Here is a 57,316-nt window from a genome sequence, read left to right on the forward strand (position 1 = left end):
ATCGCGGCAGGGGGACCGGAGCCCCGACCTCCCGCCCGTGAAAGGTCCGGCAACGCCAGGCAACGGACAGGTCGGCCCGCCCGGCAAGACGTCGCCGGGTGCTGCACCGACCTTGACGGCCGCGCCTGTGAACGCTAACAATGAGCTGCATCACGGATCGGAGAACAATGTCGCAGAGCGCGGAGGGCACCGGGCCGCACCGGGCCCCCACCATGGCGGACGTCGCCCTGCTCGCCGGGGTGTCTCACCAGACCGTGTCCCGGGTGCTCAGCAACCACCCCAATGTGCGCGACACCACGCGGGCCGAGGTACAGCGCGCGATCGAGCAACTGGGGTACCGGCGCAACTCCGCGGCGCGGGCCCTGGTCACCCGACGCACCCTCACACTCGGCGTGGTGGCCTGCAACCCGACGCTGTTCGGGCCGGCCAGCATGCTGTTCGGGTTGGAGGAGGCGGCCCGCGACGAGGGTTACATGGTCTCGGCGGTGACGCTGCGCCGCTACACCCCCAAGGCGCTCGCCGAAGCGATCGACCACCTCAGCGACTGGGGGGTGGAGGGAATCGTGGTGATGGTCCCGCACCGCCCGGCCGTCGCGGCACTGGCCGAACTGCGCCTTCCTTTCCCGGTGGTGACGGTCGAGGGCGGGCACGACCTGCCGATTCCCGGTGTCTCGGTGGACCAGGAACTGGGCGCCCGGCTGGTGACCGGTCATCTGCTGGCCGCCGGGCACCGCACGGTGTGGAACGTGTCCGGTCCGCCGGACTGGCTGGAGGCCGGGGCCCGGGTGGACGGTTGGCGCACCACGCTGGAGGAGGCAGGCGCGGAGGTGCCGCCGCCCCTGGTGGGGGACTGGACCCCGCTGTCCGGCTACCGCGCCGGACAGGAGCTGGCCGGCCGGGTGGTGGCGGGCGGGTCGCGGCGCCGCTCGCCGGACGTCTCCGCGGTGTTCGTGGCCAACGACCAGATGGCTCTCGGCGTCATGCGCGCCTTCCGTGAGGCCGGCCTGTCGGTGCCGGCCCGGGTGGCCATCGCCGGGTTCGACGACATCCCGGAAGCCGAGTTCTTCGCGCCGCCGCTGACCACCGTCCGGCAGGACTTCGCCGCGGTCGGGCAGGCCAGCATCCGTCTTCTCCTCAACTGGCTGGGGTCGGGCGGAACGCCGCGCAGGGACGAGCGCGTCGTGATCGACCCCCGCCTGATCGTCCGCAGCAGCACCACTCCCACCTGACCTGACACGTACGCCCGCGCGAGGAGGTTCCCGGTGACCCGCCGGGGCCTCCCGCGCATCTGGAGACAGCCATGACGACCGATACCCCCGCGCGCAGTGCCCGGGACCGCTTCGGAACCCGGTCCGGCCGTGTCCTGCTCGTCACCGCCGGGGCCTGCCCGGGCCGCAAGCCGGCTCTCGCCGCGGTTTTCTCCCGCCCGCGCGCTGGGTACCGCTTCCCGCAGGACCGCTTCGGCCGCGGCGACCCCGTCGTGCACCCCTCGCGGCCCCCGCACGCCCACCCCCGCCCATCCATCCCGCCGACGTCGAACTGTTAACGCTCCCACCAAGTGTTAGCGTTCACTGGTCCCCTTTTGAGGTCGCCCGTCATGAGCCCCTACCCCACGCCGCCGCCATCCCTCGCCGCGGTCGCACCGCTGCGCCAGCAGGTGAGCGATCTGCACCGTGAACTGGTCCGCTACCAACTGGTCGTCTGGACCGCCGGCAACGTCTCGGCCCGGGTCCCCGGCCTGGACCTGTTCGTCATCAAGCCCAGCGGGGTCGACTACGACCGCCTCACCGCCGACAGCATGATCGTCTGCGATCTCGACGGCACCGTGGTCGACGGCGATCTGGCGCCGTCCTCCGACACCGCCGCGCACGCCTATGTCTACCGCCGCCTGCCCGAGGTCGGCGGGATCGTGCACACCCACTCCACCTACGCCACCGCGTGGGCGGCGCGCGGCGAGCCGGTGCCGTGCGTGCTGACCGCCATGGCCGACGAGTTCGGGGCCGAGATACCCGTCGGACCGTTCGCGCTGATCGGCGACGACTCCATCGGCCGGGGAATCGTCGACACCCTCCGAGGGCACCGCTCGCCGGCCGTGCTGATGCGCAGCCACGGTGTCTTCACCATCGGCAAGGACGCCCGCGCGGCGGTCAAGGCGGCGGTGATGTGCGAGGACGTGGCCCGTACCGTGCACATCACCCGGCAACTCGGCGATCCGCTGCCCATCGCCCCGGCCGACATCGATCGCCTATACCACCGATACCAGAACGTCTATGGCCAGTCCACGGCCACAACTGACCCAGGAGCCAGCCGATGACCGTTCCAACTCGTCCCGAGGTGTGGTTCCTCACGGGAAGTCAGGGCCTGTACGGGGAGGAGACGCTCGCCCAGGTCGCCGAGCAGTCCCGCAGGGTGCAGGAGACGCTGGCGGCGGTCCCCGGCCCTGACGTGACGGTGGTGTGGAAGCCGGTCCTCACCGACTCCGCCGCCATCATGGCCACGGTGCTGGCCGCCAACGCCGACCCGTCCTGCGTCGGCCTGATCGCGTGGATGCACACCTTCTCCCCGGCCAAGATGTGGATCGCCGGGCTGGACCTGCTGCGCAAGCCGCTGCTGCACCTGCACACCCAGGCCGACGCCGGACTGCCCTGGTCCACCATCGACATGGACTTCATGAACCTCAACCAGGCCGCGCACGGCGACCGCGAGTTCGGGTACATCCAGTCCCGGCTCCGGGTGGCCCGCAAGACCGTGGCCGGCCACGTCTCCCATCCGCAGGTCGCGGCGCGTATCCACGCCTGGATGCGGGCCGCCCTCGGTTACGGCGCGCTGCGCAACCTGCGGCTGGCCCGGTTCGGCGACAACATGCGCGATGTCGCGGTCACCGAAGGGGACAAGGTCGAGGCGCAACTGCGGTTCGGGGTGTCGGTCAACACCTACGGCGTCAACGACCTGGTGGAGATCGTGGACGCGGCCAGCGACGCGGCGGTCAGCGAACTCGTCAAGGAGTACGCGACTGCCTACCGCCTGGCGCCCGAACTGGCCACCGACGGTGCCCGGCACGATTCCCTGCGGTACGCGGCCCGGATCGAACTGGGCCTGCGCGCCTTCATGACGGACGGCGGCTTCGGCGCCTTCACCACCAACTTCGAGGACCTCGGCGGGCTGCGGCAGCTGCCGGGACTCGCGGTGCAGCGCCTGATGGCCGACGGCTTCGGCTTCGGCGGCGAGGGCGACTGGAAGACCTCGGCGCTGCTCCACACCGTCAAGGCCATGGCCGCGGGCCTGCCCGGCGGCACCTCCTTCATGGAGGACTACACCTATCACCTGGAGCCCGGGAACGAACTGATTCTGGGCGCGCACATGCTGGAGGTCTGCCCCTCCATCGCCGCGGACCAGCCGTCGTGCGAGATCCACCCGCTGGGCATCGGCGGCCGAGAGGACCCCGTCCGCCTCGTCTTCGACGCCATGCCGGGACCCGCGGTCGTGGTGGGCCTGGCCGACATGGGCGACCGCTTCCGCCTGGTGGCCAACCAGATCGAGGTGGTGGCGCCGGCCGAACCGCTGCCCAAACTCCCCGTGGCCCGCGCGGTGTGGCGTCCCGCCCCCGATCTGCGGACCTCCACCGAGGCGTGGCTGACCGCGGGCGGCCCGCACCACACCGTGCTGTCCGGCGCCGTGGGCACCGAGGAACTCGCCGACCTGGCCGACATGCTCGGTACCGAACTGCTGCTCATCGACGGCGAGACCACCATCCGGCAGTTCACCAAGGAGATCCGCTGGAACCAGGCGTACTACCGCCTGGCAGGGGGCTTGTGAAAGAGGACTGTGACCAGCCCGCGGACCTGGCGAAAGGTGTGCACCGGAGGGTCTTCGCCCGGCGGGGACCCCTGGGGAGACTGCCGCCGCCCCTCAGCCTGACTCGGAGCGCCCTATGCCCACTGTTTCCCGCTCGGTCGCGGGTACGCTGCCCGACGGCCGCACCGTCGACCGATGGCGGTTGGCCACGGCCGGCGGAATCAGCGTCGACACACTCACCCTGGGCGCGAGCCTGCACGCGGTCCGATGCCCGGACGCGGGCGGGCGGGTCGCCGATGTGGTGCTCAGCCCCTCCCGGCTGGAGGACAAGCTCGGTCCCGCGCGGTACTTCGGCGCGACCATCGGCCGTTACGCCAATCGGATCGCGCACGGCCTGCTGCCGACCGCGGACGGCACCGTGCGACTGGGGTCCAACGAGGGCGGCACCACCTTGCACGGGGGTCCGGAGGGCTTCGACACCCGGCTGTGGGCCGCCCGTGCGATCACCGGCGGCGGCCGGTCCGGCGTGGAGTTCCACCTGGTCAGCCGCGACGGTGACCAGGGCTTCCCCGGCACCGTGGAGGTGACGGTGGGCTACACCCTCGGTGAGGACGGCGCCCTGCGGATCGACTACGCGGCCGCGAGCGACGCACCGACCGTGGTCAATCTCACCAACCACACGTACTGGAACCTCGCGGGTGGAACCGACGACACGATCCTCGACCACGAGCTGCGGGTGGCCGCGGACCACTTCCTGCCCGTCGACGCGGAACTCATCCCGCTGCCCGGGCGGCCCCGGGCGGTGCTCGGCACGCCGTTCGACCTCACCGAGCCGCGCAGGCTGCGCGACGTACTGGGCGCCGCCGACGAGCAGTTGGGCCTGGCCAGCGGGGGCCTCGACCACAACTGGGTGCTGCGGAGGCCCGGTGGCGGCGCGCCGGAACTCGCGACGGTCTTGCACCACGCCGCCACCGGACGCCGACTGGAGTGCCTGACCACCGAGCCAGGGGTCCAGATCTACACCGGCAACCAGTTCTCCGGCACCGGCGCGGAGCCGGCCGTCTTCTCCCCGGTCCGGTACGGCGCGGTGGCGATCGAGACGCAGCACTTTCCCGACTCACCCCGGCGTCCTGACTACCCGTCGGTCTGGCTCCGGCCCGGCGCCGACTACCGGTCCACGACGGTCTTCCGCCTGTCCACCGACGGAGCCACCCGGCCGCCGGCGGGACGACCGTGGAGCAGTGGTTGCGTTCGGGATACGGACGACTTTTCTTCCGTGTAACACCTTGACGCGGCGTCAGTGAACGCTAACAATCTCAGCCAAGCAAGGAAGTAGGAGGAGGCGAGCACTGATGTCGACCACGGGGCGTCGAGCAAGTCCGCCCGCCAGGAGGGCGGGTGGAGTGCGGTTTCCCGGCGGCGGCGAGATCGGTGCGGCGTGTTCCCACTGCAGGAGGCCGTGGTGACCGGTGGATCTGGTGACCTCGTCTAAAGATCTCGCGGAACGTGCGCTCATGTCGGTGCGCAGCCGACGCTGCAAAGACGATCTCACAAACTGTGAGCGCTAACAGAGGCCATTCGGTCCTCGGAACAGGATAATGATCATGGGTGATGTGCGGTCCGGACGCAGGAGAGCCCGTCTCGGAGCTGTCGCGGTTGTCGTCGCGATAGTGGCCGGTGCCACGGCGTGCAGCAAGACGGGTGCGGGTGGTGGTTCGTCGGACGCCGGGAAGGCGGCGAGCACCACGGCCGCACCGGCGATCCAGGGTGACATCACGTTCAACGACGCCAGTCTGGCGAAGATCGACGCGGCGTTGAAGGCGGCGCTGGCCGGGAAGGACCTGTCGAAGCTGCACGAGGCGATGGTGGTCAATGTCGCGGTCGACTACTGGAATGCGGGCAAGATCGGCTTCAACAAGGGCTTGTCCGATCTCGGTGTCAAGGGCACGTATCAGGCGCCGGCCAACGGGCGGTTGGACCAGCAGCTGTCGATCATCCAGACGCTGCGGGGCCAGGGCATCACGGGCCTGAGCGTGTCCGCGATCGATCCGACCGCGATCAAGGCGCCGATCGCGTCCGCCAACAGCGCCGGCATCCCGGTGCTGGCCATCGACTCCCCGCTGCCCAAGGAGGACGGCGCCGCGCTCTACCTGGGCACCCCCAATTACCAGGCCGGCCAGAAGGCGGGCGAGGCGATGAAGCAGGCGCTCGGCGGCAAGGGCCAGGTGGTGGTCCTGGTCGGCTCGCTGACCACTTCCAACGCGGTGGAGCGCATCCAGGGCTTCGAGGACGCGCTCAAGGGCACCGGCATCAAGGTCGTGCAGAAGCTCAGCGACGGCATGGACGCGGCCAAGGCGCTGACCAATGCGCAGACGGTGATCCAGACCAATCCGAACATCAACGGTCTGTACGGGGTCTATTCGTACGACGGCCCGTCGGCCGGCCAGGCGGTGCAGGCCGCCGGCAAGTCCGGCCGGGTGAAGATCGTCTCCGACGACAGCGACCCGCAGACGCTGAAGTTCATCCAGTCCGGGGTCATCCAGGCCACCGTCGTGCAGGAGCCCTACCAGCAGGGCTACACGGGCGCGTATCTGCTGGCCGCCTTCAAGGTCCTCGGCAAGGAGGCGACGCTGAAGATCGTGCAGCCGTACCTCGAATCCGACGGCACGACACTGTCCTCCGGGGTCGGCCTGGTCACCGGCGGCAACCTGACCGACTATCAGGGCAAGCTCAAGGATCTGGGAATCGGCTGATGGATCCGTCCACCGACACCGACACCGACACCGACACCGACACCGACACCGGCACCCACACCGGCACCGGCCCCGCGGCGAACGGCGGGGCCCGCTTTGACCACGCCGTCTCGCTGCGGGACGTCAGCAAGTCGTACGGGCCGGTCAAGGTGCTGGACATCCCCCGGCTCGACCTGGCACGCGGGAAGATCGCGGCCGTGGTGGGGGAGAACGGCGCCGGCAAGTCCACTTTGATGGGGGTGCTGTCCGGCACCGTGACTCCGACGACCGGAACGATCGAGATCGCCGGTGAACTCCTGCAGACCGGACGCCCCGACCACGCCCGGCACCTGGGCGTGGCCCTGGTGGCTCAGGAATTCCCGCTGGTGGGCCAGTTGAGCGTGGCGGAGAATCTGCTGCTGGGCCGCCGCCCCGCGGGAGCCGGCACCGGCGTCCTGCGCCGGACGGTCTTCGACAGGGGCGGCACCAGGGCGGAAGCCAGACGACTGCTCGCAGAGGTCGGTGTGACGGGGGTCGACGTCGACCGGGCGGTCGAGCGTTTTCCGGTGCCGGTGCGGCAGATGATCGAAATTGCCAAAGCCCGGGGCCACCGGCCGGTGGTCCTGATCCTCGACGAGCCGACGTCCTCGCTCGGGCCGGTGGAGGCCGAGCGGGTGCTGAACCTGGCCCGTGAGCACGCCGCCGCCGGCGGAGCGGTGCTCTTCATCGGTCACCGTCTGGACGAGGTGCGGGCGGTCGCCGACCGGGTGATCGTGCTGCGCAGCGGCAGGCTGGTGGCGGACCTGGCGCCGGGCGAGGCGACCGAGGAGCGGATGATCCGGGAGATGGTCGGCGCCGACCTCGCCCGCGCCGACCTGGCGCCCCCGTCCTCGGTCGAGCGCGCCACGACCCTGTCGGTGCGCGGCCTGACCGCGGACGGACTCGGCCCGGTCGACCTCGACGTCAAGGCGGGGGAGATCGTCGGTGTCGCCGGGCTGATGGGATCGGGACGCAGCCGGCTGCTGCACACCGTCATGGGCGCCCAGCCCCGTACCGGCGGCACCGTGACATTCGAAGGCGTCGACTTCCGCCCCCGGCACCCTGCCGACGCGGTCGCGGTGGGCATCGGCATGGTGCCCGAGGACCGCAAGGTGCAGTCGCTGCTGCCGGCCCACTCGGTGCGGTGGAACGTCACCCTCACCACGCTGCGGCGGATCAGCAGACGCGGCGTGCTGCGGCCCGGGGCCGACAAGGAGCACGCCGCCCGGATCGTCGAGGATCTCGGGGTACGGCTGCACAGCCAGGAGCAGTTGATCAGTGACCTGTCCGGCGGCAACCAGCAGAAAGCGGTCTTCGGCCGCTGGCTGGCCGCCGACCCCAAACTGCTGCTGCTGGACGAGCCCACCCGCGGTGTGGACGTGGGTGCCAAGGCGGAGATCTACGGGCTCATCGACGCGGCAGCCGAGAAGGGCCTGGCGGTGCTGGTCGCTTCCTCCGAGCTGGAGGAGCTCATGTGGATCTGCCATCGCATCGTGGTGATGGCGCACGGCCGGGTGGTGGCCGACATCACCCGCGACCGATTCGGCAAGGAGGCGATCATGACCGCGGCGGCCGGCACGCAGTCCGGGGCGGGCACACGGGGGAAGGCAGGCGCATGAGGACCGACGATTCCCTGCTCGCGGCCGGCGCGGGCGCCAGTACTCACGGAAGGGCCGACAGATGACCACCGGTACCGCACCGGCGTCCACCGAGGCGGACGCCGGGACCGCGGCGCGCACCTCGTTCGCCCGGCGGCTGCTCGAAACCCCCGAGGTCGGCGTGGTGGCCGCGTGCGTCGTGGTTTTTGCCGCGCTCGCGCTGGACAAGTCGACCTTCGCCAGCGCGGTCAACCTCCAGGGCATGGGCTTCGACCTCGCCCAGTACGGGCTGATCGCCATCGGCGAGTCCCTGGTCATCCTCACCGGCGGCATCGACCTGTCGGTGGGTGCGCTCCTGGGCACCAGCGTCATCCTGATGTCCTGGTTCAACGTCCGCGCCGGACTGCCGCCGGTCCTGGCCGTCCTGGTGACGCTGGTCGTCGCCGGCACCGTCGGGCTGATCCACGGACTGGCCGTCACCCGGCTGAAGACTGGCCCCCTTCGTCGTGACCCTGGTGACCTACACCGTCGCCCAGGGCGTCACCCTGGCCATCACCTCCGGCACGTCCATCACCGGTATCGGCGGCCTGTTCGGCGACATCGGCCAGACCTACGTCACCCAGATCCCGCTGCCGCTGATCCTGTTCGTCGTCGTGGCCGCGATCGCCTGGTTCTTCCTGGAACGCACCTACGCCGGCCGCCAGGTGTACGCCGTCGGCGGCAATCCCGAGGCGGCCCGGTTGGCCGGCATCCGCGGCGACCGGCGGATCGTCTCGATGTACGTCACCAGCTCGCTGCTGTCCGCCTTCGCCGGGATCATGGTGCTGGGCCGGATGGGCGTCGGCTCCGCGAGCGGGGTCGGTGTGGGCTGGGAGCTGTCCGCCATCGCGGCAGCCGTCATCGGCGGCGTCAGCCTGGTCGGCGGCCAGGGCCGCATCGTGGGCATCGTGGCCGGCACCGTCCTGCTGGAACTGATCAACAACGGCCTGACCACGCTACAGATCAACTCCGACTACACCAACATCGTGCTGGGCTGCGTCCTCGGACTGGCCATCACCGCCGACCGGCTCCGCGCCAGAAGCGTCACCAAACGCGGCTGAACCACACACCAACCCGCGCCGCGCCCCCTTCCGCGGCCCAAGCCGGTGGGGCGGCCCCCGTTACCTGACGCGGAGCCGCCCCACCTCCGTCCGACGCGCTGGATCTTCCCCAGGTCGTGTCCCGGCTTGTGTTCCGCCGCGCGCCCCGGTTTTGTCCCGGGGCGCGCGGCGGATTCCGCGGTGTGTCGTGCGGTGCGGTGTCCCGGGCCGGCTGTGGGCGGGGCCGGCAGCCCGGTTGTGGTGCGGGCCGGGCTGCCGGGGGGCGGGGTGGGTCGGTGGTGCCGGTGGTGTGTTGCCGGTGGTCATCCCAGGGTCCACTGCTGGTTGGACGCTCCGGTGCAGGTCCACAGTTCGACCAGGGCGCCGTTGGCGGTGGAGGCGGAGGTGACGTCGAGGCAGAGGCCGGACTGGGCGCCGCTCACGGTGCCGTTTGCCCGCACCCACCGCGTGCAACGCCCCACCGGCCCCCGGGGTGCCACTGCCCCCCGAGGACGAGCACGCCGGCCGCTGCCACGGCCAGGCCGGCGGCGAGAGCGCCGAGCCGTGATCGTCGCAGGCGGGACGGGTGGATGTCCGGAGTCATACCAGCTCCAAGCGTGGGGGAGGGGAGCCTTTGACCGGTGCGAGATGTGCGGACCACCGGGAGGTGCGATCGCGTGCACGGATGGCAAGAAGCATCGGCGGCGTGCCCGGTCGCGGCAGATCCGCTCTCGCACGCGACCCGATCCGGCAATCGGGAAACCGGCAGGGGCCGTGAGACGTCAGACAAGCAAACCCGCCCGGGGACGTCAACAGGAAACACGTAATCACGCTCCGACCCGACCGGATGGACGGCTGGGCGTGGCCGGCCGGCGGATCGCGAGCCGCTGCGCTGTGACGGCTGTTGACAGAGCGCAGGGCAGGGTGCACGCTGCCGCCGTTGGCCCTTGAGCGTCGGAGCCATCGCAGACCGGCATCTGCTCTGGCGATTGTTAGCGCTCACAAAATACCTTGCCCCCCCACATCGGCAGGAGACCGTATGAACGACCGAGCGCGCCATTCACCTGACCGCGGGAATCCGGGAACCGGTCGGCGGGTCCCCGCGTCGACCGCCCCGGCGCCCCGGGCGGTCGTGGCCCCCTGGCCCCTGCCCCCGCCCCCTGCCCCCGCCCCCTGCCACCGTCGTCACCCGCCTGATCGCCGTGGCCGGGGTCATCGCGCTGATGCTGTTCGGGGCGCTGGCCTCCGGCGCGGCGCCGGCGAGCGCGGCGCCGGCGGCTTCGGCGGTACCCGCCGCCACCAGTCAGTTCCACGGCGTGAACTGGGCGGATCCCAACGACAACTTCATCACCGGTCCGAACATCCCGGTCGGCCTGTCGACCTCGGACACCTACGCGACCACGTACACGAAGTCCACCGCGATCCTCGAGGGCTTCCAGGGCCTGGGCGCCAACACCGTCCGCCTCGGGTTCAACGCGGCCACCACGTCGGGCACCTGGTGGAACAGCTACACCGCCGCCCTGGACGCCGCCACCGCACTGGGCATGAACGTCATCGTGGCCCCGTGGCTGCAGGGCGGGAAGGTCAGTGACACCGCATCGTTCAATCAGATGTGGGACACCATGATCAACAAGTACGGAGGGCACGCCAACTTCTACTTCGACATCATGAACGAGCCGTACGGCTACAACGCGAGCGACCTGACCACCTTCGAGGCCAACTGGCTCGCGCGCTACCCGAGCCTTCCCCGTAACCACGTGATCGTGCCGGGCCTGTACTCCGACGGGAACCTGTGCGCGGTCGGCGGCGACTCGCGCCTGTCCGGCACGCTGCTGTCGATCCACATCTACGGCATGTTCGGGGACTCGCACACCACCGAGGCCGCCTGGGTCAGCGACTTCACCGGCAACCTGTGCGGCTACGCCAGCCGCGCGGTGCTGACCGAGTTCGGTGTTCCCATGAACACGGGGGTCAACTACAACGGTCCCAAGGACGGCGTCAACGACCTGTCCTACCTCTACGCGATCACCGACACCGTGCGGAACCTCGGAATGGGTTCGGTGCTGTGGACCGGCGTCAAGCAGGCCAGCCAGACGCAGGGCCCCGGACCGTGTGAGAACGCCTCCTGTGCGATCACCACGCTGGCCGGCTCCGGTACCAACCTGTCGGTCGGCGTCACCAACCAGTCTGGCCTGGACCGCCTGCAATGGGGCTGGGGGACCGGTACCAACCCGGGCGGCGGCTCCGGCGGTGGCGGCACCTCGACGGTCCTGCGCGGCGTCGGCTCCAACCGCTGCCTGGACGTGCCGAACTCCAGCACCGCGAACAACACCCGGACCGAGATCTGGGACTGCAACGGCGGGGCCAACCAGTCCTGGAGCCTGAACTCCGCCAAGGAGCTCGTCGTCTACGGCAGCAAGTGCCTCGACGCCGCCGCCTCCGGGACCACGGCCGGCACCGCCGTGATCATCTACGACTGCCACGGCGGAGCCAACCAGCAGTGGACCCTCAACGGCGACGGCACCGTGGTCAACGCGCTGTCCGGCCTGTGCCTGGACGTCACAGGGGCCGCGACCGCCAACGGCTCCCTGACCGAGTTGTGGAACTGCACCGGCGCCGGCAACCAGAAATGGACCCGCCAGTAGGGCCCCGGGCCCCCTCGGACGCGCGCCGACGCCGGACGCCCGGCGCGCTCGTCTCCCGGCGGTCCGGACGCCCCCTGGGCTCCGGGCCGCCGCAGGACCGCCCGGCCGCGGCCCACCGTTGCCCCGTCAGGTGGCGAGGTGGACCTGACCGTCCGGACCCCCTCGCCGCAGCCGACGAGGGGCAGTTCCAGCAGGCGCCGCGGAGCTCGCGGTCACCCAGCAGGCCGTTTCCCAGCGCATCGCCGCACCGGAGCGGAACCTCCGGGTCCGGCTGTTCACCCGGACCTCCCGCGGCGCCGAACTCACCGATCCGGCGTTCGGTGCGCGTCGGGGTCCGCCGCGGGCTGTGGTGCGGGCGCGAGGAGCGGGCGCTCATGCCCACCTCGCCCTCCCGGCGGTAGCGGCCCGCCCACCGCCCGGCCGTGGTCGGTGAGACCTGGAAGCTCTCGGCTGCCCGTCGCAGCCGCCGGCCGTCGTCCACGACGCAGCGGGCCGGACGCAGCCAACCGGTCTCGGTCAGGGGTGCATTGCGGTGGGCCATGAGGGCCCTTCGCAACCTCCATGAACAGAACACCTAGAGCGGGCCGGACACGGCGGGGAGCACCTCCGGAAGGTCCGGCCCCGCCCGGCGGACCGCCGTCCGCCGGGCGGCCGGGGCGTGCGAGTGCCGATCCGCCCGAATGCACCCCGAGGGCCCGGGTAGGAGGCGAATCACATCTCGTCCTTTACGGGGGTCTCATGTCCGCCCTTCAACGTCCTGCCGGCCCTCCCGGCCCGCGGACCGGCGATGTCCTCGATGACCGGTACCGGTTGGACGAGATCCTGGGCACCGGCGGCACCGCTGATGTGTTCCGGGCCGCCGATCTGCGGCTGCGCCGGGAGGTCGCGGTCAAGGTGTTCCGCCCGGGCGCCACCGCGGTCTCCGCCGACCGGTTCTGCGAAGAGGCGATCCTGCTGGGCCGGCTGACGCACCCGGCGCTGCTCGCGGTCTACGACACCGGCCGCTACCTCGGCGGCGCCTACGTGGTGACGCACCTGGTGAACGGCATCACCTTGCGGGAGCGCATCCACAACGGGGCCCCGCTGACCGACGCCGACGTGGCGCGGCTGGGCGAACAACTGGCCCTCGCGCTGGCCCACGCCCACGCGGCCGGGATCGTCCACCGGGACGTGAAGCCGTCCAACGTCCTCCTCGGGCCCGGCGACACCCCGTATCTGGCCGACTTCGGGATCTCGCGGCTCATCGACGAGCCGACCCGCGCCGAGCCCGGCACGGTGGTCGGCACGGTGCCGTATCTGGCCCCGGAACAGGTTCTCGGCAGAGGGTCCAGTCCGGCCAGCGACATCTACTCGCTGGGACTGGTCTTGCTCGAAGCGGTGAAGGGCGAGAAGGAGTACCAGGGGGCGCCGCTGGAGGCGAGCGCGGCCCGGCTGCTCCGGTCGCCGGAGATCCCGCGGTGGCTCTCGCCGGAGCTGGCACACGTCATCGAGGCGATGACCCGCAGCGAGCCCCGGGCGCGACCCGACGCCCGCCGCTGCGCCGAACTGCTGAGCCGGGCGGCCACCTCCCGTTCACCGCGGGCGCGCGCCGCCACGGATGTCCCCACCCAGCCCGGCCGGACCGTCATCCGTGGCGCTCTCGCACACCCGGGGCGCCGGCGGAGCGCGCTGGTCGCCGGCCTGACCGCCGTCGTGGTACTGGGCGCGGCAGGAGCAACGCTGCTGGCCATGGACGGCAGCCCGGCCGCCCCGGATGCGGGCACCCATCACTCCGCCCCGGCCAGTACGACGGCCGCCCGCACCACACCGCCCGGCACACCGGTCAGCGGGGTCAGCGCGGCGCGGACCGGCTCCCCCACCGCGGCCCGGGCCAGACAACCCGTCGCACGGAAACGGTCCCAGCCGGCCGCCCACCCGGCCCCGCCCGCGGCGGCCCGCCGCCCCGCAGCGCCCGGTCAGCAGAATCCCCCGGGCCAGAAGAAGGCACCCGCACCCGCGGCCCGGGGAGCCGCGCCGCCGCATCCGGCCGCGCAGAAGAAGAGCACGGCGTTCGGGAAGGCCGCCACCGCGGCCGGCCCCGGCACGGCGGCCAAGCCGGCCGGGCCCTGATCGTTTCTGACAAATGATCATGCTGTGGTTTCGCGGAGCCACAAAATGACTGAGGCCAGGTGCAGTCCCGACTGGTAGCGGACGGCGAGCTTGTCGAATCGGGTCGGGATGGCGCGGAACTGCTTGAGAGGGTTGGAGCAGCGCTCGACCACGCTGCGGTCCTTGTACTGCTCTTCGTCGAGGGCCCGTGGTCGGCCGCCGCGGATGCCACGTCGCTTGTGGTTGGCCACCTGGTCGGAGTGTTCGGGGATGGTTGCCTTGATGCCGCGTTTCCGCGGGCCGACCCGGATAGCCCGGGAGGGATACGCCTTGTCAGCCGGACGAGGTCGGTCTCGAAGTTCCGGTGTCGCCATTGGCGAAGTCGGAGAGGGCGCCGCCGAGATCGAAATCCGGGTGTCCAGCCGGCGCTCCAGGTGCTTGAAGCCGTCCTTGAGCTTGGTGTCGACTTCGGGTGTGGAGTGATCCGCTGGTGGTCGCCCGATCCCTCATCTGTCTTCGATGCGACAAGCCCTTCCCAGCAATCCCGTGCCCGCAGTGCGGCAGTTACCGAATTGGAGGAAGCGATCCAAGTCCCGCTCGACGCCGATGCATACGTCCGGGGCAGGAGCAGGATCACGGGGGCGCAGGCACGACTACATCATGCCCGCGCCCCGACACAGTTCAGGCCGGCACCGGTAACCACGAGCGGCGCTGTGTTCGATTTTTGACCATGAAAGACATGCTGAGCGGGCGACGGTGTGCACCCCCTGCCTACTGGCGAGCCCATCGCTGGTTGCCGCCGCCGTCGCAGTTCCACGGGTCGATCAGCGTGCCGTTGGCGGTGGCGGCCCCGGCGACGTCCTGCCACAGGCCGGAGGCGGCGTTGGTGGCGCAAGCCTCCGTCGCCCCCGGTGGCCGGCTGACGCAAGCCGCGGTCCGGTTCGGCGATCAGGGCGGGGCGGTCATGTGGTGGCGCAGACGGTACCGTTGAGAGTGAAGACGGTCGGCGGGGGCGCCGCGCCGTCGTTCGCACCGGTGAATCCGAAGGACGCCGAGTTGCCGCCGTCCGCGGCCAGCGTGGCGTTCCAGTCCACCGGCGTGGCCACGATCTGCCCGCTGTGCTGGCTTATCCCGGCGTTCCAGAAGCCGGTGACGGATTCGCCGGCGCTGGGAAAGACGAAGGCCAGCGTCCAGCCGGTGATCGGCGTTGGGCCGGTGTTCGTGACCGTCACCGCCGCGTTGAACCCGTTGCCCCAGCCGGCCGTGGTCCGGTACGACACCTGGCAGGTGGAGCTGACGGGGGTGCCGGTCCGCACGGTGACCGGGGCCGAGGGCGCCGACAACCGGCCGTCTGCGTCTCGGGCCAGGACGTTCCAGGTGAAGGTGCTGCCGGCGGAGAGGTTGTGGACAGTGGCGGAGGTGCCGGTGCTGTCCGCGAGCAGTTCGCTGGTGGTGCCGACCTGCCGGTAGACCTCGTAGCGGGTGACCGCGCCCCCGGTCGACGGGGTCCAGCTCACGGTGGCACTGGTGTCCCCGGCCGCGGTGACCTTCGGCGCTCCGGGGGCGGACAGGGCCGAGGCCGTATGGGCCGCGGCGTGCAGGGTGACGCTGGTGAGCGAGTACGGCGGCAGGGTCCGCGTCACTCCGTACGCCGTTGAGGTGGTGTCGATCGCGTCGGCGCCGTCGCGGTAGGTGGCCACGGTCACCGGAGCTGAGAGGTCGGGGGTGAAGCCGGTCCAGTGCAGCGCCACGGTCTGCGCGGCGGCGGGGTCCTTGTTGATCAGCAGGACGCTCAGATCACCGTTCGTCCGGTGCACGGCGTGGACCGCCACCGTCGCGCTGGTACTGCCCGAGCCGACCATCAGGTCCCCCGGGCGGCCGAGTTGGCTGAGCATCTTGATCGCGTAGTACGGCGGGAACGGGGTGTTCAGCGGCGGCTCGCAGACCCCGCCGACGCAGTCGCCGCTGGAGAGCACGCCCCAGTCGCCGTAGTCGGTGGCGCCGTCGGGCGACGTGGAGATCTGCTGGGCGCCGTTGTGGGTGTCCCACCAGTCGACGCTGAACACCCCGCTCTGCAGGGCGGTGAAGTAGGCGTCCGCGCCGAACAGCGCGTCGGGCTGGGTGTCCTCGCCGTTGCCGCCGTTGACCTCGGTGAGGGCGATCGGGGTGTTGCCCGCGCCTGCGGCGTTCAACTCATCGTGCAGCTGGGCGAGTTCGCCGGTGAGCTGTGCGGGGGTGCCGAGCATGTGCGCGGCATCCGGACTGCTCGGATACCAGTGCACGATCACGAAGTCCGCCTTGCCCGCAATGAGCGGGATCACGGTATGGTTCCAGTCCGCGGTCTCGGCGCCCGCCATCACCCCGTCCGGCCAGTTGCCCGGCATGGTGAGCACGGCGCCGACCTTCACCGTCGGGTCGACTGCCTTCATCGCCGACACGTACTGCACCACGTTGTCCGCGTAGGCGGTGGGCGAGGTGTCCGGGTGGTCGTCGTGCTCCCAGCCGGAGCCGTAATGCCCGTTACCGTAGATCTCGTTGCCGACTTCCCAGTACGTCGCGCCGTATCCCTTGGTGACGTTGGCGTATCGCACCCACTGCGCGGCTTCCTGCGGTGTGCCCGAGCCGTAGTTGGCGATCAGGATCGGCTGGGCCCCGATCTTCCGCACTGTGCCCATGAACGCGTCGAAGTCCGTGCCGGGCGCGACGTAGCCGCCGGGTGCGGAGTTGGTCTGCCAGTGGTAGATGTCGCCGTAGGAGCCGCCGGGATAGCGCAGCATCCCGACATTCGCGGCCTGCAGCAGGTCCTGCGTTTGGGGCGCGTTCATCTGGGCGTCCCAAACGGCGCTGTTCAGGCCGTACGCCGTGCTGGGGATCGTGCCGAGGCCCTGCTCGGCGTTGACCGTCACGTCGGCGTCGGGGCCGGCCGCTTGCGGGGCCTGGTCGGCGGCCCGCGCGGACGCGCCCAACAGCAGGGCGCCCAGGAGCGCGAGGGCCGAGGCGCCCGCCGCGAGGCGCCGGGGCCTCGGTAAGGACCGTGCCCGCGAGAACCGGGGGAGCCTTGGGAGGCGCGTGGACAGGAAGAGACGAGGGGACGAGAAGAGACGCACGGCATTCTCACCTTCGAGAGGCGGGATGGAGGCGGTTGTCCCGCGAGCACACCGGATTGCCGCCAGTGGGAGCGCTCCCACAATGCGGGCGGCCGGTTGCACTGTCAATGGTCCACGCACTCCGTCGCGGCGCCCGGTAGCGACGGGCCGCCCGGGGCGGGCGGGGGTCCCGTCCGGCAGGTGGTCTCCCGAGCCGGCGGCGCCCGGTACCGGTCAGCCGGACAGTTGCCGCCGGAGGGTGAAAAAACGCCGGCCGTCCGGGCCGTTCCGGCCGCCCGCGAGGCGGGTGCGGTAGCTACCGTTTCAGGCCGGACGGATCGGGAGCGGCCGACGGCGCAGACGCGTTCCCGAGGGCGGCCCGCGTGGGCGGGAGGCGGGCCGCCGCCCGCGGGCTGGCGTTCCAGTGGCGGTGGCAACGCGTCTTGCGCGGGGGATTACGCCCTCTCGGCATATTGGCTAGGCTCATGTGGGAGCGCTCCCATGCAGCACGTCGGGCCCTGAGCACCACGAGGGCCTCCCCCCACGACAAGCACGGAGGACAGCTGTGACATCCCGCATCCGCTTACCGCGCCCTCCCGGCGCGACCGGGGCCCGCACGCGCGGGTCGCGGCTGCGCAAGGCCATCGCACTCGGCCTGGCCACTGGCCTGGCCGCCGCCGGTATCGCGCTGAGCAGCCAGATCACCGCAGGCGCCGCGGCGCAGGGCAGCCTCCCCGCCGGCACCCAGCTCTACACGGACCCCAACTCCCAGGTTGTCCGCTGGGTTGCCGCCAACCCCGGCGACTCCCGCCAGCCGATGATCGCCCGGCGAATCGCGTCCCAGCCGCAGGCGATCTGGTTCTCCGACTACCGCCCCTCCACCGTCACCGACGACGTCAGGGCGGTCACCACAGCCGCGGCGGCTGCCGGACAGGTGCCAGTGCTGGCCGTCTACGAGATCCCCAATCGCGACTGCGGCGGCGCCTCGGCGGGCGGCGCCCCGGACCTGGCCTCCTACGACGCATGGGTGCGCAACTTCGCCGCCGGGCTGGGCAACGGCCGGTCGATCATCATCCTGGAGCCCGATTCCGTCGCCCTGACCACATGCTTGTCCGCGCAGCAGCAGACGGACCGGTTCGCCTCGCTGTCCCGGGCGGGGGCCACCATCCACGCCGCCGCCCCCAACGCCAAGGTCTACATGGACGGCGGCCACTCGGCCTGGAACAGCGCCTCCGAGCAGGCCAACCGGCTGCGCTCGGCTGGCATCCTCACCAACGCCGACGGACTGTTCACCAACGTCTCCAACTTCAACACCACCGCCAACGAGGTCGCCTTCGCCAAGAACGTGCTGGCCGCGCTGGGCAGCCCGGCCAATCTGCATGCCGTGGTGGACACCAGCCGCAACGGCAACGGTCCGGCCGGGGGAGGGGCATGGTGCGACCCGTCCGGGCGGGCGATCGGTACCTACCCCACGACCGATACCGGCGACCCGGCGATCGACGGCTTCTTGTGGGTGAAGCCGCCCGGTGAGGCGGACGGCTGCGCGGGCGCAGCCGGCACCTTCCTGCCGGACGTGGCCTACGCGCTGGCATCCGCCGGGGCATCCGATCCCGCGCCGCCGACCACTCCTCCCACGACTCCGCCGCCGACGACGCCGCCCACCACCCCGCCGACGACGACCCCGCCCACCACCCCGCCGCCGACGACGACCCCGCCCACCGGCGCTGCCTGCTCGGTCCATTACGCCGTCGCCAGTGCCTGGACGGGCGGCTTCACCGCCGACGTCACCGTTCGCAACACCGGCGGTACCGCCCTCAAGGGCTGGTCGCTCAAGTGGACGTTCCCCGCCGACCAGAAGGTCGCCAACGCGTGGAACGCCGCGACCACTCAGTCCGGTGCGGCCGTGACCGCCACGGACCTGGGCTATAACGGGACCATCCCCGCGGGCGGCTCCACCGGCTTCGGCTTCCAGGGGACGGGCTCCGGCACCTCGTCGCCCACCGCGTTCACTCTCAACGGCACCGCTTGCGGGGTGCTCTGACACGCCATCCGTTCGGTGCTGGCCGGCGAGGGCGTCCCCCTGCGACCTGGACCGGCGGCGGCAAGCGGCGACGGGAGCGGCAGCGGGCGGGGTGAGCGACCCCTGCCGCTCAGGGGCCGGACCGGAGTTCCGGCCCGGCCCCGAGGCCATGGCCTCAACTGCAGCGCGGCACTTGCTGGTTCGCCTGGCGGCCGTCGCATTCCGTACGAGCGGCCGCCGGCAGCGGCCCCTCAGGAGAAGGTGCAGGTGATCGATCCGTTGGGGAGGTTGATGCCGCTGGAGTTGGCCGTGAAGCCGAACGTCGTTGAACTGTCGGGCCCGATCGTGCCGTTGTAGGACGCGTTGGTCACGCTGACGGCGCTGCCGCTTGTGGACAGGGTGCCGTTCCACACTGTGGTGATCTTCGTGCCGTCGCCGGGTGTCCAGTTCACCTTCCAGTGACCGGTCGGCGAGGTGCCGTGGTTCATGACCTCGACCGATCCCTGGAAGCCGCCGCTCCAGGCGTTGGTCACCGAGTACATGGCCATGCAGTCGGAGCCGCCGGTTCCGCCGGTGGTGCTGTCACCGGCGGTGGTGCTGCCGGTTCCACCCGGTGCGTAAACAGCTCGTCACCTACGGCGGTCCTACCGGGACAACCACCCCTGGCACCGCCGGGACCACCCGCCGGGGTCGGCGAATTATTATCGATTGAGTCCGAAATTTTCGCTGTCCGGTGGCCCGCCTCAGGGCTGCCCGTGGTCGGCGCCGCCCAGGCGGTCACGGCCGGTCCCGCCGACCGGGGACGCGGAGTCATCAAGGAAGCACAGCAAAGATCGCCTACTGACGCAGAGTTATCGCGGGCGCCTGGGGCGGGCTCCACAGCGATGAAGGAGCGTTCGCCCCGCTTCTCGAATGTTTCGGCGCTGATGCGTTGACGTTTCGGTTCCGGCGGGATGAGAATGACGTCGTTTTCGTCGGCAGCCACGCCCGCGACAGCGGAGCACCCTCTGTGGCTGCTCCCCTCGCGCATGGTCCCCCCACAGTCTCCGACGCCGGGCGTGCCTGTTGGGCGCACCCGCACCGGAATGCCACGAGGTGAGGTAGAAGTGACCCCTGAGTTGTCCCATGCCCCAGCCCCGCCCAGCGGCGGAGTCCCTCGCAGCCGCCGATCCCGGGTACGGACCGCGGTGGCGGCCCTCACCGCGACCCTGGCGGCCACCATCGGTCTGGTGTCCATGGCCGGCACGGCCCACGCGGCCGGCACCCTGGGTGCGGCGGCCGCGAGCAGCGGCCGCTACTTCGGTGCCGCGGTGGCGGCCAGCCACCTGGGTGAGTCCGCGTACGCGTCCACCTTCGACACGGAGTTCAACGCCGTCACGCCCGAGAACGAGATGAAGTGGGACGCCACCGAACCGTCCCGCGGCTCGTTCAGCTTCGGCTCCGCCGACCAGATCGTCTCCAACGCCCAGGCCCACGGTATGAAGATCCGCGGGCACACGCTGGTGTGGCACTCCCAACTGCCCAGCTGGGTCGGCAATCTGTCCGCGTCCGACCTGCAGTCGGCCATGGACAACCACATCACTCAGGTGATGACCCACTTCAAGGGCAAGATCTACGCCTGGGACGTGGTCAACGAGGCGTTCGCCGACGGCGCCAGCGGCCAGCACCGCAGCTCGCCCTTCCAGGACAAGCTCGGCAACGGCTTCATCGAGCACGCCTTCCGCACCGCGCGCTCCGTCGATCCCGACGCCAAGCTCTGCTACAACGACTACAACATCGAGAACTGGACGGACGCCAAAACACAGGGCGTCTACAACATGGTCAAGGACTTCAAGTCCCGCGGCGTGCCTATCGACTGCGTCGGCTTCCAGAGCCACTTCGGCTCCAGCGGGCCGCCGGCCGGCTTCGCGACCACCCTGGCCAACTTCGCCTCGCTCGGGGTCGATGTCCAGCTCACCGAACTGGACATCGCGCAGGCGCCGGCGTCCGCCTACACCAGCACCGTCCAGGCATGCCTGAGCGTCGCCCGGTGCACGGGCATCACGGTGTGGGGCGTCACCGACAAGTACTCCTGGCGCAGCGGTGACACCCCTCTGCTCTTCGACGGCAATTACGGCAAGAAGGCTGCCTACACCGCCGTCCTCAACGCCCTCAACGCCGGCGGTGCCACCACACCGCCCACCACACCGCCCACCAGTCCGCCGACCACGCCCCCCACCACACCGCCCACGACGCCTCCCCCCACGAGCGGCCCGGTCTGCGCGGCGTCGTACGCCGTGACCAACTCCTGGGCCGGCGGCTACCAGATCGAGGTCACGGTGAAGAGCACCGGCACCGCGGCCCTGAGCGCCTGGACCGTGCTCTGGAACCAGCCGGCGGACCAGACCGTCAGCCAGATGTGGAATGCCGTCCAGGGCACCAACGGCTCCTTGACCACCGCCCACAACACCTCGTACAACGGCTCCGTCGCCCCCGGGGCGAGCACCACCTTCGGCTATCTGGCCAACTCCGCCGACGCGCCGGCGAGCACGCTGCCGATGTCCTGCACGATCAGCTGAGCTCGCCGTCACGGACGGCGCCGCGGAACCCGTTCCGCGGCGCCGTTCCCGTGTGCGACCAGCGGGTTCGGGGGCAGTCGGCCGCGATCGTCGTGTGGACGCGCTCCCACTGGTCCGCCGAAAACATGGCGCCGAGCCCCACGGACGACCGGAGGGCGCATGGACCTGCCTGAGCCAACAGCGCGTCAGCTGCGTGTAAATGCGGCTCATCCGATGCCTTGACAGCCCGAGCGCGCGCCTCGATTGTGGGAGCGCTCCCACTGGTTCAGTCTCTCTCCCCCCACGAACCGCGAGGAGGACCTCTCGCATGCTTCGAGGAAAACCCTTCAGAAAGCGGATACGGCGGCTGGTCACGGCGCTGGCCGCCGCGCTGGCCCTCCCCCTGGCCATGACGGCCGCTGGCGGCGGTCCGGTCGCCCACGCCGCCACCGTCCAGTGCAGCGTCGACTACACGACATCCGACTGGGGCTCCGGCTTCACCGCCAATGCCAAGATCACCAACCTCGGCACCAGCCCCATCAGCGGCTGGACGCTGACCTATGCCTACGCGGGCAACCAGACCCTGCAGAACGGCTGGAACGGCACCTGGTCGCAGGCGGGCCACAACGTCACCGTCGTGGCGGCCGACTGGAACAAGACGGTGGCCGCGGGTGCCAACGTCACCACCAGCGCCAACTTCGGCTACAGCGGGACCAACACCGCCCCCACCGCCTTCGCGGTGAACGGGACCGTGTGCGGGGGCGCGCATCAGCCGCCGCTGCCGGTGCTGACCAGCCCGGTCGCCGGGGCCACCTACAGTGCGGGCGCCACCGTCCCGCTGGCCGCCACCGCCGTCGCGGCCGACGGCGCCTCGATCACCAAGGTGGAGTTCTACAGCGACACCACCCTGCTGGCCGGCGACACCACCGCGCCGTACACCTTCGACTGGTCGGCGGTCCCGGCGGGTGACTACTCGGTCTACGCCAGGGCGTACGACAGCCTCGGCGCCTCGGCGGAGTCCACCCCGGTGGGCCTGCACGTGGCGGCCGGACCGTCCGTGGTGGCCAGTCCCGCCTCGGTCGCGGTGCAGCAGGGCAAAACCGGCACGTTCGGCGTGAAGCTGTCGGGCGCGCCCACCGCGAACGTGACGGTCGCCGTCACGCGCACGGCGGGCAACAGCGCACTGTCCGTGCAGTCCGGCGCGAGCCTGACCTTCACCCCGGCCAACTGGAACAGCGCGCAGAACGTCACCGTCGCGGCTGCGGCGACCGGTACGGGGGCGGCCACCTTCTCGGCGACGGCCACCGGCTACGCCGCCGCGAACGTCACGGTCACCGAACTCGCCGCCACCAGCGCGTACGACGCCCGCTTCCTCACGCTCTACGGGAAGATCACCGACCCCGCCAGCGGATACTTCTCCCCCCAGGGCATCCCCTACCACTCGGTGGAGACGCTCATCGTCGAGGCCCCGGACTACGGTCACGAGACCACGTCGGAGGCGTACTCGTACATGATCTGGCTGCAGGCGATGTACGGCCAGGTCTCCGGCGACTGGACGAAGTTCAACGCGGCCTGGGCGACCATGGAGAAGTACATGATCCCCCAGCACGCCGACCAGCCGACGAACAGCTTCTACAACCCGGGCAAGCCGGCCACCTACGCCCCGGAGCACCCGTTGCCGTCGGACTACCCCTCACAGCTGGACAGCGGTGTGCCGGTCGGTGTCGACCCGATCGCCGGCGAACTGCAGTCGGCCTACGGGACGCCGGACATCTACGGCATGCACTGGCTGGAGGACGTGGACAACACCTACGGCTTCGGCGACACCCCCGGTGGCGGCTGCGAGACCGGTCCGACGGCGGCCGGCCCCTCGTTCATCAACACCTTCCAGCGCGGTGAGCAGGAATCGGTGTGGGAGACCGTGCCACAGCCGACCTGCGACGCTTTCACCTACGGCGGCAAGAACGGCTACCTCGACCTGTTCACCGGCGACACCAACTACGCCAAGCAGTGGAAGTACACCGACGCCCCCGACGCCGACGCGCGCGCCGTGCAGGCCGCGTACTGGGCCGACACCTGGGCCAAGGCACAGGGCAAGGGCGCGGACGTGGCGGCCACCGTGGCGAAGGCCGGCGAGATGGGCGACTACCTGCGGTACTCCTTCTTCGACAAGTACTTCAAGAGAATCGGGAACTGCACCAGTCCGTCCTGCCCGGCGGGCACCGGCAAGGACAGCGAGCACTATCTGCTGTCCTGGTACTACGCCTGGGGCGGGTCCAGCGACACCTCGGGGGGATGGGCCTGGCGGATCGGTGACGGAGCCTCCCACTTCGGCTACCAGAACCCGCTGGCCGCCTACGCCCTGACCACCGACCCGGCCATGGCTCCCAAGTCGGCGACCGGCAAGGCGGACTGGACCACCAGTCTGGGCCGGCAGCTCGAGTTCTACCGCTGGCTGCAGTCGAGCGAGGGCGCGATCGCCGGCGGTGCCACCAACAGCTGGAACGGGGCCTACGCGCAGCCGCCGGCCGGCACGCCGACCTTCTACGGGATGGCGTACGACTCGGAGCCCGTCTACCACGACCCGCCGTCGAACCAGTGGTTCGGCATGCAGGCCTGGTCGATGGAGCGGGTCGCCGAGTACTACCAGCAGACCGGGGATGCCAAGGCCAAGGCGATCTTGGACAAGTGGGTGACCTGGGCCATCTCGCAGACCACCATCAATGCGGACGGCACCTTCAAGATCCCGTCCGACCTGCAGTGGTCCGGCGCGCCCGACACCTGGAACGCCGCCAACCCGGGAGCCAACACCGGTCTGCACGTGACCGTCACCGCGTACGGCAACGATCTGGGCGTCGCTGCGGCCTACGCCAAGACGCTGGCCTACTACGCCGCCAAGTCCGGCAACACCCTGGCACAGACAACAGCCAAGGCCCTGCTGGACGGCATGTGGAACAACTACCAGGACCCGCTGGGCATCGCCACCCCGGAGACCCGTACCGACTACAGCCGGTTCAACGACCCCGTCTACGTCCCCTCCGGCTGGACCGGCACCATGCCCAACGGCGACAAGATCAGCTCCGCGTCCACCTTCGCCGAGCTCCGCTCCTTCTACAAGAACGACCCCAACTGGTCCAAGGTGCAGGCATATCTGAACGGAGGCACCGCACCGTCCTTCACCTACCACCGCTTCTGGGCACAGGCGGACATCGCCATGGCGATGGGGGCCTACGCGCTGCTCTTCAACGCCTGACCCACCCGCTCACCGGCGCCACCCCGGCGCCACGGCCCCGCCCCCACGAAACGGGGGCGGGGTCCCGCCCCTGACAGAACAGCGCACCGCCCCCGAAGGACATCCGCAATGCGCTCGCCACCGCATAGGGTTGGCCGACTCCGTCTTCCAGGAGCGGCCGGAGACCTGTTGAAAACGCCCGCCTCACCCGTGTCCTGTCGAGTCGGTCTCGTTGATGGACCTGGAGACGTCTGATCTGTGCTGGTTCGTCCGGTGGGTGGGGGAGTGGTCGGAGCGGAGCGGCTTGGCCCAGGGCCCGGTGGGGTCTGTGCCCGTTGTAGAAGGTCTCGAACTCCCCAAGCGCGTGGAGGAGGTGGCTCTGGTTCCAGATCAGGATTCTCTCGAGGAGTTCGTGCCGGCAGGTCTGTATTCAGCGCTCCATGATGGAGTTCATGCGCGGCATCCGGACACCGCTCTTGACGATCTCGAGTCCGGCGTCGGTGAGCAGGGTGTCGAAGGCGGCGGGTGAACTTGGAGTCGCGGTCGCGGATGAGGAACTTGACTGTGCTGCCTATGTCTTCGAGGTCCATGGGGAGGTTGCGTCCGAGCTGCACGACCTACTGGGCGGTGGGGTGTGCGGTGGCGCCCAGGAGTGCTCGATGACGGCGAAGACGTACAGGTGTGCTCCGGTGAGGGTGCGGGTTTCGAAGAAGTCGCAGGCGAGCAGGACGACTGCCTGCCTGCGCAGGAAGTCGGCCCACGTGGTGGTCTGTCGTTCCGGCACGGGTGGGATGCTGTGCTCCTTGAGGATTTCCCAGACGGTGGAGGCGGCGACCTTGATGCCCAGGGCCGCGAGCTCGCCGTGGATGCGCCGATACCCCCACGAGGAGTTCTCGCGGGCCAGGCGGAGGACGAGAGCGCGGATGGAGCGGATGGTGGGTGGGCGTCCGCGCCGCTTGGGTGCGCAGGTGGCGGCATAGCGCCGTTTGGGCAGGTCGCGGTGCCATTGCATGATCGTGTCCGGCCGCACCAGCAGCCGCATGCGGCGCAGCGCCTCCTTCGGGAGGTGGTGCAGCAACACCGCCAGGAAAACCCGGTCCCCCGGATCGAACCGGGTTCGCTGCCCGCTCAGTTGCCGTTCCAGCACGGTGGTCCGATGGCGTAGCGCCGGAGTCTCGACGTCCTTGTCCCGGTCGCTCATCGGCAGCAGGCGCAGCATCGCGAACACACTCGACACGCTCAGGTAGGCGAGTTTCAACAGCACGAGCGATCATCATGCCGAGGCGATCGTCCTCCCCGCCAGAGCACTACGGCAGCCTCCGTATACGGCAACACGAAATCCCGCCACACCGGTCCTGACCAGGGCGGATGAGGTAATCGGCAAGGGCAGCCTCACGACTGACGGCGAAGTTCGAGGTCGGCGAGGGTACACACCGCGGTGTGCAAGCGGCCCATGGTCGCCGCGGCATTGATGCCAGGACCGAGGACGTCTCCCACAACGAGCGCGACCCGAGCCCCGGGCCCCGGACAAGGGGATGGCATCGAACCGGTCATCCCCCACCCCGCCGGGGCCAAATGGCGCCGGCCGGTGCCACGGCGGACCGTGACGTTTGTCAACGTCCGCTGCCGTACGGCCCACCCCGTCGTGAGGGTGGTTGTCCACGGGGCCGCGCCCGAGGCCAGCGTCATGTATCAGGTAACTCTTCGGTAAGAAAATCATTCTGGAGCCAACTGCCGACCGATCGCTATGATCTGCATATCCTCACACGATCGTACCGCCGTGACGGCTGACGCAACGGATGTGGATCTCGTACCAGCTGTGCGGGAAGGACGATCGCCGATGAATTCAACGGAGGTTGACGATGGAGCTCGAGGTCACCACGGACAGTGCTTCGACGGTACGTCACGCACGCTTCGGTAAGCTGCCCGACCGTGTCCGCTACGAGGACATGGTCGAGGAAAAGCAAGCCACGCTGAGCGATGCGGCAACAAACCCCTATGCCGGGGCGGCGTGGAATCACTTCAACTGCCTGGCCATGGACCTCGGGCTCTAGGGACTGTCGTCAAAAGATCATGCCGAGCTTGACGGCCCGACTACCGACCGGCTCCTTTCCAGCGCTATCGCGAACCGACTTACGAGGTCGAGCCGCCCTTTCAAGGCTGGGGAGACCGAACTCCACGGTCCGTAAACCAGCAGGTGGTCCTCGCGGGACCTCAGACCCAGATCAAGAGCGACGGAACTGTCACTCCCGGAGTCATATCGGGAGAAGCTCACGCGGCGCGGAGTCTTCCCGTTGCCCGTGGGAGGAATTCCCGGCAGTTCCCGCTGCCGCGTGGCATACAAGTCAGCGCGCGCGCACGCCTTCGATGAAGCGGCCAGCCAGTTCGATGCGCTCGGCGAGACTGACCGGCGTCTGTCCGAGGTCGATGAAGAGCTCGTGCACGCCGGCCTCGGCCGCAGCGCGCGCGTACCCGATGTACTGGCCCAGCGTTCCGGACCGCGGGAGGTGTTCCGGATCAGCCTTGACATCGGTCAGTTCAGGGTTCAGCCGCAGCGCCATCCGAAGAGCGGACGGGTCCCGTCCGGCGTCTTCGGCCTCCTTCAGGATGATCGCCCACATCCCCAGAATCACCGGCAATGGCATGCCAACCGGAAGCCAGCCGTCGGCCCGGCGGGCGACTCTGCGCATGGCTACCGAGGTGAACCCCGCAAGCAGGACGGGAGGCTTGGGCTGCTGCTGCGACTTGAGCCCGACGACGGTTCGGGGGATGGTGAACAGCGGCCCTTTGTGGGCGAAGGCGTCGCTGGTCCAGTACTTCTCCAAAATGTCGAGTGTCTCGTCGAGCCGCGCGCCCCGCCCTTTCCAGGGCACGTCCACCGCGGTGTATTCGTCGGGCATCCAGCCAAGGCCGAGTCCGACGTCCAGGCGCCCACCGCTGAGGAGGTCGACGGTGGTCAAGGTCCGGGCCAGCATCAGGGGCGGCTGCCACAGACCGTTCAGTGTGCTTGTCCCCAGACGGACGCGGCTGGTCTGAGCGGCGACGAAGGCGAGAGCGGCGAGCGGGTCCATGTGGTTCTCGTAATCCCGGGGCATCACTCCGTCCCTGCCCGCATACGGAACGCTCGGCACAGAGGGGGCGAGAACACGGTCGCCTGTCCACAACGAGTCGTACCCCAACTCCTCGGCGGATCTGCTGACTTCGACGAGCGCCTCGGCCGTTGCGTCGGGACCGAAGGTCGGAATGGCCATACCTATACGCATCTGACTTCCTCCCTTGTGACTGCGGGCATCACCGCGGACGGCGTTTCCCGCTGCGAGAACACCTGCGATTGCTCTTCGGGTTCGTTCTCGTGGTCATACCCCGTGTCCGTGCCGGACGTGCCCGGCGGCCTCGAACCGTCCGTGGCGCTCTGGTACAACTCGCAGAGCGTCGATGGCCGTACATCGGCCACCTCACCGCAGGCATCCTGGACCGGCGACCGGTGCTGGTCGGACGCCACCGACCAGTTCACACTCTCCCTCAACGGCTCCTCCAACACCCTTGTCCACGACACCGCCACCGGCACCTGGCACGCCGAGGTGAAGGCCCTGGCCTGCCAACTACCGCCGCCTCGCCTCGATCCGGTGTACCGGCCGACGCGAGTGGAGATTGGACTGCACCGGCGCCCCCTCGCCGTCCGGCAGACGGCAAGGGCAGAACCAGCCCCGGCAAGCCCGGCTCTGCGGTGCCCGGCCTGCCGGACAGGCGGCAAGTGCGAACTGGGCTCTGCAGTGGGCACCGCCTGACGGTCGGTTCTGGGTGGGAGGCAGGAGGTATTCCGCGACGTGACGATGGACGGCTTCGCTGGCGTGGCCGGGTGAAACTCCCGAACCGTATGCACCCGACAGGCGGTCCGGGTGACGTCTACCGCTTCCCTGTTCGCCTGCCGCCCCAGACAGCCTGCGTCTTTCCGTGGCTCGTCTGGACGAGGTGGTGGGTGCTCTGCTGGCCTCGCTGGTTCACGAACCGGTCATCGCGGCGCTCGCCGTGCTCGCGGGAGAAGACCCCCTGGTGGTGCCCCAGCCGATCGGCCTGGACTTCAAAAGCGGCACGTACGTGCCGAAACTGCCTGGGGGCAACGGACTGACCTCGATCCCGTATGCCGGTACCTCCCGCGGGGCCAATCTGCTCGCCGACCCCGGCGTCGACCAACGCGACCCGACGGAGCGCCACATCCTCATCGACAGCTGGCTGCAGCAGATCAGCCTGGACGCCGGGCTGCTCGGTAAGGAAGAGGTCCTGGAGCGGCTCCACTCCACCTCCGCCAACCTTCCGGGCACATAGGGGCACCAGGCAGGGGCGTTCGCTGCGCCCGACTCCTTCCACGCCTTGCAGTCGTTGCGGTTCCCGGCGAGCGGCCGGCCGACCACGACGACCAAACGGGTGTCGGCATCGATGACGACCTGGTGGTTGGTCGAGTAACGGTAGTTCTTCGACCGCTCGGCGATGCTGTGGTCCCGGGTGGGGGCCAAAGTTCCGTCCACGATGAGCACGGTGCCCTTCGCGAAGCGCTTGCGGGGCTGGTAGGCGAGCATCGGCCCGAGGTGGTTGATGACCCGGCCCGCCGCCGACTTCGACACCCCGGCGGTCACGACCTCTGGTCGCCTACGCCGCCCGACTCACCCGACGGGAGAACGCCTGTGGCGCGGTTGGCCGGTGCCCCCGCCCGCGTTCCCACGCGGGCGGGGACACCGGCGCCGGTGGGCGGTCGGTCAGCGTTCCAGGAGAGCGATGCGGATGGCTCGTTCGACGTGTGCGGCGGTGTTTGCGTATCCCGCACCGTTGGGGTGGACCAGGGTGACGCGCTTGTTGATGACACCGCAGTTCAGTGCGGTGCCGGGGAGGCTTGAGGGCCAGTAGCCGGCGGCGTCGCCGCAGATTCCCTCGACCCACTTCGTGCCTGCGGCCTGGCAGGCGTCGTGGCCCACGCTGGAGGAGTAGACGTCGACGTAGCGGTCGCCGAAGAACGACGTAACGCGCTGGATGGTGCTGTTCAGCGGCTTGAGGACGTTGTCACGGAGCCAGTCGATGTCGGCGTGTTTGATCGAGCCCAGCTCGGTGAGGGACAGGCGGTTGCAGTCACTGGCCTGGTCTGGCAGGACGGCCGGGTAGCCGACGGTGATCACCTTGGCGTTGGGTGCGGCCTCGTGCACCTTGGCCAGCATCTCGATGTACTCGTCCTGGACCCTGGCGAGCTTGTCCTGGATGCTCTCCTCGCCCGCGGGCGGGTTGGTGTAGTGCTCGCGGCAGGACTCGCCGGTCTTCGGACCCAGTTCCAGGCATTTGAGGAGCATGCCGCCGAAGGGCAGGCTGTTGCCGCCGACGCCGATGGTGACGACGTCGGTCTGGTCGTTCAGGTTGGCCCGCTTGATCTGCGGGTCGACCGCGGGCCAGCCTCCGGCGGGGGGCTGGACCGGGCTGATCGGCGTCTGCTTGGTCTTGCCGATGTTGTCGATGGTGGCGTTGCCGCAGCTGACGTTGGTCAGGTGGACGGGCTTGCCGGGCGGGAACTCGTCGAGCTCTTGCTGGACCAGGCTGGGGTAGGCGCCGGTGGTGCGGTCGCAGCCGTCCCGCGACGCATCACCAAGCGCGGGCTGTGGGTCCCCGACGAAGCCGCCGGCGGTGTACGAGTCGCCCAGGGCGGCCCACTCGTACTGATCAGCCGCACCAGCGGAGCCCGCGGGTACGAGGGCGACCGCAGTCAAGGCGAGCCCGACCGCCAGTGCTCGCGCCCTGAGCCGGGAGACAGGGTGTCGCATCAATCCTCCAGAATCGACAAAAGACACCCCGGAGCCGCAGTGCCCCACATCGGAAGGCGTCTCGCCAAGATCATCCACACCGTCGGCCTACTGCTCGGCTGAATCGGACCCTTCGCACCCGATCGAGCTAAATGATCAGATTTTCGCGCCGCCACCTGCCAACAGCCGACTCAGGCACCGGATCGGCGAGTCAGCCGCGCGGGACCAGGCCCCCGACACAGCTTGCAGATCATTTACGGGACAGCCCTTAGATACGAGGCGTGGCCGGCCAATTCGTGGACAGGAGTCTCCTGCCAGGAGGTTTCCGGAAAACACGCAGGGTCTCAACCTCTGCGGGAGACCTCCCGGCATCCGGAATCACCGCCGTTTTCCCCGCCATTCCTCCTGCTGCCCCTGCGGTCACCAGGACGTGGAAATGGGCCGAGAATCGAGGAGTCCTTCATGAGCGCCAGCGACAAGATCGAAGCCAAGTCCGACCAGGCCAAGGGCAAGGCCAAGGAGACGGTCGGCAGTGCGGTCGGAAACGAGAGCCTCGAAGCCGAAGGCCACGCCGACCAGGCCAAGGGCAACGCGCGCGAGGGGATCGAGAAGGTCAAGGACGCCGTCAAGAAGATCCTGCCCCACAACGACTGACCGACCGGGCAGCGCCTTCGCACCGAGCGCGGCGGCTGCCCCTCGTCCGTCGGGCGCTGTCGCCTCGAGCCGGGGCCGGCTACCTCAGAGGTAGCCGGCCCCGGCTGAGTGTCGGCGGGGGAGGAGTGGACCGCGCGCGATCCGCAGTGGTGGGCCGTACGTCTACGGCCGGCAACGGGTCGGCGAGCGCATTCCCGTGAGCGGTCCGTGCTGCAGGCACGGCGGGCGCGCTACGCGCTGCGGTTCGGGAGGCGGTGCAGTACATCAGCCTCCCCGTCAGCGGGTGCCCGCTGCCCGGCTCGACTCATGACGCAGCCGTCGGAGGATCCGCGACTCGGCGTCAACTCGGCGTCGCTGCCTGACTCCCACGGCAACCGGCAACTGGCAAGGGTCTCGGCCCGGCAACAGGGGTCTGTGCGAGTTCCGACACCGGCCGCCACGTGGGCGGATAAAGTTGGGGTCTGTGTACGGGAAAAGGGGAGGCGTCGTGGCGGTGGGGGGAATTTCTGTCGAACTGGTACTCGACAGCGGGGATGGTGATCAGGAGTTCGCCGAGGAGCAACTTCAATATCTGCTGGACGAATTGAGCCAGCTGGACCTCGTGAGCATCGACCGGGTTCCCTCGTCCCCCCCGGCGCCGCCCGGCACGCGCAACTCGGGCGCCTTCGAGTTGGGCGCGCTGGCGATCGGCCTGGGCGGCAGTGGGGCCCTGCTCCCCGTACTGGTCGGTGCCGTCCAGGACTGGCTCGGCCGGCGCCGATCCGGCACCATCCGCCTCAAGATTGGCGACGACGAGCTGGAACTGACCTCCTCGAACGACGAGATGCGGCAATTCGCCCTGGAGCAGTTCCTCCAGCGCCACGAACGGTGAATCGTGGCGAAACGCGCCCTGATCATCGCGAACAGCGTCTACGAAGACCACCACTTCGCTGCGCTCCCGGCAGCCGCCGCGGACGCGACGGCCCTCGCTGAGGTGTTCGGCGACCCGGGCATCGGCGGCTTCGATGTCGACACACTCATCGACATCGAACAACGTCCGGCGCTCCGCGCCCTCGAAGGTTTCTTCACCCGTGCGAAGCCCGACGACCTGCTCCTGCTCCACCTGTCGCTGCACGGCTGGAAAGATCTGCGCAACCGGCTGCACTTCGTCATGCGCGACACGGAACGCGACTTCCCCGGTGCCACAGCTGTCTCCGCCGAAATGGTCGGCAACTGGATGAGCGAGAGCCGCTCCCGGAGCATCGTCGTCCTCCTCGATTGCTGCTACAGCGGAGCCTTCGCAATGAACGCGCGACGCCGCGACGCCGGGACACCCGCCGTCAACGTCGCCGAGCCCTTTGCGGGCAACGGCCGGGTCGTGCTCACGGCCTCCACGGCCCTGCAGTACGCCCACGAGGGCGAGCGGGACGTCCGTTACAGCCGCACGCCCGCCGAGCCGTCCGTCTTCACCTCGGCGGTGGTGGACGGGCTGCGCGACGGATCGGCGGATCTGGACGGGGACGGACTCGTGTCCGTCGACGAGCTCTACGCGTACGTACACGAGCGGGTGCGGCAGCGCGTCGGCGGCCAAACACCCACGCTCAGCGTGGACAGCGCGCAGGGCACGATCTACGTGGCCCGCAGTCCGCGCCACGGCGATGTCGACCGGCTGGCCGAGATGCGGACCGGTATGCTCGACGTGCAGGCATGGAAGCGCGTCGGCTCCCTTGCACCTCGTCGAGCAGTTGCTCGGCAGCGTGCGCGAGCCGTCCCGGGACGCGGCGCGCGCGGCCCTGCTCGGACTGATCGCCGACGAAGACCCTGAAGTTGCCCGGCGGGCACGGGAGTTATGGCATCGACGGGGGCTCGGCGAGATCCCCACGGCTCGGGCCCTGCGCCCGTCCCGCCCGCCGGCACGTCGGCCGGACGCGCCCCGCCGCCCGTTCGTCGGCATCGATTTCGGTACGACGAACTCGGCAATCGGCGTCTTCGAGGGCGGCGATGTCCGGCTGATCCCCAATGCCGAAGGGGCGCTCACCACGCCGAGCCTTGTGGCTGTCACCGCCGAGGGACGAATCCTGGTGGGCACGGCCGCCAAGCGGCAGGCGATCACCAACCCCGAGTACACGGTGCGGTCAGTGAAATTGAAGCTGGGCACGGACTGGAGCATCACGCGGGGTGCGGTACGGCTGACGGCCGAGGAGGTCGCCCAGCTGATCCTCACCCGGCTGCGGGAGGACGCCGAGGCCTACCTCGGAGGGCCACTCGGCGCCGCGGTGCTGACCGTTCCCGCGAATTTCGGGCTGGATGGCCGGGTGGCGTTGGTCCGGGCCGGCGAGGCAGCCGGGCTGCACGTCATCCGGATGGTCAACGAACCCACCGCCGCGGCAATAACGTACGGCCTGAACGGGCGCGAGAGCACGGTGCTGATCTTCGACCTCGGTGGTGGCACCCTCGATGTCTCCCTCATCGAAGCCTCCTCAAATGTCGTCGAAGTCAAGGCGACCGCGGGCGACAACCACCTCGGCGGCGACGAGTGGGATCTGCGGATCGTCCACCACCTGATCAAACGCGTGCAGGACCGGTACGGGGTCGACCTCACCCACGACGTCGCCGCGAGGCAGCGGCTGCGAGACGCGGCCGAGACGGCGAAAATCGAACTGTCGTCGGCGGGCATCACGTCCCTCCGACTGCCCTACCTCGCCACCGGCCCGCAGGGACCGCTGCACGTCGACGAGGTGCTGACCCGTGCGGAGTTCGAGGCATTCACCCAGGACCTGCTGGAACGCTGCCGGCGGCCCGTCGAACAAGCCGTGCGCGACGCCGGGCTCACCCTCGACGAGATCGACCGGGTGATCCTGACCGGCGGCGCCACCCGGATACCCGCAGTGGGCGACCTGGTCCGCCGGATCACCGGCGACCGGGAACCGTATCGCGGTCTGATCCCGGAGGGCGTCGTCACCGGCGCCGCGCTCCAGGCCGGGGTGCTGTCCGGCACCCAGAAAGATGTGCTCCTCCTCGACGCCTCTTCCGCTTCGATCGGCGTCGAGGTGCACGGTGAGACGGTCTTCAGGCTGATCGAGAAGAACGCGACGATTCCCACAAAACGCAGCGAGATCTTCACGACACACAAGGACAACCAGCGCACGGTGATCGTGCACGTCGTGGAGGGCGAGGAGAAAGAGCCGACGCGGAACCGGACCCTGGCGGTCCTCGAGCTGGCCCTTGCGCGCTCCCGCAAGGCCCTGCCTCGGATCGAGGTGTTTGCCGACTTCGATGCCAACGGCGTCCTGCACGTCACGGCCAAGGACCTGAGCACCGGCACAGAGGTGAGCGCCACCGCCAGCCACACCACCATGGAGAATGCGGCCGCCCTCGTCAGCTCCCCCCGCTGGACGGAACTGCGCGGTCTCACCCCTACGCCGGTCGAGCCCTCCGTGCCGCCGCCCGCCAAGGGCTGAGCCCGCGCCTGCGTATCACGCACGGCCCTTACGAGTTCGTGCATGGTTATCGGCAGCGCCCCTGCCGAAAAACTGGACTCACCGACGAGGCCACCATCACAGTCCTTCGGACAATCCAGCGGAAGCTGGCCCGGACAGTGGGCCACTACTACGGAAGACGTCCGGGCGAACAGCCCGAGGCGGACGATCGGCCCGGCTATGCGGTTGCGGACCTCAACTACCCAGCACCGACCGGATCCTCGCGAACGAGAACATCATGCGATCCGGTTGCCGCCGGGCCCGGCCATGACGGTGCCCGCCAAGCTCGCCAGCCCCGTCGCCGGCATCATCCCCGTCGCCCTCAGCGCCTGCGGGTGCCGATTGATTATCCGGCCTGGTCAAGCCGCGTGTTGGTACTCGTGAGGGGTTCCGCCGAGTCGGTCACGTCGGCGGACCTCCAGGTGCCTGTTGTGTCCTGGCAAGCTGATCGGCGTGGGTAGCAGGCGGAGCGGTGCGGCTTGCTGCAGGGTCCGGTGCGGCCGATGCTGGTTGTAGAAGGTCTCGAACTCGCGGAGCGCGTGGAGAAGGTGGCTCTGGTTCCGGATCGGGGGTTCTGTCGAGGAGTTCGTGCCGGCAGGTCTGTATCCAGCGCTCCATGATGGAGTTCATGCGCGGCATTCGGACACCGCTTTTGACGACCTCGAGTCCGGTGTTGGCGAGCACGGCGTCGAAGGCGGCCGTGAACTTGGAGTCGCGGTCGCGGATGAGAAACCTGGCCCTGCTGCCTGCGTCTTCGAGGTCCATCACGAGGTTGCGTCCGAGCTGTAGCAACCGCTGAGCGGTGGGGTGTGCGGTTGCGCCCAGAATCCGGATGCGGCGGGTGGCGTGGTCGATGACGGCGAAGACGTACAGATGTGTACCGGTCAGGGCGCGGGTTTCCTCCCACACGGTGGACGCGGCGACCTGGATACCCGGGCCGCGAGTACGCCGTGGATGCGTCGGTACCCCCAGGATGTGTTCTCCCGGGCCAGGCGCAGGATCAGGGCACGGATCGAGGGGACGCTGGGTGGTCGTCCGCGTCGCTTTGGTGCGCAGGTGGCGGCATGGCGCCGTTGGAGCAGGTTGCGGTGCCATCGCATGATCGTGTCGGGGCGTACCAGCAGCAGGAGTTGGCACAGCTTGTCCATCGGGAGGTGATGGAGCAGGCCGGCGGGGATGGCGCGGTCGGTGTCGGTGAAGGCGGGCTTGCCGACTTGGCGTTGCAGGACCAGCAGCTGGTGCCGGAGGGCGAGGATCTCGATGTCCTTGTCGCGGTTGCTCATCGGCAGCAGGCGCAGGAGGGCGAGGGCGTTGGTCGTGGCGAGTAGGCCAGACGCAGCAGCACAACAGATCATGATGCCGCGCGCGGATGCCCTGTGCAGGTGAAGACATCGAGGGTGAGGAGCAGGCACAGCCGGAGACCGGCGATCAAAACCGTGAACTGGCCGGATGATTTATCGGCACCCGCAGCGTTCGCCGACGCGGTCGACAAGAACGCCGCGAAGGCCGGGAGCCGTCGCTCCTGACCCGCACGATCCGGGGGTAGTCGCCCGCCCCGGCCTCAGGTCACCCTGTCTCAGGGTGCCGCTTCGCAGACGAGGGCGCAGCCGCTGAATCCAGACTCGACGAAGCTCGTTCCGTTGGGGCCGAGGCAGATGTCGGACTCGTGGCCGGGTGATCACCTTCTTTTGTTCTTCTGAATCCCGATAAATATGATCAAGGCGACCACGGCCGCACAGCACAGAACGACCACAAGATCCGTTCCTGGCCCACCAGGCAGCCGGCTTCCACCGACGGCGATGTCAATAGTGTTTCCCAATGGGTCCTCCTGAAGAAATGGCATACAACGCGGCTGGCAGCCCCACGTGTTGGTACGGCTACCACCCGCCGTTCAGGTCAGCCGGATACGAGGCTGGCGGCGTAATCGCCGGCGTAGGCGACACCGATAGTGCAGGCGGCCTCGGCTGGCGTGGACAAGCCGCCTGTGGGGACCTCGGCGTAACTGATCAGTAGTAGGTCGCGCCCCGGTGGTCACACCGATCAGCGTGCCCGCAGGATCGCGGATCAGGCCGGCGGTGGTGCCGCCGGTGGTGACGGAGGCCAGGCCTTCCGGGCCAGGCGGGCACCGATTCGCCGATCGGACCCGGGTCCGGCATGCCGCCGTCCACGCACTGCTGACGGCGGGACACAGTCGGCGCTCGGTCCAGCGGCAGCTGGGGATGACCTACCGCACCGTCAAGCAGATCGCCGACGCCGCGACGCCGGAGGAGCTGTTTACCGGTCAGTGGCAGAGCTGGCCCTCCGTCCTCGACGAGTACAAGCACCTACTGGACGACCGCTGGGGGGAGGGCCGTCCGGACGCACTGCTCCGAACTCGACGCCCTCACCGGGCACGTCCGCTCCTTCGCGACCATGCTCACCGAGCGCGCAGGAGGCGGCGTTCGGATCGGGGATGACGTGCTGGCGACCGCTACGGGTCGACCGGGGCCAGTCGAGAAGGGGGCCGGGCTGCTGCCCGGCCCCCTTCTCGGGTTTGCTTGTCACCAGATGCCGCTGCGCGTCGCTAAGGGCTGTCCCGTAATCCGCGGTGGACCGCCCCGCTCGCTCTCCCACGAGGCCCAACGCGACTGACCACCTTGGCGCTGGCGGTCACCAGCGCCGGCAAGAACCCGCCAGGCCCTCGGGCCGACCCGTTCTCGCATCACCACGACCGCCCCGTCCGCACTTACGGGAGCCCCACAGCTGAAAGCCACTTCCGGCAATCTGCAACGTGTTATCGGAGTGGGGCAGTGGCAGAAATGTGATTGAGCACTTCCGACTCCCGCCGCTAGGTTCAGCTCGTGGAAGACATCGATGTGCTCGTCCTGCACGGATCGCCGGGCGCCGGGAAGACGACGTTGGCGCGGGCGGTCTCCGAGATGCTGCGGGAGGCCGATCTGTCTCACGGGGTGATCGACCTGGACGAGATCTCGCTGGTGCACCCCTACCAGGGCCGTTCCTTCGCACGTGAGAACCTCAAGGCGATCTGGCCCCGCTACGCCGCGGTTCCCGGTCTCAGGCTTTTGCTGCCAAGCGTCATTGCGGACGAGGAGGAACTGAGGCTGCTGCGCGATGCCGTTCCCGGGGCGAACCTTGCCGTTTGCGAGCTGACTGCACCGGAGGCCGTCCTGAAGGAGCGGGTGACGGCGCGCGAGCCGAACGAGTTCTGGCAGGAGGGCCTGCGCGGCTGGGTCGATGTCTACCACGCGCGGGACGACCTGGACAGGATCCGGGACTTCCTCGTCTCCACGTATGAAAAGTCGGAGGAGGACGCGGCTCGCGAGGTCATCGAAAAGGCCGGCTGGCTCACCGCCCGCCAATAGCCGCATGAGGGTTGATGCCCATCCACTTGCGACTTCGCGTGCGGACGCCACCCGCTGGCGCCCGCTAGCCCCAGCGGTCGGTGCGCGAACTGTGGCTGCCCCTGGCGTCCAGGCCGGGCCGGCCTCCGCTTCATCCCCAGCCGTTCACAGCTCGGGCCGCCGAGGGCGGTGAGGACGGTGGTGGGTGCGTCGCGGCCCACTCCGCGATCGCGGCCAGGGAGAGTACGCCGACTGCCGCGCGCGGTTCCTGATCCGGGACCGGGACGGGAAGTTCATCGCCCTGTTCGACACCATCCTCGCCGACGTCGGGATCGAGGTCGTGCTCAGCGGCATCCCGATACCGCGGATGAACTCGATCATGGAACGGTGGGTGCAGACCTGCCGGCGCGAGCTACTGGACCGCACCCTCATCTGGAACCACCGTCACCTGCTCCATGCCCTACGGGAGTTCGAACAGTTCTACAACGGGCACCGTCCGCATCAAGGCATCGCCAACGCCCGTCCGTTGCACCCGTTGCTCGCGCCCATCACTGGTCCGGGGCAGATCTCCCGCCTCGACATACGAAAACGCCACCGACTCGGCGGCATCCTCCACGAATACCAAAATGGCGCGTGACCTGCACGGATGAGGTTTTCGGCAGCGGTACCCCACCCGGCGGGGATTCCTGCGCGCCCAGGGCCCCTCCGCCAGGCCCACAAGCACCGTCAGGTCAGGTGGCGTCGTGGGCGGTAAGGGAGAGTCGCACGGTCTCCGCCTCGATGGCGATGTTCAGTGAAGCGTCCAGGCCTTTAGCGAGCTTTGCCAGCAACGGCAGTGTGGGGACGGTGTCGGATCCTTCGATCCGGGAGATCTTGGCCTGGGTCAGTCCGGAGCGCGTGGCCAGTTCGGTCTGGGAGAGCCCGAGCTGGATGCGGCGGTCGTAGACGGCCTTGGCCAGTGCCATGGACAGACGGTGCTCCTGGCGTTCGTGCTCGACCTCGGGCGATTCGCGGTAGCCCTCGAGTTGCTTGCGCTCGCGGGGGTCCGTAGCGTTCCGGCGGGTCACGCCCCTGCACCCCGGCCGCACCCGGTGCAGAATCCCGCTGACCACCCGGCGGTGATCGCGCCACGGCGCGCAGCGGTTGTTGCCCGTCGGCAGGAGCGGCTCCAGACGTCGCCACTCCGCCTCTGTCGGATCCCCCCGACCAGTCATGCAAGACCAACGAACCAGCGGGCGCATGGGTGCGATCAGCACCTGCGATGCCACCAGGCCAACTCCGGTTCTGCCGTGGGCTCGTGATGCGTTCGTGTGAGTAGCACCATGTCCAGGCGCTCGACCCGAACCCTGAGTTCGGCAGCGGCGCTCGGCGGAAGCATGAACAGAACGTCTTGCAGCTTGTCCCGGGCCCAGCCCTCGCCGCAGCACGGGCAGGTGAACTCCGCCTCCCACTGCCTCCACCGGCGCTTGGTGCCGTGGACGCGCACGGACCACACGCTCAGCGCCACTGACACGATGCCCGGAGACGATCGCTCCCGTTCGAGCACACGGACGGCGGCGTTCGCCGCTCCCGAGAGACCCGGAACATCGCGATACCGCACCCAGGGTCTTCCCCAACCGCGTTCCCGCGACCGAAGTGATGCTGGTGTTCTACGCGGCACTGCCCCTTCGGATGCAAGTCATGGAAAGCATCCTTGCACAGTCCAAGATCGACCGGACAGAACCTCGTCTGCCGGGACACGGGAGTTGGCACCTGCCCACGCTGGTCGGCACCCCTCGGTCATCCATGCCAAGATTCGCCGGTGGAGATATCCGACCTCACGCGCGCGATCGCGGCTGCGACTTGGGTCGCCGCGTCACTTGACCTGCCAGCCGACGACGCGGTCGTTCTCCACAACTCGAACAGGCTCGCGCTGCGGCTGACACCGTGCGACGTCCTTGCCCGGGTCGCCCCAGGGGGGCATGGGGCTGCACGGTTCGAAGTCGACCTCGCTCAACGGCTCGCGGAGGCCGGATGCCCTGTGGGCGCCTTGGAGCCTCGGGTGGACCCGCTCGTGTACATGCGCGATGGCTTCGCAGTGACGTTGTGGACCTACTACGAGCCCGCGACACCTCACGTCTCAGCAGTCGACTACGCCGAGGCGCTGGAGCGGCTGCACGCCGGCATGCAGGAGGTCGATGTGCCGAGCCCCCGGTTCACTGATCGGATCGCGCAGGCGGAAGAAGTCGTTGCCAACCCGGATCTCTCGCCGGAGCTCGCCGACGCAGACCGCGTGTTCCTCAGCAGCAGACTGGAAAGCCTGCGCCGGGCGATCGAGAACCGCGGCGCCGTGGAGCAGCTGCTCCACGGCGAGCCGCATCCGGGCAATGTGCTCAGCACGAAGAGCGGCCCGTTGTTCATCGACCTCGAGACGTGCTGCCGTGGACCGGTCGAGTTCGATCTCGCTCATGTTCCAGAGACGGTTTGCGGGCATTACCCGAGCCTTGACCAAGGACTGCTGGACGAGTGCCGGCAACTCGTCCTCGCGATGGTCGCGGCGTGGCGTTGGGACCGTGGCGACCAGTTTCCGAACGGGAGGCAATTCGGGGAAGAACTCCTTCGCCTGCTGCGCGAGGGTCCCCCCTGGCCGACACTCGACGCAGTGACCAGGCAACTGGACGGCCGGTAGGAATCCCCGAGGGTACATACCGTGATGTCCGGGCTTCGCCAGATTCGCCAGTGCCACCAACCCTGACAATTCGTTGCCGGTGCCGCGAATCTTGGCCGGACCGTTGGAGAGCCCGGCCAGGATTGCAGGGGGGTGCCCCGCGGGCCCCGCGAGCGTCACGGGTCAACAGGGCCCGTCACGTACCGCCACCGGCAGCGGCGCCTCCCATCCGTGAAACCTGGCGCGTACCGCCTTGGCGACCTCCGCCGCCTGCTCGGGCCACGGCTGCGGAACCATCGAGATCCCGGCCCCACCCTCGCGACCGGAGGCAGACAGAAACCGGCCGCACCACGATCATCTCGCAGGCCGGCAATCCACAGCACACTCAGCGCATGACCACCAGGGTCGGGCAGGAAGAAGAGGCTGATATCGTTCTGTTAACAGAACGGCGGGACGGTGGTGGGATGTCGGCGGACGAATCGCTGGGGGCCAAGCTGAAGGGGCTGCGCAGGGCGAGGGGTTGTTCCCTCTCAGAGTTGTCCCGGCGCAGCGGTGTCGGTAAGGGCACGATTTCGGAGCTGGAGAACGACCGGCGCGGCGCACGGCTGGACACGCTGTTCGCGCTGACCACCGCACTGGAAGCCCCGCTCGGTGCCCTCATGCCGGACGGCGCTCTTGACACGACGTCGGCGGTGCAGGGGGATTCGGTCGCGGCGACGCTGCTGACCCGGTGGCCGACGGAGGAGTACCTGGTCGAGGTCTACCGCGCCACGCTCAGCGAACGGCGCCAGGAATCGGCCGCGCACGCAGCGGGTGTGCGCGAGACCGTGACGGTCGTGCGAGGCCGGGTCCGCGTCGGCTGCGTCGGTGACGAACGAGAACTGGGCGAGGGGGAGAGCCTGCGCTACCGCGGCGACGTGCCGCACCGGTTCTCCGCTCTCGGCGCCACCACCGACGTGCTCCTGCTCATGCACTACCCACCACCTCCGCCGAGCGACGATGGAAGGGAACACTCAGGATGACCGTGGACCGGCAACTGCCCACCCGCAGCCGGATCGTGCAGCAGCAACTCGTCGATGCGGGACTTACGGCGGTGGTGCGCGAGCTCCCCGGCTCCGCCCGCACCGCGGCTGAGGCGGCCGCAGCGCTCGGGTGCGGGGTCGGTGCCATCGCCAGCAGTCTCCTGTTCCTCGTCGACGGGGAACCGCTGTTGGTCATGACCAGCGGCCGGCACCGGGTGGACACCGGCGTGCTCAAGCAGGCCGTCGGCGCGGACGAGGTGTCGATGGCCACGGCCCAGCAGGTGCGGGCCAGTACGGGGCAGGCGATCGGCGGGGTCGCGCCAGTCGGACACCCGACGCGCCTGCGTACGGTGATCGACGAGGCGCTGCGGCAGCACGAGACCGTCTGGACGGCGGCGGGGACGCCGCACACCGTGGTGCCCATGACCTTCGACGACCTCGTCACGCTGACCGGTGGTACGGTCTGCCGGGTCGCTCTGGACTGACCGTCCGCCGCACCCCACGTGGGAGTGTTCAGCCCAGCCGTTCCTTCATCGCGAGCAGACGGGCGCGGCTGAGCTCGGCCGCCGCCCGGCCGTCCTTGGCCGCGAAGGCGTCCAGCTCGCGGGCATGGGTGTCGTGGTCCGCGTCACCGCCGAAGGCCCCTCGGATGCGGAGCATCTCGATCATGGCCTCGGTCCCGCTTCGACCCCGTCCCTCGACCACGGAGACGATGTCGCACGTCCAGTGCCGCGTCAACGGGAACCTGCGGGAGCCGGATCCCTCGCAGCGGCCGTCCTGCTGTCTCCGGAAGAAGCCGGGATGAGCAGATCAGCTGACCCGGCGAGGGTGATCAACAACCCGAGACAACGCCCTCTCCGACTTTGCCGAGGTCCTGGTGCGCCCGGGTGGCAGCTGGGCAGGCTACTTTGCTCGGGTGAGTCTTCTTGATGATGTTGCCGAGCGCGACGGCTGGCGGTGCTGGGTGTGCGACGAACCGGTCGACCCCGACAAGTCGGTGAACGACCTGCGGGGGCCCAGCGTCGACAGTCGGACCGCCGACCGGAAGGCCAGGGTCGCCGAGCGGCTCGCGCACCGCGGGTGCAACACCCGCAAAGGCGCGGTCAAGGTAGTGATCGCCTGGCCGGACCGCCTGTACGTGGTCGAACCCGCGCCGCTGATCACCGTTGCCGGGAGGCTGGAGCGCAAGGGGGGCCGCGAGATTGTGGGCCGTTGTCCGACCAGGCGTGACGCCCAGGAGGCGGCGGATTGGCTGCTGGACCGGTTCTCACGGCTGGTACCGGGCCTGCCGGTGACCGCCGACATCGAGGCGGGCGCCGGCCAGTTCCTCGTCATCCTGGCCACCAGCCGCCGCTGACCACGTGCCGCCCCGGCCACCTGGGTGGTGTGCGGGCAATCGTCGGCGGTCCGTCAGCGGCGGCGCGTCCTGACGCTGCGGAAGCCCCGCTGTGGGACTGTTCGAGCTCGGGCCCGCAGAGTTCCCGGTGCCAGCGCAGCAGTGTGGTTGGCGTGACGGCGAAGACCTGGCGCCATCGCCCGCGAGGGACCAATCGCGAGAACGTGGTCAGCCGGATCCGGTCGGCCGGCCCGTAGTGGACCCGCGCGATCTGACGGCGCAACACTGGTTTCTCGTGCCGGAGCGCCAACACCTCCGCGTCCTTGGCCACGCGGCTGCGCAGCAGGGAAACGGGCACGATGACCAGATTCCTGGCCAGGGCGGTGACGTGAGCCGTCGCCGCATGCAGGGCCACACCCGCACTGTTCTGCCAGCGGTGAACACCGGCCCGGCCGGGTTCGACGATCACTACCGTGCGGACTCATGACGACGATTACGACGCGTACGGTCGAGTACCCGGCCGACGGTCTGACGATGATCGGGCACGCTGGCAGCGGTCGGCACCCAGCCGCAGCATGTCGTCCGCTCGGTGGCCTACGTGCGCAGCGCTGCCTTCGTGTTGGTCCTCGGTCCGAGCTGCGAGGCACTCGGACCCGGCCCAGTCGCGTCTGGCATGGGCGGCCGGCGCCGCGTCGCGCGCGGTGCGAACCGGGACGCCGTGTCGGCGGCCCGGTTCCTGGGGCATGCCGTGGGTCGAGACCGGCCTGCCCGGGACCGTGCCCGACAAGAGCCGCCGAGGCCCTCGGCGGACTCGCGAGAGCTGCGGCCTCAGCCGGCACTGCTCGGGTAGTCGACGAAGGAGTTCGGCGAGCCAGGCCCGGACGGCCTTCGAACGGTGGGCCGAGTGCCGGTCCACGACCGGATGAACCTTGCGGTCGAAGTGGCCGACGAGCAACTCCAGCAGTTTCCGAGCAACTACGCCCGCAGCTCGGGGATCCAGGGTCAAGGCCCGTCTAGACTTCCGAGACCTGGTGACGGAAGGCTGGCGCTATGCGGAGACTGCTCTACGGCATGAACGTGTCCCTGGACGGCTATGTCGCCGCGCCCGGCGACGACCTCAGCTGGAGTAGGCCGAGCGACGAGCTGTTCCAGTGGTGGCTCGACCAGGAGAGCGCGATCAGCCTGTTGCTGTACGGGCGCAGGCTGTGGGAGAGCATGAGCGCCTACTGGCCGACCGGCGACCAGCAACCGGGCGCCACCCCAGCGCAGATCGAGTTCGCGCGGAACTGGCGGGACACGCCAAAGGTGGTGTTCTCCTCGACGGTCGACAAGGTCGACTGGAACGCTCGCCTGGTCGCCGGCGACGCGGTCGCGGAGATCACTCGGCTCAAGGCCGAGGACGGTGGGCCGATGCGGGTCGGTGGCGCAGCGCTCGCCGGGGCGGCGATGCGGGCCGGCCTGATCGACGAGTACGCGATCGTCACCCATCCGGTCCTGGTGGGTGACGGCACACCGTTCTTCGCCGCGCTGGAAAGCTGGGCGAACGTGAACCTGGTGGAAACACGGACGTTTCCCGCCGGCGTGCTCCTGACCAGGTACGAGACGAGGCGCTGAAAGCGGCCCACGGCCAGGAGGAGCGGGCGTTTCGGATGCGGTCCTCGCCGCGGGCCCGGCGGCGGTTGCGGAGTTGGAGGTCGGCGAGCTGCCCGCTTTTGGTGTTGGTCGCCAAGCAGGTCAGGTGATCGCCGTCGAGGTCGGTGAAGCGCAACTGGGCTCCGGAGTGAGGCCATTCCTTGCGGACAAGGAGGAGCGGCTCCGCGTCGCCCAGCAGCTCGAAGAAGGTCGCGTTGTTGTCGTGGTTCGCGGCGACGGGGTGCGACAGAAGCTCTGCCACCTGTCTGACAACACTTAGGGAGAACGTTCTTTCTTGACAGGTGTGCCTGGAGGCGTAATGCTACGTCGAGAGAGAACGTTCAGTCCTAGCACAAGCCCAGCGGCTCTGTCCTTGCCTCCCTGCGGAGGAGGGGACCGGGGCGTTGCCCGCGGCGTCGCACTTTCGCTCTTCGGTGCCGCTCGAGAGGATCATCTTGACCACCGTTGACTTGCCCTCTGCTCGCTCGCCTGCGGCTGTCGGCACACTCGCCCCGGCTTTGCGACAGCTGTACTTCGCACGGTCCGGCTTCGCCGCCGTTTGGGCCGCACTGCTGTTCGCCAACAAGTCCCACCTCGGGGCCGACCCGGCCGTCGCCGGCGCATCGGGAGTTCCGGCCTCCCTGCGTGTGTGGGGCGCCTGGGCGATCGTTTCCGGAGCCGGCCAGCTCATCGTGGGGGCGTCCGCCTCGAACCCGAAGCTGGCAACGGTGGGCGGCTACGCCATTCTCGGCGGAACATTTTTCCTCGTCTCGGCGCAGCGTCTCGGCCGCGCCCCCCGAGCGGACTGACATGGACACCGCGTTGTGTGACGACATCGTCTCCGCATTCGCCGTCCTGGTCCTCCCGGGCCGGGTTACCACCTCGACGGAGGACAGATGAGCGAGCAGCCCGGCGGCATGCAGGGCAAGGCCGTGGACAGTTCGGCGGCGGATCCGGAAGGAGAGGACGCACAGCAAGAGTCCGGTTCCCCGACAGGCAAGAGGCGCTTGGCCGCTCTCGGTGGGTGGATCGCGCGTGGGGCGCTGGTCGGCCTGGTGGCTGCCGGCGCTGGGCTGGCGGCGGGCGAACTGGTTGCGGTGGCTACCGGAGCAGAGTCTTCGCCTGCGGTGGCGGCCGGGACCTGGGCGATCAGCGTCACGCCCACGTGGCTTGAGCAGTTCGCGATCCGCAACTTCGGCAGCAATGACAAGCTGGCGCTGCAGACCGGGGTCTATGTGACGGTGGCGTTGGGGGCGGCCGGCCTCGGTGTGCTGGCCCGCGCTCGGCTGACCATTGCGAGCGTCCTGACCGCGGTGTTCGGCGTGGTCGGTGGAATCGCCGCGGTCACGCGACCGGCCGCGAATACCAGTTGGCTGCTTCCCTCGCTGCTCGCCGGACTCGTGGCGGCGTCGGTGATGCGCTGGCTGACGACCATGTCACTGAAGGAATCGGCCCCTTCTGCCGAGTCGAGCGGGAGGCGCCGCTTCGTGCTCGGCACGTTGGGTACGGCTGCGGGCGCGCTCGTCGCCGGATTTGGCGGCGACGCGTGGATCAAAAAGCGCTACGACGTTTCGGCGGCGCGCGCGAAGGTGGTGCTGCCGGTCCCGGCGACCGTGCTGCCCCAACCGCCCGCCTCTGTGCACCCGGACGTGAAGGGGCTCGGGTCGTTTTTCACTCCGACCTCTCAGTTCTACCGGGTGGACACGGCGCTTGCTGTCCCTCGGGTGGACCCGGGCTCCTGGAAGCTGAAGATCCACGGCATGGTGGACCGCCCGTTCGAGATCACCTTCGAGGAGTTGCTCTCCTACAGGTTCGAGGAACACGACATGACCTTGACCTGCGTGTCGAACCCGGTGGGCGGACCGTACGTCGGCAACGCGCGGTGGCTCGGCACGCCATTGGCACCGCTGTTGCGCCGCGCCGGCGTCCGCCGCGGGGCGGACATGCTCTTGTCCACCTCGACCGACGGCATGACGATCGGCTCACCGGTCGAAGCGGTGCTCGACGGCCGGCAGGCAATGCTGGCGATCGCGATGAACGGTGAGGCACTGCCGATCGAGCACGGGTTCCCGTGCCGGATGCTGATCCCCGGCCTGTACGGATACGTGTCGGCCACCAAGTGGTTGACGGATCTGGACGTCACCACGTTCGCCTCCTCCGACGCATACTGGACGCCGCGTGGTTATTCGCCGCAGGCCCCGGTCAAGACGGCGTCCAGGATCGACGTGCCGGCTACCGGGGCGACGGTATCGGCCGGGACCGTGGTGCTCGCCGGCACGGCCTGGGCTACCCACCGGGGCCTCGCGGCGGTAGAAGTGCAGATCGACAACGGGGCCTGGCGGGAGGCGATGTTGGCGACGTCGGACACCCCGGACACCTGGCGGCAATGGTCGTATCGGTGGGCGAATGCTCCCAAGGGTTCGCATAAGGTCAAGGTGCGCGCGACCGACGGCACCGGCACGGTGCAGACCTCGGCCGTCCAGGATGTGGTGCCGAACGGCTCCACGGGTTACCACACCATCACCGTCAAGGTTTCCTGACCGGCGGCGAGGGCGGTGTGCGACACGACCGGGCGTCCAGCCGCGTCCGCTCGGCCCGTCTGCTGCCCGCGGTGGTCTCCGTCCCGCCTCAACGTCTCACCTGCGCTTGAGGGTTGGTCGAGACCCGTCCATGACCGGTAGGCCGGCCTAGGCGACGACTCGGTATCGCCTCGGTATCGCCTTGTTCGCCGGAGCAGGCTCGCGAGCCCGATGTGGGCGTTCGTTGCAGGCGTCGACCAAGCGGCATCACAGGGCGCTGTTCTTGGCCCCGTTGGCGCGTCTCGATCTGCAAGATAGAACGTTCGGTCTTGACTTACGCTTTGAGACACATTAGATTGACCGCTGTATCGAATGCGACATATGCGGTTCGGTGAATCAGTTTTATCGCAAATAGGTAAGGACGGTTTCATGTCCCGTAGGACTTCAGTGCGAACGGTTGGCTTCGCCCTGTCACTCGCTGCCTTGGCGACGTTCGCGGCAGCATGCGGCAGCTCATCCGATGACTCATCGGCTGCTGCCCCCAAGACGAGTGCGGCGAGTTCGGCCGACTCAGGTTCGACGACGGCTTCAGCGGCGCCGAACTCGGCCGACTCGGATTCGAAGCTGGTCTTGAAGACCGCGAAAGGAAGTGCCGGCATCTGGCTCACGGACTCTGCTGGACGCACGCTGTACTCGTACACCAAGGACAAGGCAAACGCGTCCAACTGCTACGACGCGTGCGCCACGAAGTGGCCCCCGCTCACGACGACCAAAGCGGTGACTGTGACCGGCCAGTACACCGTGCCGAAAAATCTGGGCACCATCACCCGGACGGACGGCAAAAAGCAGGTCACCTACGGCGGCCACCCGCTGTACTACTTCACGGGCGACACCGCTCCCAACCAGATCAAGGGCCAGGGCGTCGACGGTTCATGGTTCCTCATCGGACCGATCGCCAACATCATGAACGGGACCAAGCCGTAACAACCGCCGCATGGTGCTACGGCGCTTGGAGCATGACTCGCGTGGCGCTTCGCATGTTGGTTTGGTATGTGCCGTATAGCAGGGCGGCCTTCGTCTGAACACGACACCGGCTCCAGTCCAGTTCCCCGCGCGCGCCGAGTTCGTCCAGGACCAGCCGGTACAGCTTGGCGATGACTACCGAATCACACCTGCCGTGTTGAGAAGATGGCTGGACGGCTCCCGACATCCGGCATCTCGCCGCCTACCTGACCGTGGCCATTCCAGCGACAGAGCTGTGGGATGGCCATGGCTGGTTTCCGACCTGTCACGAGAGTGGATTCTATTGTGCAGGGGCGAGAAGAATAGTGCACGGGAAGAGATCCGTGATTCCTCGTCGGGCGGTCGCAGAAACCGCTGGGACAGCGAGTGCCGCGTCCACGTTCCCGTAACTGCCGTGCAGTCGCTGGCAGATCGCCGGGGAATGATGGTGGAAGCCGAGTCCGGCCCGGCCGATCGTGCGCCCACCCCGTGTCATACGCACGCCTTGGAGGCCGGGATACGGCCGGCGTCCTGCCGTTGCTGGGTGAGACTGTCGCCGCCGAGCGCGACCACCAGGGTGAGGGAACAGTGCCAGGGCGGCCCAGCTGTGCTGCTCACTCGTGCATGATGGCTTGTTCGGTCCAGATGATCTTGCCGTGCTCTGTGTACCTCGCGCCCCGCCTTTGGGCGGGCTCCGAGATCATGAACGGGGCCTTCGGTGTGCCGAGGGATCGGGGCCTGCAGTGTGCCGGACGTTGTGGAACCCTTGACAAGAGGATGAAATAGCGGATTTAGCCAGGATATGACATGGGGTGACCCTGTGAAATCACGGAAGTACGAAAAGTGAGCACTCCTCTGGAATTGGTGGCCCTGGTCAGCGCTTCCCGCACTGTCGTCGGATGGACCGAGGCGGCCGAGCGTCTGTGGGGCTACTCCGCCGAGGAGGCGATGAACCGTCCTGTCGACCATTTGCTGATGGCCGGCGGCGACTCCGGTTGTGCCTCTGCCATGGAGCAGTCGCGGACGTGGTCCGGGACCGTTGAACTCCGGCAGCCTGACGGCCGGGGACGGACGATGGAGCTCCGGGTGAGCCCTTTTTCGGTGGGGGAAGCCGCAGGCGACTGGTTCGTGTGGGAGGCAGGTCCCATCGAGCCTCCCGCCCTTTCGAGTCCGGACGCCGTCGTGCCGAAAGCACTCTTCGACCACGCGCCGATGGGTGCGCTGGTACTGGACCGGGATTTGCGCTGTATCTGGTCCAATCAGGCGATCAACGAGATGGACTTCATTCCGGGGGGTCCGCAGCCGGGACGACGGATCACTGAGCTGCTGCCGGGCGGGGGTGCGGAAGCGCTTGAGGCAGAGATGCGCCGCGTTTTCGAAAGCGGTGCGCCGTCCCTGGACCAGGAGTGGATTCCGCCGGCGGTAGCAGGAGAGACCGGGAAGCCCCCTCTCTCGCTGTCGCTGTTCCCGCTGGACGAATCGGACGGCAGGGCACGGGGAGTGTGCCTGATGGCCGTGGACACGGGCGAGAGCGGCTCACGGCGGAGGCTGGAGCTCCTTGCCGAGGCCGGAACCCGCATCGGCAGCACCCTCGACGTCATGCGCACCGCGCAGGAACTGGCGGACACCGCGGTGCCGGCGCTCGCGGACTTCGTCACCGTCGAACTTGCTGACACCGTCATTCCCGACGAGGAGCCTCTGGGACGCCTGGACGCCTCCAACGTCAGCGTTCCCGCCTTCTACCGCGGGGGGATGGCCTCGGTCCACCCCGGGGTTCCCGAGGCCCTGTGGCAGCGGGGGATGCCGGTCTTCGTCCCCCCGACGTCCCCCTACACCGGCGTCAGAGACTCCGGGCAATCCCACTTCGAACCGGTCATCGACACCTCGCCCGGGACCTGGCGCGACAACGACCCCGACCGGGCCAGGGTCGTCAGGCAGTTCGGACTGCATTCGCTGATGATCGTTCCCCTCCGGGCGCGCGGGGTGCTGCTCGGCATCGCCTCATTCGTACGCGGCGAGAATCCGGCCCCCTTCAGCAGGGACGATCTCCGCCTCGCTGAGGGGCTGGCGGCCCGGGCTTCGCTGAGCTTGGACAACGCGCGCCGCTACAGCCGGGAACGTACCGCGGCGCTCGCACTGCAGCGTGACCTGCTGCCGCACCAGCTGCAGAGCGGCCAGGCCGTCGAGGTGGCCTCCCGCTACCTGCCCGCCGATACCCGGGACGGAGTGGGAGGCGACTGGTTCGATGCGATTCCGATGCGGCACGACAGGGTCGCCCTGGTGGTCGGCGATGTCGCCGGCCACGGGATCAACGCGGCTGCGACCATGGGGCGGGTCCGCATGGTGGTCAACACGCTCACCAACCTGGAGCTGCCCCCGGACCAGGTGCTCAGGCGCCTGGACGAAGTCGTCGTGGGGTTGGCCAGGGACCGCCCCGAGGACGAGTTCACCACGCCCATTGTCGGGGCCACCTGTGTCTATGTGGTGTACGACCCTGCCACCAGGCGATGCACGATGGCCAGCGCCGGGCATCCTCCGCCGGCCATCGTCACCCCCGACGGAGACGTCGCATTCGCCGACGTGCCCGTTGGCGCGCCCGTCGGCGTCGGACTGGGAGACTTCCGCTCGATCGAAACGCGGTTGCCGGAGGGAAGCCTGATCGCGCTCTACACCGACGGCCTGGTCGAGACCCGCGCGGACGACATGGACCACGGACTCGACCGATTGCGCGCCGCCCTCACCGCCCCTGCCGGGGCGCTGGAGGACCTCGCCACCGCGATCATCGACAACGTGCCCGCGCCCGGGCAGGCCGAGGACGACATGGCCCTCCTGCTCGCCCGAACCCTGACACCCACGCCACGAGGCAGGCCGTGAGCCTGCCTGCACGGCAGCCCTCGTGCTGGTGATCGCAGCGCTGTCCCGGGCGCCTTCCGGCGAAGGGGGACGACGGCAGCCGGGTGCCGGGCGCGAGACGCCCCGTGCGGACTGCCTCTCGGAGGAAGTGGCCCGGGAATCCGTCATGGAAACGGACCCTCACCTAATCCCACTCGACGGACGGTGTCTCCGCGGCGGCTCGCTGACCAGCGGGAACAGCGAGATGCGGGCAGATCAGGCCTGCTGCGCGGCGAAGCCCGACCGCCACGTCGGATGCTCGGGCTCCCATCCTCGCGAGCGGGCCAGGCTGTTGGACGCTCCTCGCGCCCAGGGCTGCTGTCCTGACGCGGGTTCCGGTGCGGGCAGGTCGAGGACGGCGGCGAAGACCGGCAGCCACGCGCGAGCCGGCGCGGGCTCGTCGTCCACGATGTTGACCGGCCCGGACGGCCAGCCGAGGGCGGCGACCGCGGCCCGTGCGGCATCGCGGATGTGCACGAACGAGGTCACCGACAGATCCGCCTCGACGCTCCCGAGAAAACGGGCGTCCGGATCGCCGGCCAGGGCCGCGGCCACCGGGCCCCCGGGGACGTACCAGGTGCCGGGGCCGTACAGGATGCCGTACCGCAGCAGCACCGCCGTCTCCAGCTCCGCGGCCGTGTCCTCCAGCGCCCGGACTCCGTCCACCATCTCCCGCCGCGGGTACCCCGCGCCGAGGTCGAGGGGCGCGGTCTCGTCGGCCGGGTCGTCCCCCGGCGCGTACGCCCAGGAGACCGACTGGGCGACGATGCTGGACACGTCGGCGGACCTGGCCGCGTCCACCAGATTGCGGGTTCCCTCCCGGCGCAGCCGGTCGGTCGCCGCGCTGTCCGCGGCCGACAGGTCGGTCAGCTGGTGCATCACCGTGTCCGGGGCGGCCGCCGCCATCACGCGGTGCAGGGCGTCCCGGTCCAGGACATCGGCCTGAACCCCTGAGGCGCCCTGGCGGCGTACCCGCTCGGCACCCGCGGCCGAGCGGGAGATCCCGGTGACCCGGTGGCCCGCCTCCAGCAGCAGGGGAACGAGCAGCCGGCCGACCGCACCCGTAGCGCCCGCGACGAAGACATGCATCGAAGCCCAGCCCTCTGCCGGTCCGGAGATCCGTCTCATGACGAATCCGGGCAAAGTTAGCATAAGTGGCACCGCTGCCCTTCCCCGCATCCGGCTTCAGGCAGCCTCCACCTCGCTCTCGTCGCCGATCAGCTTGTACGTCAGCGGCCGGCACGCGTCGAACCGCCAGATGAACAGGTGGTAGATCGCCGCGCCGATCACCGCACCGAAGACCGGCGCGATCAGATAGATCCACAGATCATCGGTCTGCCCGGACAGCGCGGCCGGACCGAACTGGCGGGCGGGGTTGATCGAGCCCCCGCTGAGGGGGCCGAGCAGAGCGATCACCAGCGCGATGCACAGCCCGAGCACGTACGGCAGCAGGCGGATGAACCGGCTGTGCGCCAGGAACCAGCCGACCACAAGGATCACCGCCGCCATGGCACCCGCCTCGGCGAGGAAGACCGACGACGCCTGCCAGGTGGGCGAGGGCCGGATCGCGCCGTGCGAGACCGACCGGCGGGCGACCGCGGGACCCCACGCCAGGCGGGCCAGCGCCGTCCCCGTCGCCGACCCGGCCAGTTGGGCGGCCGCGTAGGGAAGCACACTGCGACCGGGGAAGGCGTCCACCAGCCACAGGGCGACGGTCACGGCGGGGTTCACGTGCCCCCCGCTCTGCCTGCCCGGCGGGGTGAAGATCAGCCCGGTGAGGACGGCACCGCCGAGCACACCGATGACCCCGAGCGCGACATGCAGGTCGGCGATGTACAGCGGCGAGCCGGGATCACGCAGCCACCGCACGATCGTCACGGTGACGAAGAGCAGGACCGTGGTGAGCACGAACTCGTCGACCGCGCGGGCCAGTGGCAGCGAGCGCGGCAGCGAAGGAGGGGGCCTCACCATCATCTCCCGGCGTCGGCGGTTCGGAAGCGCGCCCTCTGACTCTCGCACCGACACGGGGCGCCGCCGTGGATCTCGCCGATGAAGCGGACGGTGGCGCGATCACCGTGGGGCGGACCCCGCACCGGAGCCGTCGTTCGGTGCGGGTTTCTGTTCGGCGGCCTCAGCGGCCGGATGCCGATTTTCGGTGGGTGTGGCGTTGATGCCTGTTCAGATGCCGTTCCAGCAGGGTGCGGCCGTGATGTGGTGCCCGGAGGGCGACGGCTCGGTTCCGGAGATGGCGGTGAGTGCGTGCTCCCACAGGCGGTCCGCGGCGGCGGGGTCGAGGGACCACTCGGCCACGAAGCCGGTTGTCGCGTCGGGGCCGCCGGCCAGGATGCCGGGGTCCCCCTGGATGACCTTGGCTTCCTGGTTTTCTTCGAAGTAGCGCCCGGTCACGCCTTCGAGGAGGGGTGAGGCGGCGAGCAGTGTCGTGGTGGCAGCGGCCTGTTCGGGTGTTTTGAAGTGGGGCGGGGTGAGCCGGTTGCCGTGCGTGTCCTGGGCGCCGAGCATCTGCAGGGTCGCCGCGTCCAGGTACCGGGAGAGGTTGGTGTGGGCCAACCCGGGGGCGCAGGCGTTGGCGGTGATGCCGTCGGCGGCCCAGCGGCGGCTGATGCCGACGGCGAGCAGTACGTCGGCGGTTTTCGACTGTGCGTAGGCGGTCACGGGGTCGTAGGCTCGCCGCTCGAACTGCGGATCGTCGAAGTCGAAGTCCGCGAGGAGCTGGGCGCCGGAGCTGACGACCACCACCCGTCCCCGTTCCGCGGACCGCAGGGCCTCGTGCAGGCCCGTCACGAGGGCGAAGTGGCCGAGGTAGTTGGTGGCGAGCTGCATCTCCCAGCCCAGGGCGTTGATTCGGCGTTCGGGGAGCATCATGACGCCGGCGTTGGCGATGACGGCGTCGGCGGGCCCGTCCCATGCCTGGCAGAAGGCGCGGACCGACTCCAGGTCGGCCAGGTCGAGTGCGACCGCTTCGGTCTGTGGGAATTCCTCCATGATCGCCTCGGCCGTGGAGGGGTCGCGGGTGGCGATCGTGACGCGGGCACCGGCCCCGGCGAGGGCACGGACCGTCTCGGCCCCGAGCCCTGACGCTCCTCCCGTGACGATGATGCGGCGTCCGGTCAGATCGACCCCGGCCAGGACCTCCGCTGCCGTGGCGCGCGCTGTGAAGGGAGTGGTGACTCGTGTCATACCGGCGTTTTCCTTGCTCGTTGAGTGGGGCAGCTGGACAAGCTGCATGCCTCGAATGGACCTCGACCGCAGGTGGGGTCGGGCGATCAGGAGGTCAGCGCTGCCAGTTCTCGCCATTCGCCCCGGGGCATGGCGGAGTCCGAGCCGACGACGTGCAGGCAGACGTGGTCGGCGCCGGCCTGGTGGTGCGCGCGGACCCGCGTGCCGATGGCCTCGACGTCTCCCCAGGCCACGATGCTGTCGATGAGGCGGTCGCTGCCACCGCCGGCGAGGTCGTCCTCGGTGAATCCCTGGCGGAGCAGGTTGCGGGCGTAGTGGTCCATGCCGAGGAAGACACCGAGGAATCCGCGTGCGGCGGCGCGGGCCTTGCCCGGATCGGCTTCGAGGACGACGGCCTGGTAGGGCGCGATGAGGGCCCGCTGGCCCAGCTGCTTGCGTGCGGCGGCCGAGTACTCGGGGGTGACCATGAACGGGTGGATGCCGGCGGTACGTCGTCCTGCCAGTTCGATCATCTTGGGGCCGAGGGCGGCCATGACCCGCTCGGCCGTGGGAACCGGGTCCGGGGCCTTGTCGAGTTGGTCGAGGTAGGCGTTCATGTCGGCCAGCGGCCGATAGGGCTGTCCCGCGCTCTGGGCGGCTGCCGGGTCGCTGACACCGAAGCCGAGCAGGTGCCGGCGGCCGTAGGCGGCCTGGAGCCGGGCGTGCCCGGCCGCCATCTCGGCGGGTTGGTGCCGCCAGATGCTGGCGACGCCGACGGCGACCTTCAGCCGGCGTGTGGCGCGCAGCAGGCGCTCGGAGTCGCCGAGGATGTCGCCGCCCCCCAGGCCCGGTATCCACAAGGCGCCATAACCCAGTTCGTCGAGTTCGGCGGCGGCGTCGGCGATCTCGTTCGGATCGGCCATCCGCAGTTCGATACTCCAGATCCCTGTGAGACCCAATTGCATGTCGTGAAAGCCTTGTCTGTGAAGGTGCGCGGCTCGGCCGCCCGGCGGGCGGCAGCGCACCGGCGGGACGCCCCAGCGCCCGGTCGCCTCGCTGTGGGCTCTACCTGTGGTCGCGGGACCGCCCGCCGGGCCGGGAGATGAGGCAGCCGCGGTGCCGTTCGGCGCGCAGGGGTGTTCCCGGCCCGGCGGGGAGGGTGGGGGTGGTGCCTAGATCTGGTTGCGGCCGCCGTCGACGAAGAGCTCGATGCCGGTGATGAAGGTGCTCTGGTCGGAGGCGAGGAACAAAACGGCGCTGGCCACCTCTTCGGGGCGTCCGACGCGGCCCATCGGGATCGTGCTGGCCATGTAGGACTTGAGCTGGTCGGCGCCCTCCTGGTCGGGGGCGAGGCCGTCGATGCCGGGGGTGTCGATCGTGCCGGGGCTGATGGCGTTGACCCGGATCGAGCGGTCCTTGAGCTCGGCGGCCCAGGTGCGGGCGAAGGACCGGACCGCGGCCTTGGAGGCTCCGTAGACGCCGAAGGACGCGTTGCCCAGCGAGCCGGCGTTGGAGGACTGCAGGATGACCGAGGCGCCCTCGTTCAGCAGCGGCAGCGCCTTCTGGACGGTGAAGAGCATGCCCTTGGTGTTGATACCGAAGGTCTGGTCGAAGTGCTTCTCGGTGACCTGCTCCAGCGTGGCGAACTCGCCGCCGCCCGCATTGGCGTAGAGCACGTCGATGCGGCGGTTCTGCCGGGCGACCTCGGCGTAGAGCCGGTCCAGGTCCGCCAGATCGGACACGTCGCCCTGCACGCCGGTCGCGTTGCGGCCGATCTTGGCCACGGCCGCGTCGAGGGCGTCCTTGCGGCGGCCGGTGACGAAGACGTGCGCGCCCTCCGCCACGAAGCGCTCCGCGGTGGCCAGGCCGATCCCGGTGGTGCCGCCGGTGATGACGGCTGTCTTGCCCTCGAGCTGTCCCATGGTGGGCTCTCCTCATGTAGGTGGTGTACGCGCGACGCGGAAGAGCCCGTGAGCTCGCCCGCGATCCGCGGAGCCGGGTCAGCGGCCATTTATTTAGTGACTACTAAAAAATAGCTCGCCGAAGGATGCCTGTCAAACGAGTGGGAAACGTGCCCGGCGTGCACCCGCGAGGGTGGCCGCGTGGGAGGCGTCGGGGAGTGCGGGGTGGCGGCCCTGGATACCCGGGCGGGCGCAACCACGCCGCTTCCGGCCTGCCGCCGTGCGCCGGCAGCGCGAACCAATCGGCCCCCCGCCCCCGCAGGGGCGGGGGGTGCCGTCAGGAGGCGGTCGGCTGCGGCCAGGCGGCCATCGCGGTGTCCACGATCTGGTGGAGCTGCTCCCGGGTCGCGCCACCGGCCGCCTGGACGGCGATGCCCTGGTAGATGGTGGAGAAGTAGCGCGCCAGGCCCTCGGGATCACTGCCGGCCGGCAGCTCGCCGCTGGAGCGGGCCTGCCGCAGCCGTTCCCGCAGTGCCACCTCGCCGGCCGCCCGGCGCCCGGTCAGCTCGTCGCGCGCGGCTTCCGCGCCCGGTGCGCAGGCCAGGGCGCCCGTCACGGTGATACAGCCGCGCGGATGAGCGGGATGCGTCGTGGCGTCGGCAGCGCCGTGCAGGAGGGCTTCCACAGTCGCCCGCGCCGTCGGCTCCGCGAACGCCTCGCGGATGTAGCGGGCCGGGCCGTCGGCGTACCGGTCCAGCGCCCTGCGGAACAGCTGCTCCTTGTTCCCGAAGGCGTTGTAGAGACTGGGCGCGTTGTTGATGCCCATCGCTTTGGTGAGGTCGGAGATCCCGGTGCCCTCGTAGCCCTGGCGCCAGAACAGCTCCAGCGCCCGATCGAGGGCAGTCTCACTGTCGAAGCTGCGCGGTCGTCCCCCGGCCATGATCGCCTCCGTTCCGGAGTGGAAATTTAGCTACTGCTAAGTTACTCCTTCCTTCGGCAACGCGACCATCACATGAATGGTGGAGACCTGGCCCCGGCGTTCTGATCCGGCGTCGAGCTGACCTGGTTTCCGCCGTCGACTGGCCGGGCACGGGGCGTGACAGG

General features: G+C 69.4%; 45 protein-coding genes and 12 pseudogenes. 33 read left to right on the top strand and 24 right to left on the bottom strand.

All coding sequences use genetic code 11. The annotated features are described in order from the left end of the window. Positions 1-167 precede the first annotated feature (167 nt). From GA0115240_RS29225 to GA0115240_RS38795, 8 genes and pseudogenes are all read left to right on the top strand, one after another. Positions 168-1,229, top strand: a complete 1,062-nt coding sequence (locus GA0115240_RS29225; protein ID WP_093741280.1) for a LacI family DNA-binding transcriptional regulator — start codon at positions 168-170, stop codon at positions 1,227-1,229. A 368-nt stretch (positions 1,230-1,597) separates the two neighbouring features. Then, on the top strand, positions 1,598-2,314 hold the full coding sequence (locus tag GA0115240_RS29230) for an L-ribulose-5-phosphate 4-epimerase (RefSeq protein ID WP_093741282.1): 717 nt from the start codon (positions 1,598-1,600) through the stop codon (positions 2,312-2,314). After that, entirely contained in the window at positions 2,311-3,816 is a 1,506-nt protein-coding gene (gene araA / locus GA0115240_RS29235) for an L-arabinose isomerase (RefSeq protein ID WP_093741284.1), read from the top strand. Before GA0115240_RS29230 ends, araA begins: the two co-directional genes overlap by 4 nt. A gap of 115 nt (positions 3,817-3,931) precedes the next feature. After that, positions 3,932-5,077, top strand: coding sequence for an aldose epimerase family protein (locus GA0115240_RS29240; protein WP_093741286.1), 1,146 nt, complete (start codon positions 3,932-3,934; stop codon positions 5,075-5,077). 388 nt (positions 5,078-5,465) lie between these two features. Continuing rightward, a complete protein-coding gene (locus tag GA0115240_RS29245; RefSeq protein ID WP_256070059.1) occupies positions 5,466-6,548 on the top strand; it encodes a substrate-binding domain-containing protein in 1,083 nt (360 codons plus the stop codon). Continuing rightward, on the top strand, positions 6,548-8,185 hold the full coding sequence (locus GA0115240_RS29250) for a sugar ABC transporter ATP-binding protein (protein WP_093741290.1): 1,638 nt from the start codon (positions 6,548-6,550) through the stop codon (positions 8,183-8,185). Before GA0115240_RS29245 ends, GA0115240_RS29250 begins: the two co-directional genes overlap by 1 nt. Before the next feature lie 241 nt (positions 8,186-8,426). Further along, positions 8,427-8,597 (top strand): annotated as a pseudogene (locus GA0115240_RS38790) (ABC transporter permease); the annotation flags it as partial. 73 nt (positions 8,598-8,670) lie between these two features. After that, positions 8,671-9,264, top strand: coding sequence for an ABC transporter permease (locus tag GA0115240_RS38795; RefSeq protein WP_256070060.1), 594 nt, complete (start codon positions 8,671-8,673; stop codon positions 9,262-9,264). Positions 9,265-9,566: 302 nt separating this feature from the next. Here the strand turns inward: GA0115240_RS38795 and GA0115240_RS38800 are convergent. Then, a pseudogene (locus tag GA0115240_RS38800) lies at positions 9,567-9,698 on the bottom strand (RICIN domain-containing protein); the annotation flags it as partial. A gap of 747 nt (positions 9,699-10,445) precedes the next feature. Between GA0115240_RS38800 and GA0115240_RS29265 the strand changes: the two are divergent. After that, positions 10,446-11,888: a ricin-type beta-trefoil lectin domain protein gene (locus tag GA0115240_RS29265; RefSeq protein WP_256070061.1), complete on the top strand. Its 1,443-nt coding sequence runs from the start codon at positions 10,446-10,448 to the stop codon at positions 11,886-11,888. Between the two features lie 161 nt (positions 11,889-12,049). Next, positions 12,050-12,195 (top strand): annotated as a pseudogene (locus GA0115240_RS38805) (LysR family transcriptional regulator); the annotation flags it as partial. Here the strand turns inward: GA0115240_RS38805 and GA0115240_RS29275 are convergent. Continuing rightward, positions 12,196-12,429: pseudogene (locus GA0115240_RS29275) on the bottom strand (leucine zipper domain-containing protein); the annotation flags it as partial. A gap of 197 nt (positions 12,430-12,626) precedes the next feature. Here GA0115240_RS29275 and GA0115240_RS29280 point away from each other — a divergent pair. After that, positions 12,627-13,997 (top strand): serine/threonine-protein kinase, encoded by a 1,371-nt coding sequence (locus GA0115240_RS29280; protein ID WP_161302547.1) that lies wholly within the window; start codon positions 12,627-12,629, stop codon positions 13,995-13,997. 17 nt (positions 13,998-14,014) lie between these two features. Here the strand turns inward: GA0115240_RS29280 and GA0115240_RS29285 are convergent. The 3 genes and pseudogenes from GA0115240_RS29285 to GA0115240_RS29290 all read right to left on the bottom strand — a co-directional run. Continuing rightward, positions 14,015-14,332: pseudogene (locus tag GA0115240_RS29285) on the bottom strand (transposase); the annotation flags it as partial. A gap of 415 nt (positions 14,333-14,747) precedes the next feature. Further along, positions 14,748-14,852: pseudogene (locus tag GA0115240_RS35865) on the bottom strand (hypothetical protein); the annotation flags it as partial. An 86-nt stretch (positions 14,853-14,938) separates the two neighbouring features. Further along, complete coding sequence (locus tag GA0115240_RS29290; protein WP_237555306.1) at positions 14,939-16,942, bottom strand: cellulose binding domain-containing protein; 2,004 nt, start codon at positions 16,940-16,942, stop codon at positions 14,939-14,941. Between the two features lie 685 nt (positions 16,943-17,627). Between GA0115240_RS29290 and GA0115240_RS29295 the strand changes: the two genes are divergently transcribed. Further along, complete coding sequence (locus GA0115240_RS29295) at positions 17,628-19,103, top strand: glycoside hydrolase family 6 protein (protein WP_256070062.1); 1,476 nt, start codon at positions 17,628-17,630, stop codon at positions 19,101-19,103. Between the two features lie 230 nt (positions 19,104-19,333). On the opposite strand, the gene GA0115240_RS29300 is transcribed toward GA0115240_RS29295, so the two are convergent. Beyond that, on the bottom strand, positions 19,334-19,630 hold the full coding sequence (locus GA0115240_RS29300; RefSeq protein ID WP_093741296.1) for a cellulose binding domain-containing protein: 297 nt from the start codon (positions 19,628-19,630) through the stop codon (positions 19,334-19,336). 639 nt (positions 19,631-20,269) lie between these two features. On the opposite strand from GA0115240_RS29300, the gene GA0115240_RS29305 reads away from it, so the two are divergent. Beyond that, entirely contained in the window at positions 20,270-21,640 is a 1,371-nt protein-coding gene (locus GA0115240_RS29305; RefSeq protein ID WP_176725206.1) for an endo-1,4-beta-xylanase, read from the top strand. A 307-nt stretch (positions 21,641-21,947) separates the two neighbouring features. Beyond that, a complete protein-coding gene (locus tag GA0115240_RS29310) occupies positions 21,948-24,872 on the top strand; it encodes a glycoside hydrolase family 48 protein (protein WP_093741300.1) in 2,925 nt (974 codons plus the stop codon). Positions 24,873-25,071: 199 nt separating this feature from the next. Here the strand turns inward: GA0115240_RS29310 and GA0115240_RS29315 are convergent. Together GA0115240_RS29315 and GA0115240_RS39435 are read right to left on the bottom strand one after the other, a co-directional pair. Continuing rightward, positions 25,072-26,115, bottom strand: a pseudogene (locus GA0115240_RS29315) (integrase core domain-containing protein); the annotation flags it as partial. A gap of 128 nt (positions 26,116-26,243) precedes the next feature. Then, a complete protein-coding gene (locus tag GA0115240_RS39435) occupies positions 26,244-26,540 on the bottom strand; it encodes a SpoIIE family protein phosphatase (protein WP_370673382.1) in 297 nt (98 codons plus the stop codon). Positions 26,541-26,713: 173 nt separating this feature from the next. Here GA0115240_RS39435 and GA0115240_RS29325 point away from each other — a divergent pair, with 173 nt between their 5' ends. After that, positions 26,714-26,905 carry a hypothetical protein gene (locus GA0115240_RS29325; protein ID WP_093741302.1) on the top strand — a complete coding sequence of 64 codons (192 nt, stop codon included), beginning with the start codon at positions 26,714-26,716 and terminating at the stop codon, positions 26,903-26,905. Between the two features lie 291 nt (positions 26,906-27,196). Here GA0115240_RS29325 and GA0115240_RS29330 read toward each other — a convergent pair whose 3' ends face one another. Further along, positions 27,197-28,102 (bottom strand): TIGR03619 family F420-dependent LLM class oxidoreductase, encoded by a 906-nt coding sequence (locus tag GA0115240_RS29330; protein ID WP_237555307.1) that lies wholly within the window; start codon positions 28,100-28,102, stop codon positions 27,197-27,199. A 120-nt stretch (positions 28,103-28,222) separates the two neighbouring features. Between GA0115240_RS29330 and GA0115240_RS36405 the strand changes: the two genes are divergently transcribed. Both GA0115240_RS36405 and GA0115240_RS37365 read left to right on the top strand, forming a co-directional pair. Then, positions 28,223-28,639 (top strand): hypothetical protein, encoded by a 417-nt coding sequence (locus GA0115240_RS36405; RefSeq protein WP_141709000.1) that lies wholly within the window; start codon positions 28,223-28,225, stop codon positions 28,637-28,639. A 166-nt stretch (positions 28,640-28,805) separates the two neighbouring features. Beyond that, positions 28,806-29,177 carry a hypothetical protein gene (locus GA0115240_RS37365; RefSeq protein WP_176725205.1) on the top strand — a complete coding sequence of 124 codons (372 nt, stop codon included), beginning with the start codon at positions 28,806-28,808 and terminating at the stop codon, positions 29,175-29,177. Positions 29,178-29,191: 14 nt separating this feature from the next. Here GA0115240_RS37365 and GA0115240_RS29340 read toward each other — a convergent pair. Both GA0115240_RS29340 and GA0115240_RS29345 read right to left on the bottom strand, forming a co-directional pair. Further along, positions 29,192-29,476, bottom strand: a pseudogene (locus GA0115240_RS29340) (transposase); the annotation flags it as partial. A 129-nt stretch (positions 29,477-29,605) separates the two neighbouring features. Continuing rightward, entirely contained in the window at positions 29,606-30,652 is a 1,047-nt protein-coding gene (locus GA0115240_RS29345; RefSeq protein WP_093741308.1) for an SGNH/GDSL hydrolase family protein, read from the bottom strand. Positions 30,653-31,093: 441 nt separating this feature from the next. On the opposite strand from GA0115240_RS29345, the gene GA0115240_RS29350 reads away from it, so the two are divergent. From GA0115240_RS29350 to GA0115240_RS29365, 4 genes are all read left to right on the top strand, one after another. Beyond that, the gene (locus GA0115240_RS29350; RefSeq protein WP_093741310.1) at positions 31,094-31,285 is read left to right on the top strand and encodes a CsbD family protein; all 192 of its coding nucleotides are present in this window, start codon (positions 31,094-31,096) and stop codon (positions 31,283-31,285) included. 493 nt (positions 31,286-31,778) lie between these two features. Next, the gene (locus GA0115240_RS29355; protein ID WP_141709001.1) at positions 31,779-32,156 is read left to right on the top strand and encodes an effector-associated constant component EACC1; all 378 of its coding nucleotides are present in this window, start codon (positions 31,779-31,781) and stop codon (positions 32,154-32,156) included. Positions 32,157-32,159: 3 nt separating this feature from the next. Beyond that, a complete protein-coding gene (locus GA0115240_RS38810) occupies positions 32,160-33,089 on the top strand; it encodes a caspase family protein (RefSeq protein ID WP_161302549.1) in 930 nt (309 codons plus the stop codon). Next, positions 32,992-34,725, top strand: coding sequence for an Hsp70 family protein (locus tag GA0115240_RS29365; protein WP_237555308.1), 1,734 nt, complete (start codon positions 32,992-32,994; stop codon positions 34,723-34,725). The genes GA0115240_RS38810 and GA0115240_RS29365 overlap by 98 nt, the downstream gene beginning before the upstream one ends. Before the next feature lie 377 nt (positions 34,726-35,102). On the opposite strand, the pseudogene GA0115240_RS29370 reads toward GA0115240_RS29365, so the two are convergent. After that, positions 35,103-36,088 (bottom strand): annotated as a pseudogene (locus GA0115240_RS29370) (integrase core domain-containing protein). Between the two features lie 1,495 nt (positions 36,089-37,583). Between GA0115240_RS29370 and GA0115240_RS29380 the strand changes: the two are divergent. Together GA0115240_RS29380 and GA0115240_RS29385 are read left to right on the top strand one after the other, a co-directional pair. After that, entirely contained in the window at positions 37,584-38,105 is a 522-nt protein-coding gene (locus GA0115240_RS29380; protein WP_093741318.1) for an AAA family ATPase, read from the top strand. 184 nt (positions 38,106-38,289) lie between these two features. After that, positions 38,290-38,721 carry an integrase core domain-containing protein gene (locus tag GA0115240_RS29385; RefSeq protein WP_256070064.1) on the top strand — a complete coding sequence of 144 codons (432 nt, stop codon included), beginning with the start codon at positions 38,290-38,292 and terminating at the stop codon, positions 38,719-38,721. Between the two features lie 94 nt (positions 38,722-38,815). On the opposite strand, the gene GA0115240_RS39440 is transcribed toward GA0115240_RS29385, so the two are convergent. Further along, positions 38,816-39,352: a helix-turn-helix domain-containing protein gene (locus GA0115240_RS39440; protein ID WP_093741319.1), complete on the bottom strand. Its 537-nt coding sequence runs from the start codon at positions 39,350-39,352 to the stop codon at positions 38,816-38,818. A 533-nt stretch (positions 39,353-39,885) separates the two neighbouring features. Between GA0115240_RS39440 and GA0115240_RS29400 the strand changes: the two genes are divergently transcribed. From GA0115240_RS29400 to GA0115240_RS29410, 3 genes are all read left to right on the top strand, one after another. Beyond that, a complete protein-coding gene (locus GA0115240_RS29400; protein WP_176725207.1) occupies positions 39,886-40,752 on the top strand; it encodes a phosphotransferase in 867 nt (288 codons plus the stop codon). Positions 40,753-41,123: 371 nt separating this feature from the next. Beyond that, complete coding sequence (locus tag GA0115240_RS29405) at positions 41,124-41,753, top strand: XRE family transcriptional regulator (protein WP_161302552.1); 630 nt, start codon at positions 41,124-41,126, stop codon at positions 41,751-41,753. Beyond that, positions 41,750-42,238, top strand: a complete 489-nt coding sequence (locus tag GA0115240_RS29410) for a YbaK/EbsC family protein (RefSeq protein WP_093741325.1) — start codon at positions 41,750-41,752, stop codon at positions 42,236-42,238. The genes GA0115240_RS29405 and GA0115240_RS29410 overlap by 4 nt, the downstream gene beginning before the upstream one ends. A gap of 28 nt (positions 42,239-42,266) precedes the next feature. Here GA0115240_RS29410 and GA0115240_RS37375 read toward each other — a convergent pair whose 3' ends face one another. Continuing rightward, the gene (locus tag GA0115240_RS37375) at positions 42,267-42,422 is read right to left on the bottom strand and encodes a hypothetical protein (RefSeq protein ID WP_161302554.1); all 156 of its coding nucleotides are present in this window, start codon (positions 42,420-42,422) and stop codon (positions 42,267-42,269) included. 247 nt (positions 42,423-42,669) lie between these two features. Here GA0115240_RS37375 and GA0115240_RS29415 point away from each other — a divergent pair, with 247 nt between their 5' ends. Then, positions 42,670-43,110 carry a hypothetical protein gene (locus GA0115240_RS29415; RefSeq protein WP_093741327.1) on the top strand — a complete coding sequence of 147 codons (441 nt, stop codon included), beginning with the start codon at positions 42,670-42,672 and terminating at the stop codon, positions 43,108-43,110. On the opposite strand, the gene GA0115240_RS38820 is transcribed toward GA0115240_RS29415, so the two are convergent. Beyond that, positions 43,085-43,558 (bottom strand): integrase, encoded by a 474-nt coding sequence (locus GA0115240_RS38820; protein ID WP_256070067.1) that lies wholly within the window; start codon positions 43,556-43,558, stop codon positions 43,085-43,087. The genes GA0115240_RS29415 and GA0115240_RS38820 overlap by 26 nt on opposite strands. Before the next feature lie 14 nt (positions 43,559-43,572). Here GA0115240_RS38820 and GA0115240_RS39445 point away from each other — a divergent pair. Both GA0115240_RS39445 and GA0115240_RS29425 read left to right on the top strand, forming a co-directional pair. Continuing rightward, positions 43,573-43,680 (top strand): annotated as a pseudogene (locus GA0115240_RS39445) (dienelactone hydrolase family protein); the annotation flags it as partial. Positions 43,681-44,139: 459 nt separating this feature from the next. After that, the gene (locus tag GA0115240_RS29425) at positions 44,140-44,703 is read left to right on the top strand and encodes a dihydrofolate reductase family protein (RefSeq protein ID WP_093741328.1); all 564 of its coding nucleotides are present in this window, start codon (positions 44,140-44,142) and stop codon (positions 44,701-44,703) included. 16 nt (positions 44,704-44,719) lie between these two features. Here the strand turns inward: GA0115240_RS29425 and GA0115240_RS38825 are convergent. Next, positions 44,720-44,896, bottom strand: a pseudogene (locus GA0115240_RS38825) (IS1380 family transposase); the annotation flags it as partial. Between the two features lie 280 nt (positions 44,897-45,176). Between GA0115240_RS38825 and GA0115240_RS29430 the strand changes: the two are divergent. The 3 genes from GA0115240_RS29430 (at position 45,177) to GA0115240_RS37385 (ending at position 48,224) form a co-directional block, all read left to right on the top strand. Continuing rightward, complete coding sequence (locus tag GA0115240_RS29430) at positions 45,177-45,530, top strand: hypothetical protein (protein WP_093741358.1); 354 nt, start codon at positions 45,177-45,179, stop codon at positions 45,528-45,530. Between the two features lie 87 nt (positions 45,531-45,617). Next, positions 45,618-47,261, top strand: coding sequence for a molybdopterin-dependent oxidoreductase (locus GA0115240_RS29435; protein ID WP_093741329.1), 1,644 nt, complete (start codon positions 45,618-45,620; stop codon positions 47,259-47,261). Positions 47,262-47,870: 609 nt separating this feature from the next. Continuing rightward, entirely contained in the window at positions 47,871-48,224 is a 354-nt protein-coding gene (locus tag GA0115240_RS37385) for a COG4315 family predicted lipoprotein (RefSeq protein ID WP_161302558.1), read from the top strand. A 91-nt stretch (positions 48,225-48,315) separates the two neighbouring features. Here GA0115240_RS37385 and GA0115240_RS35880 read toward each other — a convergent pair. Together GA0115240_RS35880 and GA0115240_RS38830 are read right to left on the bottom strand one after the other, a co-directional pair. Beyond that, a pseudogene (locus GA0115240_RS35880) lies at positions 48,316-48,399 on the bottom strand (IS5/IS1182 family transposase); the annotation flags it as partial. Between the two features lie 335 nt (positions 48,400-48,734). Continuing rightward, positions 48,735-48,860: a hypothetical protein gene (locus GA0115240_RS38830; protein WP_256070068.1), complete on the bottom strand. Its 126-nt coding sequence runs from the start codon at positions 48,858-48,860 to the stop codon at positions 48,735-48,737. A gap of 246 nt (positions 48,861-49,106) precedes the next feature. Between GA0115240_RS38830 and GA0115240_RS29445 the strand changes: the two genes are divergently transcribed. Next, positions 49,107-51,116 (top strand): SpoIIE family protein phosphatase, encoded by a 2,010-nt coding sequence (locus tag GA0115240_RS29445; protein ID WP_141709003.1) that lies wholly within the window; start codon positions 49,107-49,109, stop codon positions 51,114-51,116. Positions 51,117-51,350: 234 nt separating this feature from the next. Here the strand turns inward: GA0115240_RS29445 and GA0115240_RS29450 are convergent, their stop codons facing one another. The 6 genes from GA0115240_RS29450 to GA0115240_RS29475 form a co-directional block, all read right to left on the bottom strand. Continuing rightward, on the bottom strand, positions 51,351-52,262 hold the full coding sequence (locus tag GA0115240_RS29450; RefSeq protein WP_237555309.1) for an NAD-dependent epimerase/dehydratase family protein: 912 nt from the start codon (positions 52,260-52,262) through the stop codon (positions 51,351-51,353). A 57-nt stretch (positions 52,263-52,319) separates the two neighbouring features. Further along, positions 52,320-53,102: an MIP/aquaporin family protein gene (locus GA0115240_RS29455; RefSeq protein ID WP_256070069.1), complete on the bottom strand. Its 783-nt coding sequence runs from the start codon at positions 53,100-53,102 to the stop codon at positions 52,320-52,322. A gap of 210 nt (positions 53,103-53,312) precedes the next feature. Further along, complete coding sequence (locus GA0115240_RS29460; protein WP_093741338.1) at positions 53,313-54,332, bottom strand: SDR family NAD(P)-dependent oxidoreductase; 1,020 nt, start codon at positions 54,330-54,332, stop codon at positions 53,313-53,315. Positions 54,333-54,418: 86 nt separating this feature from the next. Further along, complete coding sequence (locus GA0115240_RS29465) at positions 54,419-55,276, bottom strand: TIGR03620 family F420-dependent LLM class oxidoreductase (protein WP_093741340.1); 858 nt, start codon at positions 55,274-55,276, stop codon at positions 54,419-54,421. A 207-nt stretch (positions 55,277-55,483) separates the two neighbouring features. Continuing rightward, entirely contained in the window at positions 55,484-56,233 is a 750-nt protein-coding gene (locus GA0115240_RS29470; RefSeq protein WP_093741342.1) for an SDR family NAD(P)-dependent oxidoreductase, read from the bottom strand. Positions 56,234-56,549: 316 nt separating this feature from the next. Then, positions 56,550-57,152, bottom strand: coding sequence for a TetR/AcrR family transcriptional regulator (locus GA0115240_RS29475; RefSeq protein ID WP_093741344.1), 603 nt, complete (start codon positions 57,150-57,152; stop codon positions 56,550-56,552). Positions 57,153-57,316 lie beyond the last annotated feature (164 nt).

It is taken from the genome of Streptomyces sp. DvalAA-14 (assembly GCF_900091855.1).
In the GTDB taxonomy this organism is placed as follows: Bacteria; Actinomycetota; Actinomycetes; order Streptomycetales; family Streptomycetaceae; genus Actinacidiphila.

What these genes read in the sequence shown, in the direction of transcription:
- GA0115240_RS29225 (WP_093741280.1), top strand. Translation starts at nt 168, where the DNA reads ATGTCGCAGAGCGCGGAGGGCACCGGGCCGCACCGGGCCCCCACCATG.
- GA0115240_RS29230 (WP_093741282.1), top strand. Translation starts at nt 1,598, where the DNA reads ATGAGCCCCTACCCCACGCCGCCGCCATCCCTCGCCGCGGTCGCACCG.
- araA (WP_093741284.1), top strand. Translation starts at nt 2,311, where the DNA reads ATGACCGTTCCAACTCGTCCCGAGGTGTGGTTCCTCACGGGAAGTCAG.
- GA0115240_RS29240 (WP_093741286.1), top strand. Translation starts at nt 3,932, where the DNA reads ATGCCCACTGTTTCCCGCTCGGTCGCGGGTACGCTGCCCGACGGCCGC.
- GA0115240_RS29250 (WP_093741290.1), top strand. Translation starts at nt 6,548, where the DNA reads ATGGATCCGTCCACCGACACCGACACCGACACCGACACCGACACCGAC.
- GA0115240_RS29280 (WP_161302547.1), top strand. Translation starts at nt 12,627, where the DNA reads ATGTCCGCCCTTCAACGTCCTGCCGGCCCTCCCGGCCCGCGGACCGGC.
- GA0115240_RS29300 (WP_093741296.1), bottom strand. Translation starts at nt 19,630, where the DNA reads ATGGCCATGTACTCGGTGACCAACGCCTGGAGCGGCGGCTTCCAGGGA.
- GA0115240_RS29310 (WP_093741300.1), top strand. Translation starts at nt 21,948, where the DNA reads ATGCTTCGAGGAAAACCCTTCAGAAAGCGGATACGGCGGCTGGTCACG.
- GA0115240_RS39435 (WP_370673382.1), bottom strand. Translation starts at nt 26,540, where the DNA reads ATGACGCTGGCCTCGGGCGCGGCCCCGTGGACAACCACCCTCACGACG.
- GA0115240_RS29325 (WP_093741302.1), top strand. Translation starts at nt 26,714, where the DNA reads ATGGAGCTCGAGGTCACCACGGACAGTGCTTCGACGGTACGTCACGCA.
- GA0115240_RS29330 (WP_237555307.1), bottom strand. Translation starts at nt 28,102, where the DNA reads ATGGCCATTCCGACCTTCGGTCCCGACGCAACGGCCGAGGCGCTCGTC.
- GA0115240_RS29345 (WP_093741308.1), bottom strand. Translation starts at nt 30,652, where the DNA reads ATGCGACACCCTGTCTCCCGGCTCAGGGCGCGAGCACTGGCGGTCGGG.
- GA0115240_RS29350 (WP_093741310.1), top strand. Translation starts at nt 31,094, where the DNA reads ATGAGCGCCAGCGACAAGATCGAAGCCAAGTCCGACCAGGCCAAGGGC.
- GA0115240_RS29405 (WP_161302552.1), top strand. Translation starts at nt 41,124, where the DNA reads ATGACCACCAGGGTCGGGCAGGAAGAAGAGGCTGATATCGTTCTGTTA.
- GA0115240_RS29410 (WP_093741325.1), top strand. Translation starts at nt 41,750, where the DNA reads ATGACCGTGGACCGGCAACTGCCCACCCGCAGCCGGATCGTGCAGCAG.
- GA0115240_RS37375 (WP_161302554.1), bottom strand. Translation starts at nt 42,422, where the DNA reads ATGATCGAGATGCTCCGCATCCGAGGGGCCTTCGGCGGTGACGCGGAC.
- GA0115240_RS29425 (WP_093741328.1), top strand. Translation starts at nt 44,140, where the DNA reads ATGCGGAGACTGCTCTACGGCATGAACGTGTCCCTGGACGGCTATGTC.
- GA0115240_RS29435 (WP_093741329.1), top strand. Translation starts at nt 45,618, where the DNA reads ATGAGCGAGCAGCCCGGCGGCATGCAGGGCAAGGCCGTGGACAGTTCG.
- GA0115240_RS29450 (WP_237555309.1), bottom strand. Translation starts at nt 52,262, where the DNA reads ATGAGACGGATCTCCGGACCGGCAGAGGGCTGGGCTTCGATGCATGTC.
- GA0115240_RS29460 (WP_093741338.1), bottom strand. Translation starts at nt 54,332, where the DNA reads ATGACACGAGTCACCACTCCCTTCACAGCGCGCGCCACGGCAGCGGAG.
- GA0115240_RS29465 (WP_093741340.1), bottom strand. Translation starts at nt 55,276, where the DNA reads ATGCAATTGGGTCTCACAGGGATCTGGAGTATCGAACTGCGGATGGCC.
- GA0115240_RS29470 (WP_093741342.1), bottom strand. Translation starts at nt 56,233, where the DNA reads ATGGGACAGCTCGAGGGCAAGACAGCCGTCATCACCGGCGGCACCACC.
- GA0115240_RS29475 (WP_093741344.1), bottom strand. Translation starts at nt 57,152, where the DNA reads ATGGCCGGGGGACGACCGCGCAGCTTCGACAGTGAGACTGCCCTCGAT.